We start from the raw sequence: 56,827 nt of genomic DNA on the forward strand, positions 1-56,827 counted from the left end.
ACAGCGCGCCGGTCACGAGCCGGCGGGCGCGGTCGGATTCGCCGTCGTGCACCGCGATCCGCGCGCGCAGCAGGCGAACCTCGATGCCGGACCACGGCAGCACAGCCGGCGCGCCGCCATCGACAGCCGGCTGCAGCGCCTTGGCCGCGGAAACGTACCGGCCGAGCGCGATCTGCGCGCGCGACTGCACCAGGTGCAGCTCGGTGGTGCCGTCGATCCGGCTCCGGCACCAGTCCACCACTTCGCGGGCGTGGTCGGCCGCACCGACCAGCAAGGCCGCACGGTGCTCCAGCACACCCGAGACCGCCGCGTACTCCGGTTGCAGCGCCCGGTCGGCGAGCCCGAGGCGCGCCCGGCGCATCCGCCGCAGGCCACCCTGCGGGTCGCCGGCGTCGAACTGCGCCGCTCCCCCCAGCATCTCCGCGGTCGTGAGCAGGTTGAGCCCGATGCGCGCAGTGGCGCCGTCGGCCGCGCGGCTGCTCTGCTCCACCAGCCGCACGCACTCCGCGGGCTGTGCCCGCAGCAGAGCACGGTAGGCGCGAACCACCCCGATCATGGCGTTGTCGATCGACCCCTCGGCACTGGTGCCGGCCTCGCCCACCCGGTCGCCGATCCGGTCCACCACGCGAAAATCGCCGTCCAGGACGGCGAGCTGGCCGAGCATCGTCAGCGCGCGGACCTCGACGTGGCGCTGACCGGCCGAGTGCGCCCGTCGCGCGGCGATGTCCACCTGGTCCTGCGTCCCGCCACGACGACCGCTCAGCAGCGCCTCCGTCGCGCGTTCCAGCCCGGCCAGCGCCGCCAGCTCGGTGTCGCGGGCCAGTTCGAGGTCCACCGCCCGGGCGGCGCGGCTCATCTCGGCGTGGTCACCGTCGAGCTGCGCCCGGCGGGACAAGGTCAGCTGTCTGAGCACCACCAGTTCCGGCGCCGGATCGGGCGGCCACGCGTCCTCGGCGTGGCGCAGGTGCAGCTCGGCGGTCCCGGTTCCGCCGGTTTCCAGGTTGAGTGCCGCCGCGATCAACGCCAGGTGCGGGCTCCGCGCCACCTGGCCGTCGTCGAGCACGCCGAGTGCCTGCCGCAGCGCCGCGTGCTCGCCGGCCAGGAAGAGCCGCACGGCGTCGGTGCGCAGGAGCGCCACCACGCGTTCCGTGTCCGCTGCCCGGGCGGAGTGTTCCAGCGCCCGCCCGGCATCGCCGCGGCCCTCGAACCAGGCCGCGACCCGGCGGTGCTGCGCGGCCAGCAGCCCCGGGTCGCGCCTGCCGAGATCGGCGAGCAGGTAGGTGCGCAGCAACGGGAGGATCCGGTAGCTGTCCGTACCGTCGGACTCCCGCACGACGCCGCCGGTGGCCGCGAGATCGTGCAGCACCGCCGCGGCGTCGGACCGTCCGGTCAGCGCGGCCGCCGGCTCCGGTGAGGTGTCCCCGCGCACACTCACCAGGCGGAGGAAGTCGCCCACGTCGTCGTCGAACCCGGCGAGCACCTCCTGATCCAGGTACTCCGCCAGTGCCCGGTCGTGTCCGGCGAGGAAGCCGTCGAGGCCGCCCTCCCGCACCGCCGACGCGGCCGCCAGCCGCAGGGCCACCGCCCAGCCTCCGGTCTCGGCGAGCAGCCGGTCGAGCGCCCCGGGCGGCACGCGGGCGCCGGTGATGGAGAACAATGCGCGCGCCTCCGCCGGGGTGAACCGCAGGTCGCCGGCACCCACCTCGGCGAGCCGATCCGTCAGCCGCAGGCGGGCCAGCGGAACCGGCGGTGCGCATCGTCCGGACAGCACCAACCGGAGACCGGCGGGCCGGTGCCGGACCAAGGCTTCCAGAGCCGTCCGGGAACCCGCCTCGCCGAGCACCTCCACGCCGTCGAGGATCAGGGCGACGGTCCTCGGCAATGCGTCCAGCGCGTCGACCACGTCGGCCAGGAACCCGGGAGCGGAACCCGGGTGCCCGGGCACGCCGAGGGTGCGCAGCGGGCTGCTGTGCGGGATGTCGGCCTGAGCGGCGAGCGCGTCCAGAACCGCCGACCAGAACCAGCGGTCGTCGCGGTCGTCCGGGTCGAGCGACACCATCGCCGTCGGAACGGGCGCGGCCCGGCGTGCCCATTCGGCGAGCAGCAGGGTCTTGCCCGCGCCCGCGGGAGCGCACACGATCGACACCGGCGACGTGGCGGCGCGGTCGAGCAGGGCGAGCAGCCGCGGACGCGACACGAAGTGCACCGGCAGGTCGGGCACCGCGATCTTCGTCTGCGGCACGCGCCTGCGTCGTTCCCCGTTCCCCGGGTCCCGCATCGCATTCCCTCTCGCCGGTAACCCAGTGTGGGCACCCCGCGCGTGAGTTTCCAGCGGCAGTCCACATCTCACCCACCACGGGCGAGGAAAGCGACGCGCCGGGCCTGGAGTGTGGCACTGCGGGCCGGACGTGGGGACGCCGGCAGCACCTGATCGAGGAGGCGGAGTCGTGCCGGAGATGAACTACGAGTTCCGGGTGCACGGGCGGTGTTCGCCGCACCTGCGTCAGGCGGTGGGTGAGTTCAGTGAGGTGAGCGTCGTCCCGGCTCCGCCGGAGACCATCATCTACGGCGCGGTCTCCGACCAGGCACACCTGCACGGGCTGCTGTTGCTGCTGGAGGACTTCGGTCTCCAGATCGTGTCGGTGCACCGCATTCCCGAGCTCCCCCGGACGGCGAGCGGCGACGAGTGACTGCGGAGGCTCCGCGGAACTACCCGGCCGATTCCCGCGGTTGGTCGATCACGCCGGCGGTTCGGGGCGGACGACCAGAACCGGACATCGCGCGCGCCGGACCAGTGCCTGGCTCGTCGAGCCCAGCAGCAGTCCCTTGAATCCGCCGCGGCCACGGCTGCCGACGACCACCAGCTGGGCTCCGCCGGATTCCGCCAGCAGCGCCGTCCGGGGGTCGGCGGGCACCAGATGACGGTGTACCTCCACGTCCGGGTGTTCCTCCTGCCGGCCCGCCAGGCGTTGTGCCAGCAGTCGCCGAGCATCCGGTTCCATGAATTCCCAGTACCGGAGATACCGGTCCACCCCGCTGGTGATGTCACTCCACGCGTGCACCGCGACCAGCGGCACCTCGCGGTAGGACGCCTCCTCGAAGGCGACACCAACGGCCTGCTCACTGGTGGGACTGCCGTCGACGCCCACCACCACCGGCCCGCCGGTCGGTACGGTCCCGTCCCGGTCACGGACGACCGCAACGGGGCAGTGCGCCTGGCTCACCACCGTCGCCACCGCCGATCCCAGGAGCATTCCGCCGGCAGCGCTCAGGCCGCTGTTTCCCAGGACGACCATCCGCGCCGTGCGCGAGAGGTCGACCAGGAGCGCCGCCGCTGATTCGGACACCGCCTCCGTGGCCACGGGGAGCGTGCCGTCGACCGAGAGCGCCACCCGGCGGGCGTCGGTGACGATGCGTTCCGCGGCGCTCTGGGCCAGGTCGAACAACTCGTCCATCACGGCGACACCGGCACCGTAGAACCGGGCGGTCGCCTCCATGGCGTGTGCGATGAGGAGATCCAGGTTGCGGTGCGACGCCATCCGCGCCGCCCACCGCACCGCTTCCCCGGCACCTGCTGACCCGTCCGTTCCGACGACCACACTGCGCGCCGGCGCGGTCATGCCCGCCACCGTCCTTCCCACTGGTCGACGGCACCGTCGCCGCGGCACTGGTTCCCCGGGTGGCTCACCGTGCTCGAAGATCCACCTCCGCCGTTCATCGTGACCGTCCCGGATGAGCAGCGGCGAGTTCGGCCGCGTTCACCGGCGAGAGTGGCGGCTGCCCCGTCAGCACTCGCGTCACCTCGCAGGCGGCGAAGTCGCGGACGGTGCGGATCGCTTCCTCGGAGTAGTAGGCCGCGTGCGGCGTGATGATGACGTTGTCCAGGCCGAACAGCGGGTTGACCGGTTCCCAGTCCCGCTGCTTGGCGGGTTCTTCCTCGATGTCGTCCAGACCGGCGGCGGCGATCCACCCCTCCTTCAGCGCCACGTAGAGGGCCTTGTCGTCGACGATGGGCCCGCGGGCCGTGTTGACGAGGATCGATGTCGGCTTCATGCGGCGGAGCTCCGGCTCGCCGATGAGGTGGTGTGTCTCGGGGGTGAGCGGGGCCTGGACCACCAGGTAGTCCGTCCGGTCGATCAGCTCGTCGAACGAGACGGGCTGGGCGCCGTGCGCCGCCACGTCCCCGGAAGCCAGGTACGGATCGTGCGCGACGACCTGCATGCCGAACGCGTGTGCCCTGGCCGCGACCGCTTGCGCGATCGCGCCGAACGCCAGCAGCCCCAGGGTGTGTCCTTGCAGCCGCTGGACCGGTTGGCCGGCCTGCCACCGCCAGGTCCCCGCGCGGGTCGCGCGATCGTAGACACCGATCTTCCTGGCGCAGGCCAGGAGCAGGGCCATGGCGTGGTCGGCCACCTCGTTCTCGCACCAGTCGCTGGGGACGTTGGTCACCAGGATGCCGCGCCGGGTAGCCGCGTCCACGTCGACGATGTCGACGCCGGTGCCGTACCGCGCGATGACCTTGCACCGCGTGAACTCGTGGATGGCCGTGGCGCCGACGGTGGCGTACTGGGCGATGACCGCGTCGGCGTCCCTGGCGGCCGCGATGACGTCGTCCTCGGTCTTGCAGTCGGCGGCGACCAGCCGGAGGCCGGCGCCTTCGATGATCGCTCGCTCGATGTCCACGTCGCCGTAGTCGTAGTCGGCGATGACGACGGTTTGCCGCATGTGATGTGTCATTTCCTGGCACCTTCGCGCGGTGGAGGGCGGTGGTTGTCCTAGGTGATCGAGGCTCCTTCGGCGGTGCTGCCGGCGACGCGTGAGTACAACGACAGGATTCCGCTGCTGTGGCGGGGCTGCGGCGGCTTCCAGATGCCGCGCCGCTCCGCCAGCACCGCCTCGACCTCGTCCGCCGGGCGGTGCTCGCCCTTGATCCCGACGATCGCCAGGCGCCGTTCGGGTGCGTTGATCTCGATGAGGTCGTTGTCCTCGATGAGCGCGATGGGGCCGCCATCGAGTGCTTCCGGTGCGACGTGCCCGATGCAGGGGCCTCTCATCGCGCCCGAGTAGCGGCCGTCGGTGACGATCGCGGTGGTGGTGTTCAGAACGCGGTCGGCGGAGAGGATGGCGGCCGCGTAGTACATCTCCGGCATGCCGTTCGCCCGCGGTCCCTCGTAGCGGATGACGAGTACGTCCCCGGGTGCTATCTGACGCATGACCAGCGCGTGGACCGCCTCCTCCTCGAAGTCGAACACGCGCGCCGGTCCGGTGTGGACATGCATTTCCTCGGGCACCGAGAAGGTCTTGATCATCGCGCCCCCGGGTGCGAGGTTGCCGTACAGCACGGCCACGCCGCCGTCGGCGCTGAACGGGTCGGACCGCGGGCGGATGATCTCGTCCCGCTCGACCTTGACGTTGTTGAGGTAGCCGCGCCGTTCGGCGAAGAAGTAGGGATCGCGCTCGATGTCCTCGAGGTTCTCCCCGAGCGTCTTGCCCGTCACGGTGAGACAGCCCAGGTGCAGCATTTCCCGGAGCTCGAGCATGACCGCGGGAACCCCGCCCGCGTACCAGAAGTATTCGACCGGGTAGCGGCCGGTCGTCTTGACGTTCGCCAGCACCGGGACCCGCCGGTGGATGCGGTCGAAGTCGTCGATGGTGATCTCCACGCCCGCCTCCCTGGCGATCGGCGGGAGATGCAGGAGCGCGTTGGTCGATCCTCCGACGGCGGCGTGGATGATGATGGCGTTCTCGAACGCCTCACGGGTCAGGATGCGCCGTGCCGTCAGGTTCTTGTCGATCATGCTGACGAGCTGCTTACCCGTCGCGCGGGCGTAGCGCAGCAGTTTGGTCAGCGGTGCCGGAACGAGCGCGGATCCGGGCAGGGCGAGGCCGAGTGCCTCGGCCAGCACCTGCCCGGTGCTGGCGCTGCCCATGAACTGGCAGGCCCCGCAGGTCGGGCAGGCGCCGCGCTGCGCGCTCTCGAGGTCCCGGCGGGGAAGCTCGCCTCGTTCGACCGCGGCGCCCATCTCCCACATCTTGTTCGACGTCACGTAGTCGGGGGCGTTCAGCTGCGTGCCGCCGGGCAGGTGAATCGCCGGCAGGTCACAGCGGGCGATGGCGAGCAGGTGAGCGGGCACCGACTTGTCGTTGCCGGAGATCAGGACCATGCCGTCGTGGGGATGCCCCAGCGCATGGATCTCGACCATGGCCGCCATGATGTCGCGGGAGATGAGCGAGTAGCTCATGCCCTCGGTTGCCTGAACGACGCCGTCGCAGATGTCGCTGACGGTGAAGACACCCGGTTTCCCGCCGGCCTCGTAGACGCCGTTGCTGACCTCCTCGATCAGCTCCCGGAAGTGGAACGTGCCCGGGTGCCCCATCCCGTACGCGCTGTCGACCAGTACCTGCGGCTTGCCCAGATCTTCCTCGGTCCAGTTCATCCCGAGGCGGAGCGCGTCTCCCTGGTGGTTGACCATGCGCAGTCGCTGGCTGCGCAGCATCGGCCGGCTCGGTTCCATCGGTCTTGCCCTCCCTTCCGCGCCGGCGGGCGGCTAGCTGGTTGTTGACTGCGGTCCGGGCCCGTCCGAGCCCGCGGGGTACTCCTCGAGCGGGACGAGATCCTTGGCCCAGGCGGACAGCACGGGGGTCAGGACGCGCCAGGCTTCCTCGGCTTCGTCGCCGCGGATGGACAAGGCCGCGTTCCCGTCCAGGACGTCGAGCAGCAGCCGGCCGTACGCGGGCAGCTCGGGCGGGTCGATCCGGGCGGTGAGCGTCAGCGGGGCCAGGACGTTGGCGTTGGCCCCGATGCCGGTCAGCTCCAGGGTCACGGTTTCGGGATCGAGCCCGAACCGCAGCACGTTGGGCAGCGCTTCCCCGCCGTGGCCCAGGGGCAGGTGCGGGACCGGCCGGAAGTGCACGGCCACCTCCTTGCGATCCCGCCCGAGCGCTTTCCCGGTGCGGAGCCGGAAAACCGTTCCCGACCAGCGCCAGTTGTCCAGTTCCAGCTCCAGCTCGGCGAAGGTCTCGGTGCGCCGGGCGGGGTCGACGCCGTCCTCACCGGCATAGGCCGGGACGTCGTGGTCGTCCAGCCGCCCGGCCGTGTAGCGGGCGCGGCGGGTGCGGTGCACGATGTCGGCGTCGGTCAGGGGCCGCACCGAGCGGAGGACGTCGAGCTTGCGGTCCCGCAGGTCGCGTTCACCCAGGCTGATCGGAGGTTCCATCGCGACGAGGCAGAGCAGTTGCAGCAGGTGGTTCTGCACCATGTCCTTGAGGGCGCCGGCCCCGTCGTAGTAGCCCGCCCGGCCCTCCAGCGCCAGCGACTCGTCCCACCGGATGTCCACCTCGTCGATGTGCACGGCGTTCCAGACGGGCTCCAGCAGGCGGTTGGCCAGCCGGGTGCCGAGTACGTTCTGGACTGTGGTCATGGCCAGGAAGTGATCGACGCGGAACACCGCTTGCTCGGGCACGAGGTCGGCGAGCAGGCGGTTCAGGCTCATCGCGCTGTCGAGGTCCTCGCCGAACGGCTTCTCCAGCACGATCCGGCTGCCCGCCGGCAGGTGCGCCTCGTGCAGCGCGGAGACCGCGGCGGGGAACACCGCCGGAGGCAGCGCCAGATATGCGGCCACCGGACTGTCACCGGCGACGACGGCCGCGACGCCGGCGGGGTCGGTGACATCGGCCCGACGGTAATCCGCGGAGGACACGACCGCCTCGCGGGCGGAGGCCGGAAGCTCCTGGCCGTGCCGGTCGAGCTGGGCGGTCACCCATTGCCGGAACTCGTCGGTGTCCCAGTTCTCCCGGCCGGCGCCGATCCACCGGAATCCGTCGGGAAGGTGCCCGGCACCGCGCAGCACGGCGAGCCCGGGCAGCAGGTAGCGCGCGGTGAGGTCACCGGTCGCCCCGAAGATCGCCAGTCGCTCGATCATCGCGTCCCGCCTGCCCTGGCCCGGCTGAGCGTCACGCCGCTGGCGATCACGCCGATGTGACTGAACGCCTGGGGGAAATTCCCGATGAACTGACCCGTGGACGGGTCGATCTGCTCCGGCAGCAGGCCGAGCGGACTGGCCCGGTCGCACAACGCGGTGTACAGCTCCTCCGCCTCATCGAGCCTGCCCTGCAGGGCCAGGTTGTCGACCAGCCAGAAGCTGCACAGCAGAAAGGCGCCCTCGTCACCGGCGATACCGTCGGGTGAGTCGTGGTGCAGGTAGCGGTAGAGCAGGCCACCGCCCGCCGACAGGCGCTCCGCCACAGCCGCGGTGGTGGCCGCCATCCGCGGATGATCCGCGGGGAGCACCCCGCGGAGGGGGAGGGCCAGCAGGCTCGCGTCCAGGCTGCCGCCACCGTCGAGATGCTCACTCAGCGTCCGGGCTTCCTCGTTCCACGACTCGTCCAGGATGATCTGGCGCAGCTTGCTCGCCTCCGCCCGCCAGGCCGGGAGCGGTCCGCGCAGGCCCAGCCGCTCGCCGATGGCCGCGGCCCGCTCCAGCGCCACCTGGCACATCGCCGCCGAGTAGGTGAAGACCCGGCCCTGGCTGCGCACCTCCCAGATCCCCTGGTCGGGAACGCGCCAGGCCTCGCCCGCGGCCTCGGCCAGGTTGACCAGCGCCGCCCACAGCGGCTGCTCCAGCTGGTTGCCCGCGCGCACCCACTGATCGGCGCAGTCCAGGACCTCGCCGTAGACGTCGTGCTGACGCTGATCGGCCGCACCGTTGCCCCACCGGACCGGTGCGGAGCGCCGGTAACCCTCGAGCTCGGGGTCCTCCCATTCCGCCGGTACCGGGCCGCCGTCGAGGTCATACATGATCCGTGGCTGCGGGTACCGCTCGAAGGCATCCAGAACCCAGCCCAGGAACGCGTCGGCCTCATCCGCGAATCCGATCCGCCGCATCGCGAACACGGTGTACGCCGCGTCCCGGATCCAGGTGTACCGGTAGTCCCAGTTCCGCACCCCGCCGACCGGCGCCGGCAACGACGACGTCGGCGCCGCGACGACCGATCCGTTGACCCAGTGGTCGCACAACTTCAAGGTGATCGCCGACCGCCGGACCAAGGGCTCGGCCGGCCCGTCGTAGCGCAACCGCGTCATCCACCGGCGCCACGCCCCTGCGGTGTCCTGCAGCATCGTCGCAGCGTCGAACCGGTGGTGACGGTGAACCCGGCCCCAGGACAGCACCAGGTCCATCGAGTCACCCTGAACCAGGTCATGGGTGCCGCGCAGGCCGCCCAGCGGACGGCTGGACCGCAGGTGCAGCCGCAGGTCCGGCCGCCGCGCCGGCATGACCACCAGCCCGCTGGCGGCACGCCGCACCTGGGCACCGCCGCGGGGCTCCAGCTCCACCCGCAGCCGGGCACTTCCGTCCAGCACCACCACCGACCGGACCAGCTCGCCGCGGCCCGCGGGCACGTCATCGGTCAGGTCCGCGCCCGGGCGCAGCGCCAGCGCATCGGTGACGCGGACCGTCCCGGTGGCGCAGCGCAACTCGGTGACCAGCACCCCGGTGTCGGGCTCGTAACGCTGCCGGGCCGCGGTCAGCCCCTCCGGGGTGATGCGGAAGTGGCCGCCGTGATCCCGGTCCAGCAACCCGCAGAACAGCGGCGCGGAGTCGAAACGCGGAAGGCACAGCCAGCAGACGCTGCCGTCCAGCCCCACCAGCGCCGCGGTCGACCCGTCGCCGATCAACCCCAGGTCCTCCAGTGGCGGGTAGCCGTCGCGGGTCGCAACCGGGCGGAAAGGAGGATCAGCCTCGAACATCCCGGACCTCCCGCCTGCGGCAGCGGCGGATGCCGGCGTCACGTCTGCCGTCGGGCTCCGAGCCGGTGACTGTGGCCATGACATCTCCCGGATTTTCGGCGCACGGATGAGAGCGGTGCTTACCGGCTTAACAGGTGCGCCGCAGCGCCACCTCACCCGCGCCGGGTGAGGTGGACACACGATCGCGGGCGGAGGCGGCTCCGGGTGGCGGGCACACCGGCGCACCTCGCAACGCCAGAGCCCACCGGGGTGGCATCGAACCGGCGAAAAACCCGCAGGGCTGCCGGGTCGGCGCGCGGGTGCGCGGACCGTCGTCGCCGGGTTCGCGGATCAGCCGAGCCGGTACAGCGGCGGCCTCCGCGATCCGAGGTAGCTGAAGTCGCTGCGTGCCCGGGACACCTCGGCGGTGTCGATCGTCGCGCGGAGCAGGTCCGGGCCGGTGCCCGACTGCGCCAGGTCCCGGCCGTCCGGCGCGAGGATGCGGCTGCGCCCGACGTAGCGCGTGGTGTCCTCGGCCCCGATCCGGTTGACGTAGGCGAGGAACACCTGGTTCTCCCACGCCCTCGTCCACACCAGGTGGTCGTTGACACCGAGGTAGGGCTCCATGTTCGCGGTCGGCACCAGCACCACTTCGGCGCCCGCGAGCGCGGCGGTGCGGACGGTTTCCGGGAATTCGACGTCGAAGCAGATCATCACCGCGAACCGCACCCCGCGGTAGGTGACCTGCGCCGGAGGTTCGCCGCCGGGGTCGAACCGGCTGTCCAGATCGCCGTACAGGTGCGCCTTGGAGTAGCGCGCGAGCAGCTTTCCGGTGTCGTCGACGAACACGGCGTCGTTGCGAACCCTGCCGTCCCGGCCGGGGCTGGGCAGGCCCGCCACGATCGCGACTCCGTGCCGCGCCGCGATGTCGGCCACACGCGCGGTGAGGTCGAGCTGGGCGAGACCGGTGAGATCTCCGACGTCGTAGCCGGTCACGAACAGCTCGGGCGTCACCAGGACGTCCGCCGAGGCCCCGGCCGCCGCGCGGTCCAGCTCGGCGAGGTTCGCCTCGACGTCCCGGGGTGTTCCGGCGCTCTGCAGGGCCGCCAGGCCGAGGGTGGTCATGCCGTCACCGGGAGGCCGAGTTCGGCACGCAGCTGCGCCGGGGTCGCGATCGGCCGTTCCAGCTGCTCGGCGATCGCGACCGCGGCGGCGACGAGTTCCGCGGAGTCCGCGGCCTGGCGACGGCGCCGGATGCGCAGGTTGTCCTCGATCCCGACCCGCACGTCCATGCCCGACGCGGCGGCGATCGCGCCGAGCCGCAGCTGCCCGGGGTATCCGACGCCGGCGACGCTGACCGCGGCCAGATCCGTGCCGAGGATCCGGTCGGCGGCCTCGCGCAGCGCGAACAGGTCCTGCGGGCTGCCCCCGGCGCCGCCCAGCACGCCCAGCACGAACTGGATCCGCACCGGGCCGGTGAGCGTGCCCTCGTCGAGCAGGAACCGGGCCATCGACAGGTGGCTCAGGTCGTACACCTCCAGCTCCGGCGTCACGCCCAGCTCGGCGAACGCGGTGGCGAACCGCCGGATGGTGCCGAGCGTGTTGGTGAACACGACCGAACCGGACCGCTCCAGCACCTCCTTCTCCCACTCGTGCCGCACCGCCGGCCAGCGCGCGGGATTCGGGAAGCCCTCGAAGTTCATCGTGCCGAGGTTGAGCGTCGCGATGTCGGGGCGGGACGCGACCACACCCTCGATCCGCTGGTCGGCTGTCATGTCGACGGACCCGCCGGTGGTGACGTTGACGACGACGTCGCACTGTTCGCGGATCCCGGACACGATCTCGGTGAACATCCGCGGCGACGCGGTCGGACGGCCGTCGGCCTCGCGGGCGTGCAGGTGCACCACGGTGGCCCCGGCGCGGGCGGCGGCCACCGAGGCCTCGACGATGGCGTCCGGCCCGCACGGCACCGCGGGGCTCTGGCTGGGCAGGACGTCGCCCCCGGTGACAGCGGCGGTGAGGACGATCGGGTCGTACGGGGCACGCATGGTGGAACCTTTCTGGGTGTCGGAAGGATGATCCCGGGTTCAGGCCGGGAGGTAGGTCTCGCTCCAGCGCTCGCTGACCACGCCGTCGCGCAGCATCGTGGCGATGTCGCCGGGACCGTAGCCGAGCTCGGCGAGCACTTCACGGGTGTGCCGGCCGTATCGCGGCGCGTCGGAGGGCATCCGGACCGGCAGGTCGGCGCCGCGGATCGCCTGCGGCGCGACCAGGTCGACCTCGTGCCCGCTGGGGTAGCGGTCGTGCCGCACGAACACCCCGGTCGAACGCAGCGGGACCGGTCCGGCGCTTTCCCGCACCAGGCCCCGCTCGCGCAGGGTGGCGATGTGCTCGATGCGCTGGACGGCGAAACCGCGAGGAGCAAGCAGTTCCGCCCAGTGATCGACGTCGTGGTCGGCGAAGGTGTGGTCGGCGAAGGCGTGGCCCTGGTCCTCGTGCGGGCCGGCCAGGAAGAACCAGCCGTCGGCGGCGCGGTGGCACCGGTAGCCCGGCGACGCGCCGAGGGTCCCGGGGCCACTGGGCTCGGGCAGGTCGTCGCGGCCCGGTCCGTCGTGCAGGAACGGGATCTGCAGCAGTTGCCCGGCCGCCGCCAGTGACGTCCGCATGACCTGGGGCTGGTCGCGTCCGGTGGTGCGGATCAGTGCCGCGACGGTGGCGAACGCGGCGCAGAACCCGGCGAGCGCGTCGATGGTGCCCAGGTGCGCGTGCTCCTCGGGTGTGCCGGGACCGCCGCCGAAGCGGGTCATGATCCCGGTGCAGGCCTGCACGTTGTCGTCGTAGCCGACCGCGCCGGACCGCGGGCCGGGACTGGGGCCGCCGTAGGCGTCGATCCGCACGAGCACGATGCCGGGCCGCAGGGCGTTGAGCCGGGCGGGGTCGAGGCCGAGCCGGTGCATCTGCTCCACGGTCCCGTTGAAGGTCACGACGTCGGAGGTGGCCACCAGCCGGTCGAGGATCTCGCGTCCGGCCGGGGTCTTCAGATCGGCCAGCACACTGCGTTTCCCGCGCTGGGCGTGCAGGCCGACGACGATGGCGTGGTACGGGTCGAACCCGGGCGTCGGCGGGTCGACGCGGACCACCTCGGCACCGAACCGCGCCAGGGTCGCGCCGACCATCGGGCCCGCGATCACGTTGGTCAGGTCGAGGATGCGCACCCCGGACAGCGGCAGGCCACCGTCGGCACCGTCCGCTTCGGACGGTGCCGGTTCCGGCCGGGGCGTGCCGAATCCGCCTTCGGTGTCGCGGGCGGCGGTCCGCCGGGGCGGGCTGTTCTCCGCCCAGACCACCGGTCCGGGCACGGTGAGACCGCCCTCGATCGGGGCGACCAGTCCCGCGGCGCGGGGATGTCCGGACCGGATCCACTCGACGGTGCTGCGATGCGCGGCGCCGGGGATTCCGGCCGCGTCGAACCGGCGCTCCCATTCCTCGGCGGTACGGGTGCGGAACACCTCGCCGATCAGTTCGGTCAGCCGCGCGGTCCAGCGGGCCGACAGCGGGTACGCCAGCAAGGTGCAGTCGACGCCGTCGGGCCAGGTGCCGCTGTCGGTGTAGGGGTCGACGAGCGGGATTCCTTCCGCCAGCACGGTTTCCCACAGCCCGAGCAGCTTCAGCGACCGCACCGCGTGCGTGCGGTGGGCGGGACAGCAGTGGTAGAACAACCGGCCGTCGCGGCAGACGTAGCTGCGGTAGAAGGGGTCCAGCAGCGACTGGACCTGGTCGTAGGTGAGGTCCATCGGCTCGCCCGCGCGGCGGCGGCGGTTGATCTCGTGCTCGCGCAGGGACAGGTACCGCGGCGGCAGGTCCGACACCGCCAGTGAGTTGAACGCCAGCCCCTCCAGCACGGCCTCGGCGAGCGGGACTTCGAGCACGTCACCCCGGCCGGTGCGGTCGCGGGCCTTGAGCGCCACCGTCACGGCCAGCGCCCCGAGCGCCGCCGCGTAGGCGGACGCCAGCGGCAGCGGCGTGAACGACGGGTCGACGCCCATCAGGACCCGGTTGAGCCCCATGTCGGTGTACCCGCCGGTCGCGGCCATCACGACGCCTTCCCAGCCGGGCGTCGCCCGCCGTGGATCGCCCTCGCCGAATCCGGGCAGCGACAACTGCACGGCGCGCGGGTTCAGCGCGGTGATCTCCGCCGGCCCGAGCCCGAATCCGGCCATCACGCCGGGGCGGAAGTTCTCGATCACCACGTCGGCCTGGGTGATGAGGCCCTGGGCCGCGCGCAGCCCGGCCGGCGTGGTGAGGTCGAGCCGCCGGACGGCTTTGCCGCAGCCGAGTGCCGCCGCGGCCGGCGACCGCCAGCGCGGACCGCCGGGCGGATCGACGTGGACGACCTCCGCGCCGAGGTCGGCGAGCATCAGCGCGACCGCGGGCCCGGCCACGTACTGACCGAAGTCGAGCACGCGGATGCCGGTCAGCGGCGCAGTGGATTCCTCAGGCACGAGCCCTCCTCGAGATCAGATCGCGCAGGATCGCGGCGGCGGTTGTTTCGGCCGTGGCCGGGGCCAGGGTCATGCCGAGCTGGCCGTGCCCGGTCGCCGCGTACAGTCCGGGCCGCAGCCGGCGGGTGATGGGCAGGCCGTCCGGCGTCATCGGGCGCGCGCCCTGCCAGACGGTGCCGTCGGCGCCGAGGTCGGCGTGCGGCAGCAGACGGCTCGCCGCCCGGCGCAACCCCTGGGTGTCCGGCTCGGCCGGTGGCCGGCCGCCGAGCTCCATCCCGCCGGTCAGGCGCAGCAGCCGGCCGCGCTGGCCCAGCACGACGTGGTGGTCGAGGTCGACCACGGCGTGGTGCAGCACCGGTTCGCACGGCACGGTGACGCTCCAGCCCCGCCCGGCCTCGACGGCCAGCCGGGCCCCCGCGGTACGGGCGAGCGCGGGGCTGTCCGCCCCGGCGGCGATCACGACGACGTCAGCGGCAAGGGGCCCCGCGTCGGTGTGCACGCCGCGAACGCCGTCGGCCCGGATCGACTCGACCCGCGCCCGGTGGAGGCGGGCCCCGTGCCGCTCGGCCGCCTGCCGCACGGCCTCGGTGGTACGGGCGGGATCGAGCAGTGCGTCACCGGGGAACCGCACCGCTCCGGCGAGACCGGCCAGGTGCGGTTCCAGCTCGGCCACCGCGGCCGCGTCGAGGAGCTCGGCGGTCACGCCGGACTGCGCCAGCCGGACCGCGCTCCGGTAGTGATTGCGCAGTGCCTTCGCGTTGCGGCTCACCGCGAGCGTGCCGGCCGCACTGAGTCCGAAGTGGACGTTCTCCTCGTGCGCGAACTGTTCGTACCACCAGCGGCTGCGGTGGGCCAGTGCGGCGATCCGGCTCGCGGCCCGCCACGACCGGCCCGGCCGGGACGCGAGCGCGAACCGTCCGAGCCAGCCCGCGGTGGCCGCCGTGACCGGGAATCGCAGCGTGATGTCCTGGCCCCGGCCGAGCAGCCCGCGTACCCCTTCCGCCAGCATGGCCGGATGCGCCATCGGCCGGCTGTAGCTCGGGACGAGCAGCCCGGCGTTCCCTTCGGACGCGCCGGTGCCCGGCCGCGGATCGACCAGCGTGACGTCGGCGCCCGCCCGGGCGAGCTGGTAGGCCAGCGCACTCCCGACGATGCCTGCTCCGACGACGATCACCTGGCCGGTCATGCCACCGGCTCCGGCCAGATCTGCGGTTGCTCGACGGCGGCGCCGATGCGGAACGGGGTCGCGTCGTCGAACGGCCGCCCGGCGATCTGCACCCCGGTGGGCACGCCGTTGGCGGCGAAACCGGATGGCACGGCGAGCACCGGGCAGGAAGACATGATGTTGAACGGCAGGGCGGGCAGCGCTTCGAAGTAGTGGCCGAGCGGACGGCCGTCGACCTCGGGGCCGTAACCGACGTAATCCTCCCCGGCGATCAGGCCGCGGGTGCCCGCGGCCGGGCAGACCAGGGCGTCGAAGCGCTGGAACAGCTCACCGACCGGCGCGGCGAGCTCCGCTTCGAGTTCCAGGCCGTCGAGCACCGTCGCACCGCCGGCGCGTTCGCGCGCCCAGCGGGTGAACTCGACCGCGTAGGGGGTCTGCGCGACTCCCGCCACCGCCGCGGCGAAGCCGTGGTGGAAGTGGATCGCCGCCGCCCGCAGGACCTTCTCCCGTGGCACGGCCAACCCGACGGTCTCCACGTGCGCCCCGGCATCGCGGAGGCGCTCGGCGAACGCACGGGTGTTGCGGCGGACATCGGGATCGACCGGCCAGTCCCCCAGATCTTCCGACAGCGCGATGCGGAGCCCGCCCAGCCCGCCCGCCGGCGCGGGCAGGGTGTAGAGCGGCAGCGAGCCGAGATCGTAGGCGACGGGCCCGGCGACCACGTTCTGCAGCAGCGCCACGTCGGCCACGCAACGGGCAAGGACTCCCGAGTGGACGTAGGTGTCGAGGTGGAACGGTGAATCGACCGGGACGCGCCCGCGCGGCGGCTTGAACCCGACCACACCGCTGAACGCCGCCGGTACCCGGATCGAGCCAGCGGTGTCCGATCCGGTGGCCAGCACCGTCGATCCCGCGGCGAGCGCCGCGGCCGAACCGCCCGAGGAACCACCCGGGGAGAACTCGGGATTCCACGGGTTGCGCGTCACGCCCCAGAGTGAGGAATGCGTGAACGCCGCCGTCGCGAACTCCGGCGCGGTGCTGCGCGCGTGCACGATCGCCCCGGCGTTCTGTACCCGCCGGATGAACTCGGCGGTGTGCCCGGCGACGGTGTGCTCGTGGACCCGCGATCCCTGGGTCCACGGCTGGCCCGCGATCGGCTCGTCCTCCTTGACCACCGTGGGCAGTCCGTCGAGCGGCCGGGGACTGCCGTGCCCGCCGTACCGCCGTTCGGCGGCCTTCGCCTGCTCCAGGGCACTTTCGAACATGCGGTACGCCAGCGCGTTGACGACCGGCTCGGTCCGCTCCGCCCGGGCGATCACCGCCTCGGTCAGCTCCACCGGCGACAGCTCGCGGGCCCGGAACGCCCGCAGTGCCCCGACCGCGGAGAGGTGATGCAGCGCGTTCGTCGTCACCACGCCACCTCGGTCCCGATCCGCTCGTCCTCCGCGCGCCGGATCAGGTGCCAGGCCACCGCGGCGTCCTGCACCCCCAGGCCGACGCTGAGGTAGGTGATCACGTCCTGCGCCCCGGTACGGCCGGACCGCTTTCCCGCCACGACATCGCCCAGTGCGACCAGCTCCAGCTCCGCTCCGTGCGCGACCACCGGACCGCAGTGCGCACGGGCGGTGGCGAGGTGGTCGACGACCACGGCGTGGCTTTTGTCGAGCACGTCGGCACCGACTTCGCGGCGGTGCTCCTCGAACGACCCGATGCTCAGCACGGTCGCGCCCGGCGCCAGGAGTTCCGCCCCGAACAGCGGCTCGGTGGCCAGCGTCGCGCACACCACGACGTCGGCGCCGTCGAGTGCTTCCCCGGCCGTCGGCACGGCCCGCACCGGGTTCCCCAGTTCCGCCGCGCTCGCCTCGCGTTCCGCGGCAAGCGGGGACCACATCCGGACGTCGGTGAGGGCGAGGACCCGGCTCAGCGCGCGCACATGCGCGCGGCCCTGCGTGCCGGCGCCGAGGACGGCGAGTGTCCGGGCACCCGGCCGGGCCAGATGCTCGGCGGCGACCGCGCTGGCCGCGGAGGTGCGCAACGTGGTGATCGCGGCGCCGTCCATCAGCGCGACCGGGCGCCCGGTGTCCGGGTCCAGCGCGGTCAGCACCGCGTGGATCGTCGGCAGCCCCCGGGAAGCGTTGCCGGGGTTGACACTGCCGAACTTCGACACCGGTCCGGTCGCGGAGTCCAGCCGGGCGGCGTAGCAGAACACCGTGGATGGTTCGGTTGCCGGCCCGCCGCCGATCTTGTCCGGCTGCCAGGCGGTTCCGGTGCCCAGTGCGGTGAACGCCTCGCGCTGGGTGGCGATCGCGGTGTCGATGTCGAGGAGCGCCTCGATGTCGGTCCGGGTCAGCAGCCTCATCGCCGGCCCACCCGTCCGGCCTCCTTCGGCGCGTCGGCGAGCAGTGCTTCCGCTGCCGCGCGGACGTCCCCGGGCAGCGGCGTCGACCGCGCGGCGACGAGATCGACGTGCACGCCCAGGATCTCCGCCGTCGCCCGCAGCCGCCCGGCGGCGGTCATCTCGTGCCAGAACACCAGCCGCTTGCCGTCGACCTCGGTGACCTGCGTGGTCACGGTGACCTCCTCGCCGGGCAGCACCTGCTCCAGGTAACGGATGTGCGCCTCCACGGTGAACAGCGAGCACTTCGCCCGCTCCCGGTACGCCGGCGGCATCCCGATGTGCGCCATGGCGTGCTCGGTCGCGTCGCCGAACAACAGGACGTAGTAGGCCTCGCTGAGGTGCTGGTTGTCGTCTATCCATTCCGGACGGAGACCGCGCCGCAGCGGCGGGATGGGGGTCACGACTCGCCCCGCACCGCGCGCAGCACGGCGATCACCTTGCGGTCGCGTTCGGTGACCAGTTCCGTCGTCGAGCGGTGGCCGGTGGTCTCGCCGATGCCCTCGATCAGGGTGGTGCGCAGGTCGTCGGTCAGCTCCGGAGCGTCCAGCCGGGTCCACGGGTAGTCCACCCCGAAGTGGTCCAGCGCGTGCGCCATGCCGCCCTCGCCGCCGGCGAGGTGGAACGTGGTGCAGGGGCCCTGGAACGGCCAGCGCAGCCCGGGTCCGGCGATCACCGCGGTCTCGATCTGGTCCACGGTGGCCTCGCCCGCGTCGATCATGTGCAACGCCTCGCGCCACAACGCTTCCTGCAGCCGGTTCGCGATGAACCCGGGCACCTCGCGGTCCATCACGATCACGGTTTTCCCGGCGCGGGTGTAGAACTCGCCCGCCCACCGCACCGCCCCGGCGGCGGTCCGTTCCCCGCCGACGACCTCCACCAGCGGCAGCAGGTACGGCGGGTTGAACGGATGCCCCACCACGAGGCGTTCCGGGTGCGCCGCGGCCGCCTGCATGTCGGTCATCCGGTAGCCCGAGGTCGACGAGCCCACCACGACCCCCACCGGGGCGGCGGCGTCGATCCGGGCGAGCAGGTCCGCTTTCAGCGCCAGGTCCTCCGGAGCGCTTTCCTGCACGAAGTGCGCGTCGGCCACCGCTTCGGCCAGCGTCGCGGTCACGGTGAGCCGGTCGCGCGACGCGCCGGCCGCGAGGCCCAGCTCGGTGAGCGTCGGCCAGGCGGTGTCGACGAGGCGGCGCAGCCGGGCTTCGGCGTCCGGAGCCGGATCCCAGGCGCTCACCTCGAACCCGCGGGCCAGGAAGTGCGCGACCCAGCCGCCGCCGATCACCCCGGCCCCGACGCACGCGACGCGCCGCACCGCACCCGGCTCGACAGACGATTCCCACATCAGGCAGAACTCCTTGCGTTGGTCTCGCTGCGCCGCCGGTCGGTGACCCGGCGCAGCACGTAGAGCGCGAAGGCGAGGGCGAGCACGCCGACGCCGATGAGCTCGTCGCGCCAGCTCCCGTAGCCGGTCAGCTCCGGGTGCAGCGCGGCGACGACGAGGAACACGAGGTTGACCACCGCGAACGCCGCGGCCAGCGGGATCCCGAGCCGCCCGACGCGGAACGCCCGGTCGGGCGCCACGTTGTCACGCCGGAGCAGGACGTAGCCGGCGAGCGCGATGACGACCGCGATCAGGTACCCCAGGTTGGAGGCGAAGACGATGCCGAGCACGTTGCCGATGAAGATCACCAGCGCGACGTTGAGCAGCAGCCCGGCGGTCATCGCACGGGACGGCATCGCCTTGCGGTTGAGGCCACCGAGGGATTTCACGGTGAGCCCGTCCACCGCCATCCCGTGCAGGGCCCGCCCGCTGTCGGCGGTGGACACCGACATCAGGTTGAGCATGGCCAGGCACAGCACCACGACAGCGAGCCAGCCCGCGCCGCCGAAGAGGTTCTCGAACATCACCACCACGAACCCGAGTGGTTCGGCGGCGATCAGGCTCTCGTCCGTCGTGCCCGCCGCCAGTACCGGCAGCAGCACGAACACCGCGAGTGCGGCGGCACCGGAGGAAATCAGCGCGCGGGGCGCGTCGGTGCGCGGATTGCGGTACTCCGGTGTGAAGGTCGCGGCGATTTCGGTGCCGTAGACCGTCCAGCCCATGAGGAACAACCACACGCAGGCGACCACGAACCCGGACTGGCCGCCCGTGCCGAGACCCCAGCCGAGCCGGTCGAACCGCAGGTGCCCGCCCACGACCGCGGTCACCGCGGCGACCACCAGCACGATCAGGACGAGGCCGTTCGCCGCGGTGCTGAACCCGACGGCCAGCCGGATGCCGAGGGTGTTGATCAGCCACACGAACAGCAGCGCCAGCACGGCCACGACGTGCTCGACGCCGAGGTGCATCCAGCCCAGGTGCAGCGACGGCGCCCCGGCGAACCACTGCGCGCCGATGAGCCCGCCGATCACCAGCGCGTTGCCCGCGAGCCCGAACGACCAGCCGATCCAGTACCCGGCCGAGGCCACCGCACCCGCCGGCCGGCTGCGCGAACGCCACGCTTCGGAGGCGTACAGCGCGATCCCGCCGGCCTTGCTGGGAAACATCGACGCCATCTCGGCGTAGAGGAAATTCTGCCCGATGGCGAGCAGGCCGGACACGGCGAGCAACGCGATCGCCGCCCACGCGCCGAGCCCGCCGATCCAGTAGCCGAGCACCGCGAGTGCACCGGCCGGCAACGCGACGGCGAGCGAGAACGCGTCCCGCCAGCTCATCGTGCGGCGGAATTCCTCCCCGGCCGCCTCCGGACGAGCTTCTTCGACAGCCATTGTCGTCCGCTCCTCACCCCGCCGGTGTTCGTGGCGTCGTGGTCCCCCGGCAGTGAGCCGGGCGCCGCGGCGGGTTCTGCCGGAAATCGTCGCCAGCGGGGCGGCTATAAGTCAACGCTCCACTTTTCTTGGGTATCCATAAGTGTTAGCTTTGATCAGTGACCCTGGACGACCTGCGGGTGTTTCTCGACGTGTGCGAGCGCGGCAGTTTCACCGCCGTGGCGAAGACGTTGTCGTGCAGCCAGTCGGCGGTGAGCCAGCACGTCCGCCGGCTCGAGCGGGAACTGGGGTTGCCGCTGCTGGAGCGGCTGCCGCGCGGGGTGCTGCCCACCCCGGCCGGGCGCCTGTTGCGCGACGCGGCGGCAGTGGGCGTCGGGCGGATCGACGCGGCGGCCGAGCGGCTGCGCGCGATGGCCCGCAGCGGCGGGGTCGACGAGGTGCGGATCAGCACCGGATCGGCCACCGTGCGGGCCTTCATGCGTGACGCGATCACCACGTTGCAGACGCGGTATCCCGACGTGAAGCTCACCTTCCGCACCCAGCCGACCACGCGGGACTGCCTGGCCGACATCGAGGCGGACCGGTCCGACATCGCGCTGGTCTCGATCGTCGGCCCGATCGCCGGGGTGGAGATCCGCCCGATCGTCGCGTTGCAGTGGACCCTGACCGTCCACCGCGACGACCCGCTTGCCGCGCGGGACTCCATCACGGTGGACGAGCTGGCGACGCTGCCGAACCTGGTGCTGCCGGTGTCGTCCAGCTCGCTGAGCGCACTGCATCCGATGCTGGGCGCGGCGAACTTCCGCGACGCCGGGGTCGCGGAATGGGACACGGCCATGCTGCTCGCGGAAACCGGGGTGAACCGCGCACTCGTCGCGACCATCCCGCGCTACGCGCCCGCGGAACTGCCGCACCTGCGGTTCGTCCCGATCGACGACCTCAAGGCGCCGACCGCCGGCTGGGCCGCCCGCAGCTGGGCGGAGCTGCCGAAACCGATCCTGGAATTCGCGGAGACCGTCGAGGCGGAGATGCGGAAGTAGAACCGGGACACTAGCGGGCATCGCCCGCGTCGCGCGGCGACGTGGCGGCCGGGCGCATCCGGGACGCGACAACCACCGCGAGGACAGCAACCACGGCCATGGCCAGGAAGGCGTCGGAGTAGGCCGCGCCTTCATGGCCGGAGTGCAGCGGGTTGATGGCGCCGCTGCCGCTGTGCTGCCGCGCGGTGATCAGCACGCCGAACAGCGCGGGGCCGGTGCCGGCGCCGAGGAACTGCGCTCCCTGGAGGATGCCGAGGCCGACGCCGACCTGGTCGGCCGGCAGCGCGCTCGCCGCGGCGCTGATGATCGGGGTGATGACGATGATGAAGCCCACGCTGAGCCCGAGAATCCCGATGCCCGCGGGGAGCACCGAGGCGCCCGCGGCGAAGGTCGAGAGGAACAGGGCGAACAGCGCCATCGCCACGAGGCCCACCAGTACCAGGGGCCGGGTGCCGATGCGGTCGGCGAGGCGACCGATCACCGGCGAGAGGACGGCGACGGCGGCCCCGGCGGGGATCATGACCAGGGCGCCGGTCCCGGGGGTGAGACCGTTGACGTCCACGACCAGCTGCGGAACGAACACCAGCCCGCCGAGGTTGACGAGCATGGACAGGAACAGCGCGACGACCGCCGCCCGGTAGACGCGGTTGGTGAACAGTGCGGGCGGGACGAACGGCTGTGCGGCGCGGACGGTGCGCCACCCGAAGAGCGCGAGTGCCACGACCGCGACGACGAGGGTGGCCCAGGAGGAGAATGCGGCGAAGCCGGTGACCTGCGCCTGGGTCATCCCGAACAGAACCAGCCCGGCGCCGAGGCCCAGGAAGATGCCGCCGGGAAGGTCGAACCGGCCCGCGCCCGCCGGGGACTCGCCCGGGAGCGCGCGCAACGCCGCGGGCAGCAGGACCAGCGCGACCACGAGCATGAACCAGAACAGCGCGGGCCAGCCGAGGAACTGGCCGATCCCACCGCCGAGCGCCGGCCCGGCGGCAGTGCCGATACCCGCGGCCGAGGAGACGACACCGATCCCCATCCCCCGCTTGTCCGCAGGCAGCAAGCGGGTGACCGCGATGATCGAGAGCACCGGTAGCCCGGCCGCGCCCATCCCCATCACGACTCGCCCGAGCACGAGCACGAGCAGCTCCGGGGCAAGAGCGCAGATCACGCTCCCGATGGCGTAGGTCAGCAGGGCGAAGCCGAACAGCCGCCGCAGGCTCACCCGGTCCGAGATGCGGCCGTAGACGGGGATTCCGACGGAGAACATCAGCAGGAAGCCGGTGACGACCCAGGCGAGCTCGGCCTCGGAAGCCCCGAACTGCTCCCCGATCGACGGGAGCATGAGATTGACCATGTCGCTCGCGATGACCGTGACGAGCACCGCCGGCAGGAGCACGGCCAACAGGGCCGGCGTCGAGCCGGTTCGTTCGGTTGTGGCCGGCGTGCGTGTCATTCGAGGCATCCCTTCGCGGCATAAACTGCCACTGTCATGGTTACAGTTAGGGTGGGAAAAATGGCGGAGGACGTCCCTCCGCCATGGCTGGGTCAGCGATTCGCTGACGCGAGTTCGTGCTCGATGGCCAGCATCCGCCGCAGCAGGTCGGCGATCGTCGTACGGCCGAGCCGTTCTTCCATGGCCCGTTCCGCGTCCCGGAACTCCACCTCGAGCACAGCGCTGATGTTGCGCCCGACCTCGCACGCGTCGCTCGGTGGATGAGCGTGCCGCGACAGGATCCGGCCCTCCTCCACCGCGGCGTAGGCGTCGTGGAGCGTGATCTCCCGTGGGGCACGGGCCAGGGACCAGCCACCGCCGCGGCCCTCGGTGGACCACACCAGGCCGGCGTCGCGAAGGCTGCCGAGAATGCGCCGCACGAGAACCGGGTTGCTCGCCAGGCTGTCCGCGATCTCCGCGGACGTCAGTGAGCGATCGTCCCAGCGCGCCAACATGGTGAGCGCGTGAATCGCGACCGCGCTTCTGCTGCTGAGAGCCACCGTCGTCCCTTCGCGACCGGCCGGTGCCGATCTAGCTGTAACGAGCTTAGTTGCAGTTCAGATCGACTGTCAATCCGGCCCCTCTCGGCCGCGGCCGATCCGTGGTTACCGCACTGACCTGCGGTTATAACTGTGAGGGCGGTTCGTTCCGGACCGCCGGGCGAAGGTGTCATATTCTGACAGGTGTGGTGGCCGGGTCAGTGCCGCGACCGACGGTCCGGACAGTGGTCAGTGGGCAGCACCCACGCACCCGTCCCGGCTACCTTGACCGAACGACTGCAGGACGGAGCCCTGGTGACGAACTCGAAGCGGCCCACCCTCACCGAGCGCCGGGCTGAGGAGCTGCGGATGAGCATCGCACTCACCGCGCGGGATCTGTTCGTCGCGGAAGGCGACACCTCGGCGACGGTGGAACGGATCTGCGAGATCGTCGGAATCGCACCGCGGACCTTCCACCGCCACTTCCCGGTCAAGGAAGACGTCCTGATGCCGCTCCTGCGCCGCAGCGAGCGGGTCATCGTGCAAGCGCTCGAAGAAGCCCCGGACGACGCGGACCCGGCGGAGGTGCTCACCTCGGCGCTCACCACGGAGCTCGCCCGCAGGCAGGTGCCCGAGTACGACCACCAGATCATGACGTTGATCATCACCACTCCGCAGTACCGCCTCCGCTTCGTGGAGTGGTGCGAGTCGCTCGGTGAGCCGATCACCCGGTTCCTGGCGCGCTACTACGAACTCGACGCGGACCCGTTCCTCCGGGAACTGCCCGCGCGGCTGGTGATACAGACCCTGCGGCAGGCGCTGATCCACTGGGTCGAGAGCGGTCGTTCCGGGGACTTCGACGAGCTCGCGAAGTGGGAGTCGCGCGGTCTGCGTCTGGCGCTGAGCGGATTGACCCCGCGGACGGCGGGCGAGTGACGTGATCCCACGGCGGGGGGCCCGGCCGGCGGCCGGGCCCCCCGCGCGTGCGCCGGTCTAGGAAGCGGCCGCGTGGCGGGCCGCGATGTAGCCGTACACGATGCCCTGGCCGATCGTCGCCCCCGCACCGGGATAGGACGTGCCGAAGGCGTTGGCCGCCGTGTTCCCGATCGCATAGAGGCCCTCGATGGCCGTCCCGTCCTCGCGCAGGACGCGTGCGTGCTCGTCGGCGACCACACCGCCGCACGTGCCGAGGTCGCTCAGAACCATCTTCACCGCGTAGTACGGCGCCTTGCGCAGCGGCGCGAGGTTGGGGTTCGGCGCGACCGTGGGATCGCCGTAGTAGCGGTCGTAGGCGCTTTCCCCGCGGCCGAAGTCCGGATCGTGTCCCGACCCGGCGTGGGCGTTGAAGCGCTCGAAGGTGTCGCGGAAGGCCGCCGCCGGCACGCCCATCGCTCCCGCGAGCACGTCCAGGTCGTCGGACCGGTGCGCGACACCTGCCCGGTACCACGCTTCGGGGATCGGCTGTCGCGGGAACACGCTGCCCGCCAGGATGTAGTTGTTCCGGTAGCGCTGGTCGAAGACCATCCACATCTGCCCGACCGGCGTGCCGGCACGTTCCCGCGCGAGCACGGCCTGCCCGAACGACATGTAGTCGATGGACTCGTTGATGAACCGCTTCCCGGTCTGGTCCACGATGAACGCGCCGGGCAGCGACCGCTCGGCGAGCATGATCGCCGGTGCCGAGCCGGGCAGCGGCGCGAACGCCGGGAACCACCAGGCCTGGTCCATCAGCGCGAGGCCGGCACCGGCCTCCTGCGCGGCGCGGATGCCGTCGCCGGTGTTCCCGTCCGCGCCCAGGCTGGCGTGCTCGCCCAGGCGCGTCGACTGGAACTCGTGCCGGGCCACCATGTCGTGGTCGAACCCGCCCGCCGCGAGGACGACACCGTGGCGCGCCGTCACGGTGACCTCAGCGCCCGCCTGGCGGAGCACGGCACCCGACACCCGGCCACCGCTGCGGATCAGGCGGACGAGGCTCGTTTCCGTCCACACCGGAATACCCGCGCGCAGCACACCCGCGTACATGCCCGCCGCGAGCGCCTGCCCGCCGGCCACGTACTCGCGGCCGATCAGCTTGCCGCCGACGCCGAGGACGAGCCGCTGGATGATCCGCGGGATCGCCTTGCCCGGTTTGCGCGCCACCAGGTTCATCCACTTGTAGTCCGCGCCGGTCACCGGCATGGGCACCGGTGCCGCCATCACGCCCGGGCGGAGCCTCGGGCGCTCGTCACGCAGGACGGCGGCGTCGAACGGGCGGCATTCGCAGGTCCGTCCCGCCGGACGGCCCCCCGGTTGCTCCGGGTGGTAGTCGGAGTAGCCCTCGGCCCAGAAGAACCGCATCGGCGTGGTCCGCGCGAGCATGTCGACGGCGGCCGCACCGTGCTCGAGGTACGCGCGGCTGCGCTCGGCGGGTGCCGACTCGCCGACGACCGCCCGCAGGTACTTCTCGGCGTCCGGAACGGCCTGCGAACCCTTCTCGGGCAGGAGGGAGTTGCCGGGGATCCAGAACGCGCCGCCGGAGCGCGCGGTCGATCCGCCGACGTAGGCCGTCTTCTCGGCGACCAGGGTGGACAGTCCGAGCTCGTGCGCGGCCAGTGCCGCGGCCAGCCCGGTTCCCGATCCGATCACGAGCAGGTCGACGGTCGTGTCGCGGGCAGGCACGAGCGGAGGCAGTTTCTTCGTCATGGGTCTCCAGCTCCACTTCGTTCTCGCAGTAACAGTTCGGCTCACGGTTCGTCCCCCGACTTGCCCGCCAGGCGGTGGTCAGCGCCGCAGGAACGCCAGCACCACGGCTTCCCACGCGTCCTTCTGCTCGATCATCACCCAGTGCCCGCAATCCGGGAAGATGTGCACCTCGCCGCGCGGCAGGACGCGCATCGGCAGCAAGGCCATGTCCACCGGGCTGACGCGGTCGTCCCGCCCCCACGTGACGAGCGTCGGGACGTCCAGCCGTCCCAGAGCGGCCCAGCTCGGCGTGACGGTGGCGTCGCGAGCTCCTGCGGCCATGCGCGCCAGCGCCGCCGCGCTGTACATGCGGCGCGAGTTCTCCAGCGTCGCCGGGTCGGTGGCCTGGCGCCAGCGGTCCTCGATCAGTTCCTCCGTGACCAGCTTCTGGTCGAACACCATCGACCGCAACCAGGCGATCAGGGCAGCACGCGTCGGGTTCTCGACGAACTCGCTGAGCCGGACGATGCCCTCCCCCGGCTGCGTGCTGAACAACGGGGTGCCGATGCCACCAACGGTCACCAGGCGTTCGACTCGCTCGGGGGCCGCGAGTGCGAACTCCGTGGCGACGAAGCCACCCATGGAGTTCCCCACCAGGCGCACCCGCCCGAGCCCGAGGCCGTCCAGCAGCGCACGCACCGCCGTCACGGCGGACAGCATGGGGTGCACGGCGCCGAAATCGTCGCTGACCCCGAAACCCGGGAACTCCAGGACGATCGTCCGGTAGTCACCGGCGAACGCCGGCACGTTGGCGCCGAAGTTGCGCCATCCGGTCACCCCCGGTCCGGACCCGTGCAGCATCACCAGTGGCAGACCGTCCCCGCTCTCCCGGTAACGCAGCACACCGTGCTCAGTGGACAGTTCGCGAAGTTCGGGCACGGCACGGGAATCGGCGGAAGCGCTCATGTTCCTGACCTTGCCACCGTCGGGGCACCGGCGCCGTGCGGGCTCCCGGTGAGCGGACACCCCAACCGGCCGGTCACGACGCCACGCTGAGGCGGCCGTAGCGACCCCGGAAGAACACCAGCGGTGCCAGGTCCGAGGACGACAGGTGGCGCACCCGCGACACCACGATGGTGTGGTCACCGGCGACGTGCTCGGCCTGGGGCTCGGCCTCGATCCACGCCAGGCAACCGGTGACCACGGGCGCCCCGGACGGGGACGGCGTCCAGCCGATCCCGTCGAACTTGTCGGCACCCGGCCGCGCCAGCTGACGGCACACCGCCTCCTGTGCATCGGACAGGATGCTGACCGCGTAGCGGCCCGCCGACCGGACCCGCGGCCACGACGTGCTGGCCGCACCCACGCAGAACGCGACCAACGGCGGATCCAGTGAGACCGAGGTGAAGGAATTGGCGGCCAGCCCGACCGGCTTGCCGGTTTCGCGGTCGATTCCCGTGATCGCCACGACGCCGGTGGCGAAATGCCCCAGCACGGTGCGCATCCGAACCGGGTCCAGCTCAGGAGAGCTCCGGCTGGACAGCTCCCCCACCGTGACGTCAGAGCCGTCGCGTGTCATCGGGTGTTCCTCTCGCTCAGTTCGCCGCGGCAGCCCGGCCGGCTCGGCGGCCGTAGAAGCTGCCGTCTCCCAGGGATGCGCCACTGACGTAGCCGCCGGTGCAAATGCCCGATGTGCAGCGGCCCGCCGCGAACAGACCAGGGATCGCCGTTCCGGATACGTGCAGCACCCGGCCGTCGAGATCGGTGCGCAGGCCCCCCAGCGGAAACCCGGCGGTGCGGTGGCGCAGGTCGAACCCGGCCACAGCACCGGTGATCGGGCGCAACCACCGGGGTCGCTTGCCCCACAGCGGGTCACGGTGCTGCGCCGCGTAGTCGTTGTAGATCCGCACCGTGGACTGGAGTGTCCACTCGGGAAGCCTCATGTCGGCCTCCAGCTCGGCCACGGTGTCCGCCGCCCACGTCGGTGGTATGCGCAGGGCGGGCGTGGCGGTCTCGGTGGCGAGGGCCTCCTCGTACGCGCGTTCGTCCATCACCAGGAACGCCTGGTCCTGCTGGTGGAACAGGGTCATCTGGCCGATCCGGCCCGGGTAGGTGTCCTCGGGGACGTAGCGCTGGCCCTGGGCGTTGACCAGGATACCGCGCGCCATCAGCTGCGGGTCGCAGAAGAAGGCGACCTCGGTCGCGTCCATGTGCGCGGTGGCCGCCCCGAGTGCCGTGGCCAGCAGGATGCCGGTGCCGTCGTGCTCCTCGATCGCGGCGCCGGGACGGCCGATCAGCTGCGGCGCGTGGTCGGCGACCATGCGCTCGGCGTAGGCGAAGCCGCCGGTTGCCAGCACGACCCCGCGGTCGGCGCGGATCGCGACGCGCTCGCCGTAACGTTGCGCCAGCACCCCGGCCACCCGGTCGCCGTCGACGACGAGCCCCGTCAGCCGGACGTCGTACCGGACCCGCACGCCGAGGGCCTCGGCGGTCTCGGCCAGCGGCTTCATCAGCATGTAGCCGCCGCCTCGTTCCCCGCTGCGCTTGTTCTGCATCCGCGGTACGTGGCCGCGGGGAGCGGGCGTGGCGATCGCGTGGAACGGCGCGGCGTTCTCCCCGCCGGAGTAGGCGAGACCTTCGTCGTGCGGTGGTTCCCAGCCGGGTTCGTCCCACAGCGCCTCGCGGAACGGCACACCGTTGCCGACGAGCCAGTCGTAGTGCTCGAGGCTGCCCGCGCAGTAGTCGGTGATCTTCGCCTCGTCGGCGCCCGGACCGACCGCGGCGAGCAGGAACTCCGTCATGTTCTCCGGCGTGTCCGCGAAACCGAGGGCGCGTTGCAGCGGGGTACCACCACCGAGGTACACGAAGCCGCCGGCCAGGGCCGCCGCGCCGCCCCAGCCGCTCGTGCGTTCCAGGATCAGCACGTCCGCACCGGCCCGCGCGGCCTCGATGGCGGCGCACACGCCGGCGATGCCGTACCCGGCGATGACCACATCGGCCGAGTCGGTCCAGTCGCCGATCGACGCCGCGGAAACCGGGCTGATCGCGTTCTCCGGATCGGTTCGCATGGTGGGTCTCCGTCCTTCCTGGGTGATGTCGCGGAACTGGGACCCGGTGCACCGCGTGAGCCGGAGTCACGCGGTGCCCGGATCAGGGGTGGCGATGGTTCGCGCAGCCCTGGCGAAACTTCAGGAGCCGGCCGGTGCCGCCGGAGCGGCTTCCCGCTCCGCGGCTTCCCGCGCTTCCTTCATCTCACGCATCCACAACCATTCGTGACCCCAGTAGCTGTCCGCCGTGATCTCCTCGGCCGTGTAGTAGCTTTCGTCGACGAGCTGGCCACCGGTGCCGTACTCGATGTCCCAGCCACCCGGGACCCGCACGTAGAAGGAGATCATCTTGTCGTTGGTGTGCCGCCCCAGCGTCGAGGAGACCGGGAAGTCCCGCGCCATCACCTCGTCGTAGGCCCGCCCGACGGCGTCGAGGGAATCGACCTCGACCATCACGTGGATCAGCCCGGGGTCCCGGCCCTCCAGGCTGGGCATGATCGCCAGGCTGTGATGCCGCTGGTTGACGCCCAGGAACCGGATGCGCAGCGGACCGGCCTCGGGCGGCCCCGGCATCCGGAACGCGCCGCGGGAGAGGAAGCCGAGGGTCTCGGTGTAGAAGGCGAAGGACTCGTCGAAGCTGGTGGTCGGCATGACCACGTGCCCGAGCCCCTGCCCTCCGGTGACGAACTTGTGCGCGTACTTCGTCAGCACCGGGCTGTGCTCCAGGACCGGGCCGTGGAAGAACTCGAGCGGGGTGCCGCCGGGGTCCTTGAGGCAGATGCCGGCTTCCACCTTCCGCCGGTCCGCGAGCTCCTGCGTCATGGGGGTGTAGGCCACGCCCGCCGCATCGAGGGTCGCGGCGAGCCGGCGCAGCGCCGGCGCATCCCTGACCTCCCAGCCGACGGCCGTCACCCGGTCCGCGGCGCCGCGCTCGACGGTGATGCGGGACGGGCGCTCGTCCATGCGGAAGTGCAGCGCGTCGTCCTCGTCTCCGAAGCCGGGTGCGAAACCCAGCACGTCGAAGCCGAGTTCCCGCCAGCGCTCCAGGTCGGTGGCGATGACCCGGACGTATCCGAGTCCCTTGATCTCGGTCATGGTTGATTCCTTTCCGGACGGACGATCAGATCATCACGCGCAGTGGCCCCTGCGGTACCTCGACATCCAGCGAGGCCATGGCCGAGGCGTGGTAGGTGGTGCTCGAGACGTGAATCGCGTGGTGCAGGCCGGCGTGCGCGTCGCGCCAGAAGCGCTGCAGCGGGTTGTCCATGCGCAGCGCATTACCCCCGGCGCGGTCGAAGATCTCGTCCGCCGCGCGCACGGCACGCCACGCCGCGCGAACCTGGTCGCGGCGAACACGGGCGCGGGTGGCGAAGTCGATGTCCCGTCCACGGTCGACCAGGTCCCACACGCGGTCCACATTGGCCAGCAGCTGCTGGCGGGCGGCGTCGATCTCCGACGCCGATTCGCCGAGCGCGTGCAGCACGTAGGGGTCGTCCTTGATGACGTTACCGCTGGCGCCGACCCGGTTGCGCTGGTAGTCGATACCCGCGGCCAGGACACCCTCGCAGATGCCGATCGTGGCCGCCGTGATCCCCAGGGGGAAGATGGTGGACCACGGCATCTTGTAGAGCGTCTCGGTGACCCCGTACTCCTTCGCCGCGGTTCCGTCGATGACCTTGTCCGCCTCCATCACCCGGTAGTCCGGGACGAAGGCGTTCTGCACCACGATGTCCTTGCTCCCGGTACCCCGGAGACCGACGACGTCCCACGAGCCGTCGATGATCCGGTAGTCCGACCGGGGCAGGATGACGTGCAGGCTCCGCGGCGGCATCAGCGGTTTCCCGTCGGCACCGCCGACCATCGCGCCGAGGAAGATCCAGTCACAGTGGTCGGTTCCGGAGGAGAACTGCCAGCGGCCGTTGAGCACGTAGCCGCCGTCGCCCGGGACGGCGATGCCCGCCGGCATGTAGGGCGAGGCCTGCCAGGTGTCGCTGTCCGCAGCCAGGATCTCGTCCTGCACCTTGGGATCGGCGAACGCCAGCTGCCAGGGGTGCACCCCGACGATGCCGCCCACCCAGCCCGCCGACCCGTAGATGCTCGCGGTCTTCATCACCGCTTCGGCGAACTCCCGCGGGTGGGCTTCGTAGCCGTGGTACTTCGTGCGCTGCAACAGGCGGATGAGGCCCGCCTGGCGGAGGCGTTTGGCCATGTCGTCGGGCAGCCGGCCCAACGTCTCGCCGTCGTCCGCGCCCGCGCGGAGCTCGTCGGCCATCGCCACGATGTTGTCGAGTACTGGATTGGACATGGATAGCTCCTGGTCGGTGTCACTGGACGGTGTCACTGGATGTGGGATCGGGTGGCGCGCGCGGCGCCGACGGGAGCGGGTGGCACGGATCAGTACGCGATCGACACCTCGTCGCTGACCGGTTCGGCCTGGCAGGCGAGGATGTATCCCTCGGCCAGGTCGGCCTCGGCGAGGATCGCGTTGCGCGCCAGGTTCACCTTCCCCGACGTCAGCGAGCAGACGCAGGCACTGCATGCGCCTTCCCGGCACGAGTACGGTGCGTCGATGCCGGCCGCCAGCAAGGCGTCGAGGAGTTTCCGCCCCGCCGTCCACGGCACGACGTGGTCGGCTCCGTCGATCGACACCCGCACGGTGCAGGCGACCTCCGCGGTGCCGGGTTCCGTTGCGTCGAGGGGGGTTCCGGCGGCGAACGGATCCTGCTGGAGCGACCGGAAGCGTTCCGCGTGCACGCGGTCGCCGGGAATTCCGGCGTCGGCGCACGCGGCGGTGGCGAGGTCCATCAAGGGCGCCGGCCCGCAGAGGTAGACGTCCCGGTCGGCGAGCGGGCGCAACAGCAGAGCCAGCGTGCGGCGCGTGGGACGGCCTTGCAGGGACTCGAGGTGGTGGATCACGGTGAAGCGCTCGGGGAAGCGGTGTTCGAGCGCCCGGAGCTCGCCGGGAAAGATCACCGACTCCTCGTTCCGGTTCGCGTAAATCAGGACGACGTCCCCGGTGCCGCCGAACAGGATCGACTTCGCGATCGCGATCACCGGTGTGATCCCGCTGCCGCCCGCGATCAGCCCGACCGGGCGGTCGAGCGCCGCCGGGGTGAACGTCCCGGCGGGCGGCAGCACCTCGATCTCGTGACCGGCCTCGACGGTGTCACACAACCAGTTCGAGCCGTGCCCGCCGGAAACGCGCTTCACGGTGAACTTCAGGGCCGGGTCGCAGTGCGGGGAGCTGGACAGGGAATAGCACCGCGCGGATCCGGACCCCGCATCCGGGACCCGGACGGTCAGGAACTGCCCCGGCCGGTAGTCGAAGAGGTGCGCGGCCTCCGCCGCGGGCTCCACGACGAACGAACGTGCGTCGGCGGTCTCGTCGATCACGGCCCGCACCCGGACGATCGTCCCGCGCGAGGCCGGCGCCGTGGCGCCGGCGTCGCCGCGGAGCTCGTGGCCGGCACTCGTCTCGGTGAACATCCACCCTCCTGGTTGCTCGTCGCCGCCCGCGTTTCCCGGTGCGGTAGCGGGACTCGGGGAACCGTAGAGCCGCGGCCGGCGGCGCGGTCCGGATCGTCTCGCTCACTGGGAGACCGATCGCGGGCCGCCCGACGCGGCGGAGTAACCGGACCTGGCTTCCCACTGGGCGGGTCACCGGCCGTTCGCAGGCGCTCTGCTGTGCTGGCATCGACCCCGACCCGGCGCGGACCCGCGCCACCATCGCCGTGAAAGGAAAACCGATGCTGACCGTGGACCAGCTCACCGACGCCGTGGCGGAGTACGTTCGCCGACTTAACGCCGGCACGGCGTCCGACATCGCCGCGCTCTACGCCGACAACGCCACGCTGGAGGACCCGGCCGGCAGCGAGGTGCGAACGGGACGAGCGACCATCGCGGCGTTCTACCACGAACTCGACGGCCTCGACCTCACCGCCGAGCTGCTCACCGTCCGGGCGTCCGGGGACACGGCGGCGTTCCACATGCGAGTCGTCACCACCGCGGGCGGGTTCGTCACCTCGATCGAACCGATCGACGTGATGACCTTCGACGCGGACGGTCTCATCACCAGCATGCGGGCGATCTGGAGCCCGGGCGACATCGTCCACCGCCGGACCACCCCGGCCTGATGCGCGGTCCCGGCGCCGCGCGACGTTCCCGCTCAGTGAGCTGTACCCGGCCGCACGGCGCCGGGCCTTGTTAGAACCGGTGGGTCGCCTTCGCGACGCAGCGGCGGCCGACCGGCCCGGCGCCGCCCCCACCGGCACCACTTTCCAGGAGAGTGCACATGACCTCACCGCAGCAGGACCAGGAAATCCGCCGGATCGAGGCGGACGCGGCACCGGCCCGCTTCGCCCGCGGCTGGCACTGCCTCGGCTTGATCCGCGATTTCGCGGACGGCAAACCACACACCGTCCACGCCTTCGGCACGAAGCTCGTCGTGTTCCGCGGCGCCAGCGGCTCGATCAACATCCTCGATTCCTACTGCCGTCACCTCGGCGGCGACCTCTCCCAGGGGCAGGTCAAGGGCGACGAGATCGCCTGCCCGTTCCACGACTGGCGGTGGGGCGGCGACGGCCGGTGCAAGCAGATCCCGTACAGCCGCCGTGTCCCGCGGCTCGCCCGCACCCGGGCGTGGACCACGCTGGAACAGGACGGGATGCTGTTCGTCTGGCACGACCCGGAGGGCAATGGGCCCACCGACGAGGTCGCCATCCCCCGCATCGAGGGCGCGGGGAGCGACGAGTGGACGGACTGGCACTGGTACACGACGGTCGTGAACACCAACTGCCGGGAGATCATCGACAACGTCGTCGACATGGCGCACTTCTTCTACGTGCACGGGTCGTTGCCGACCTACTTCAAGAACGTCTTCGAAGGCCACGTCGCCACCCAGTACATGAACGGGGAGGCCCGCGACGACTACCCGGCGCCCGAAGGGCAGCCGAAGATGCTCGGGACCACGTCGGTCGCCTCCTACTACGGCCCGTCCTTCATGATCGACGACCTGACGTACCACTACGAGCACGGTGACCACCACACGGTGCTGCTGAACTGCCACTACCCGGTCACGGCCGACTCCTTCGTCCTCCAGTACGGCATCATCGTCAAGAAGTCGGCCACGCTCGGCGAAGAGGCGGCGATGCGGTCCGCCATCGCGCTCGGCGACTACATCAAGCTCGGCTTCGAGCAGGATGTGGAGATCTGGAAGAACAAGGCACGCATCGACAACCCGCTGCTGTGCGAGGAAGACGGCCCGGTGTACCAGCTGCGCCGCTGGTACGAGCAGTTCTACGTCGACGTCGCCGACATCCGCCCCGAGATGGTGGACCGGTTCGAGTACGAACTGGACACCACCCGGCCGCAGCAAGCCTGGCACGCGGAGGTCGCCGCCAACATCGCGGGCCGGGCCGAACCGACGGGAACCCCGGCGTGAGCGAACCCAGAACCGACGCCCGGCTCGACGAGGTGCCCATGCAGCCGCTGCGGTGCCACCACTGCGCGGCCCGGCTGCTGGTGCGCAAGAGCAGCGTCGAGCAAACCACCCTGCAGTGGAACGCCGAAGCACGCTCGGCCTGTCCGGAACTCCGGTCCGCACCGGCTGCCGGACCGGCGATCGCGGGCTGCTCGCGGCTCAGGGGATCCATCGATGCGGAAGTAGCCGCCGGACGACTCCGGGTCGTCGAGGCACGGACCGCGTGATCGCGGGCTCGTCCCCCGGGGCGAGCCCGCATCGCGGTGCATTCCACCGAAAGACACGGCACGTGGTTTACAAGGCCGCCGGGATCTGCCTACACTCACCCCTGTCAGTTTCTGACATTTGGTCAGAACGTGACACTCTGACGATGTCCCCGGAGGTGGTGTGGCAATGGCGCACATCCAGGAAGCCCCGGCCGCGATGATCGACCGCGTCGCTTCGCTGCTGGAGTCCTTCGCGGGCGAGCGGCCACTGACACTGGCCGAACTCGCGCGCCGCTCGCACGTCCCGCGGTCCTCGGCGCATCGCATCCTGCAGCGCCTGGTCGAGCTGGGCTGGGTGGAGCGCAAGGAATTCCGGTACGCGCTGGGTATGCGCATGTTCGAACTCGGCGCCCAGTTCACCCAGCGGCAGGCCGTGCCCCGGACCGCCGTGCCGGTGATGGCCGAGCTGCACCGGCGCAGCGGCCTGACCGTACATCTGAGCATGCTGGCCGGCGCCGACATCGTGCACCTCGAGCGGGTGGGGTCGTGGCCGTACACGACCGGGCCGTGGAGCGTCGGCGCCCGGCAGCCGGTGACGATCAGTGCCGCCGGCCGGGCCTTGCTCGCGGCCCTGTCCCCCGCCCGCTGGCCCGAGCTGCGGTTCGAGAAGGCCCCGACCCGGTATTCCATTCAGTCGCACACGCAGCTCCTGCGCGACATCGACCGCATCCACGACCGGGGCGGCGTCGCGGTGGACACCCAGGGGGCGCACTGGGGTGTGACGGCCGTGGCCGCCCCGATCACGACCGGCGACGACGAAGCGCAGTTCGCGCTGTCGATCTGCGGCCCGAGCCGGACGCTGGATCTCGGGCCGGCGATCGCCGAGGTGCGCCACGCCGCCGCAACCGTCCGGCGCGCCGCCAGTGGGCTGCCCCCGCTGCGGTCCCGCCCGGCTCCGGCCAACCACGCCACCCGGGCACGGGCCCGGGTGCAGCCGTCCTCCGGCGCCCCGCTCCAGCTGGTCGACATCGATCCCGCCTGACCCGGGCGGGTGAGCCCGCTCGGGTCAGAGTTTCGCCGCCAGCGTTGCGCGCAGCTGCGCGTTCCGTCCCGCCAGCACCTGGTTGGCCTTGCCGCGCTTCAAGTACAGGTGCACATCGTGCTCGAAGGTGAACCCGACACCGCCGTGCAGCTGGAGGCAATCGGCCGCGACGCTCATCAGCGTGTCCGTGCACACCGTCTTCGCGATGGCCGCCACCGTCGCCACGTCGTCGCCCGAACTGTCGGTCGCCGCACCGCTCGCCGCGCAGCGCACCGCGTACCGCGCCGTCGCCAGCGCACCGTGCACCGCCACCGCCAGGTCCGCGCACCGGTGCTTGAGCGCCTGGAACGAACCGATCGGCCGGCCGAACTGCTCACGCACCTTCAGGTAGGCGACCGTCGCCTCGAGGCAGGCACTCGCCGCCGCCGCCGATTCCACCGCGATCGCGATCCGCACCAGATCCACCAGCCGGCGCGCGAGGTCGTCGCCCGGCGCGAGCCGCTTCGCCGGCACGTGCGAAAACTCCACGTCCGCCAGGCGCCGCGTGTGGTCCAGGGCCCAGTGGGCGGTCCGGGTCACTCCCGGCTCCGCCGGCGAGACCAGGTACACCCCGCCGTCCTCGCCCAGCACCAGCACCAGGTCGGCACGCGCGCCGTGGGGCACCGCCCGTGCCGTGCCGTGCAACCGGCCGCCGTCCACCCCCACCGGACCCGCGAGACCCGCCACCGCGATCGCCACCGGATCGGTCGCGAGCCGGCGCAGCACGGCCTGCGCCGGCTCGCCCGCCTCCGCGAGCACCGTCGCGGCGACCAGCGTGTCCGGCACCGGCGAGGGCACCACCGCCCGGCCGAACTCCTCGATCACGACGGCCGCCTCGGCGAAGCCCAGCCCGAGCCCGCCGCAGGCTTCCGGCACGGTCAGCCCGCCCAGCCCCAGCTCGGTCACACCGCGCTCGAACAGGGACCGGTCGTAGCCGTCGTCGCTGTCCATCGCCGTCCGCCGGCGCGCCGGATCCGCCTCCGCGCGCAGGAAGTCCGCGACCGCCTTGCGCATCTCCTCGCGCAGGCCTTCGTCCTCGTTCACCGGGTACTCCGTTTCATCCCCGCGGGAGCCCGAGCAAGCGCTCGGCCACGATGTTGCGCTGCACCTCGTTCGACCCGCCGTAGATCGTGTCCGCCCTGCTGAACAGGAACAACGTCTGCTCCGGTGACAGGCCGTAGGATTCGCCGACGGTCAGCGCGTCCTCGCCCAGCACGTCCACGGCCAGCTCACCCAGGTCCCGGCGCCAGGTCGCCCATTGCAGCTTCGACAGCGACGCCTCCAGGCCCGACACCGAACTGCCGGCCGAGCGCAGCGTCGACACCGCCGTGTACCGCAGGACGCGCAGGCCGATCCACGCGCGCACGAGCCGGTCACGCAGCTCCGGCTCGTCGAACGCGCCGTTGCGCCGCGCCAGCGCGACGACGTGGTCGAGCTCGCGGCGGAACCCGATCTGCTGCCCCAGGGTGGCGACGCCGCGCTCGAACCCGAGCGTCCCCATCGCGACCCGCCAGCCGTCGCCCTCGGCGCCCACCCGGTTGGCGACCGGGGTGCGGGCGCCGTCGAAGAACACCTCGTTGAACTCGCTGGTGCCGGTGATCTGCTTGATCGGCCGTACCTCGATCCCGGGCTGGTCCAGTGGCACGAGCAGGTACGACAGCCCGGTGTGCCGGGCCGACGCCGGGTCCGTGCGCGCCAGCACGAAACACCAGTCGGCGACGTGCGCCAGCGAGGTCCACACCTTCTGGCCGGTCAGGACGTACTCGTCACCCTCCCGCACGGCGCGGGTGCGCACCCCGGCAAGGTCCGAGCCCGCCCCGGGCTCGGAATACCCCTGGCACCACAACGTCTCCCCGGCGGTGATGCCGGGCAGGAAGCGCCGCTTCTGCTCCGCCGAGCCGAACGCCAGGATCGTCGGGCCGACCAGCTGCTCGCTCATGTGCAGCAGCCGTCCCGGCCCGTTCGCGCGGGCGTACTCCTCGTGGAAGATCACCTGCTGCGCCAGCGACGCGCCGCGGCCACCGTGCTCGACCGGCCAGCCGAGGCCGATCCAGCCGCCCGCACCGAGCCGCCGTTCCCACTCGCGCCTGCGGTCGAGCGCCTCGTCCTCGCGGCCCTCCCCGCCGAGCCCGGCCACGTCGGCGAACTCCCCGGTGAGCTGCTCGGTGAGCCACGCCCGGACTTCCGCCCGGAATTCCGCGTCATCGGCCGTCATCGTCAGGCCCCGTACACCGGTGCGGGCGGCTCGGCCTTCGCGACGAGGTCCGCGACGACGGCGCCGAGCTGTTCCGGTTCCCACCGGCGGTCCTGGACCGCCGGTGGTCCGTGCCGCCAGCCGTCGGCGAGCGACACCTCCCCGCCGGCGATCTCGAACACCCGCCCGGTCACGTTCGCGGCGTCGCTGCCCAGCCAGGCGACCAGGCCGGACACGTTGGCCGGGTCCATCGCGTCGAACCCCGCGGCGGGTTTGGTCATCTTCTCCGCGAAGACGGCCTCCGTCATCGGTGTGCGGGCCGAGGGTGCGATCGCGTTCACGAGCACGCCGTAACGGGCGAACTCCACGGCCGCGACCTGGGTCAGCGCGGCGATCCCGGCCTTGCTCGCCGCGTAGTTGCCCTGCCCGACGCTGCCCAGGAGCCCGGCGCCGGACGAGGTGTTGACAACCCGCGCGGCCACCGGTTCGCCGGCCTTGGCCCGGTCGCGCCACCACGCCGCGGCGTGCCGCAGGGGGACGAAGTGGCCCTTGAGGTTGACGGCCATCACCAGGTCCCACTCGGCCTCGCTCATGTTGACGAGCATCCGGTCCCGGTTGACCCCGGCGTTGTTCACCAGGGTGTCGAGCCGCCCGAAGGTGTGCACGGCGAGTTCGACGACGTGCCGTCCCGCCTCCCAGTCGGCGATGTCGGCCACCACCGCGACCGCCTCGCCGCCCGCGGCACGCACCTCGGCGGCGACCGCCTCGACCGAGGCGGACATGTCGTTGAGGACGACCTTGGCACCCTGGCGCGCGAACTCCAGGGCGTGCGCGCGGCCGAGACCCTGGCCCGCGCCGGTGATGATGGCGACCCGCCCCGCGCAGAAGCCGGTCGTCCGCGTGTGCTCCGTCATGCGCCCAGGAAACCACACCTCGCGCGCACGAGCAAGCGCTTGGTAGAAACACCGCTGACGGGCGCCAGGATCCTCCGCAACCAACCAAGCAAATGCTAGGCTAGCCGCCGACCGTCACCCCCAGCGAAGGAGCCCCATGCCCATCATCCCGGCGACCCGGGACGACGGCATCCGCGTCGTCACCGTGGACTACCCGCCCGTCAACGCACTGCCCGTGGCCGCGTGGCACGACCTCGCCGAGGCGATCACGGAGGCCGGCCGCGACGAGCGCACCCACGTCGTCGTGCTGCGCGCCGAAGGACGCGGTTTCAACGCCGGCGTGGACATCAAGGAGATGCAGGAAACCTCCGGGTTCCACGCGCTGCTCGGCGCCAACCGCGGCTGCTACCGGGCCTTCAAGGCGGTCTACGAGTGCCCGGTCCCGGTCGTCGCCGCCGTGCAGGGGTTCTGCCTCGGCGGCGGGGTCGGGCTGGTCGGCAACGCGGACACGATCATCGCCAGTGACGACGCCTACTTCGGGGTGCCCGAGGTCGACCGCGGCGCGCTCGGTGCGGCCACCCACCTCGCGCGCCTCGTGCCGCCGCACCTCATGCGCACGCTCTACTACACGAGCCGCACGATCACGGCCGAGCAGCTGCTCACCCACGGTTCGGTGCTCGAGGTCGTGCCGCGAGCGGAACTGGACGAGGCCGCGCTGCGCGTCGCCGCGGAGATCGCGGCGAAGGACCCCCGCGTGATCCGCGCGGCGAAGGAGGCGCTGAACGGCATCGACCCGGTCGACGTCAACCACAGCTACCGCTTCGAGCAGGGCTTCACGTTCGAGCTGAACCTCGCCGGCGTGGCCGACGAGCACCGCGACCGGTTCGTGGAGCAGGGTGGGTGACCCGGCGGTGCCGGGCCACCCGCGAGCGGCCCGGCACCAGGGTGGTCAGAGGCGTTCGACGATGGTGACGTTGGCCTGACCGCCGCCCTCGCACATCACCTGCAGGCCATACCGGCCACCACGGCGTTCCAGTTCGGCGATCATCGTGGTCATCAGCCGCGCGCCGGTGGCGCCGATCGGGTGGCCGAGCGCGATCCCGCCGCCGTTGACGTTGGTCCGCTCCAAGTCGGCACCGGTCTCCTTGGCCCACGCCAGCACCACCGACGCGAACGCCTCGTTGACCTCGAACAGGTCGATGTCGTCGACCGACAGGCCGGTGCGCGCCAGCGCGTGCCGGGTCGCCGGGATGGGGCCGGTCAGCATCCACACCGGGTCCGCGCCCCGCACCGAGAGGTGGTGGATGCGGGCGCGCGGCGTGAGACCGTGCTGCTCGACGGCCCGCGGCGACGCGATGAGCAGTGCGGCGGCCGCGTCGCTGATCTGCGAGGCCACCGCCGCGGTGATGCGCTTGCCGCCGGCGACCGGCGGCAGCGCGGCCATCTTCGCCAGGCTGGTGTCACGCCGTGGCCCCTCGTCGGTGTCGAACCCGTCGACCGGGGCGATCTCGCCGGTGAACCGGCCGCCGTCGATCGCCGCGATCGCCCGCCGGTGGCTCTCCAGCGCGTAGACCTCCATGTCCTCGCGGGAGATGTCCCAGTGCTCGGCGATCATCTCGGCGGCGCGGAACTGGGAGACCTCCTGGTCGCCGTAGCGCTTCAGCCAGCCCGGCGATTCGGCGAACGGCGTGCTGAACCCGTACTGCTGCCCGACGAGCATCGCCGCCGAGATGGGGATCGCGGACATGTTCTGCACACCACCCGCCACGATCAGGTCGGCGGTGCCGGACAGCACCCCCTGCGCGGCGAAGTGCACGGCCTGCTGACCGGACCCGCACTGCCGGTCGACGGTCACGCCCGGCACGTGGTCGGGCAGCCCGGCCACCAGCCACGCGGTCCGCGCCACGTCCCCGGCCTGCGGGCCGATCGTGTCGCAGCAGCCGAAGATGACGTCGTCGACCGCTCCCGGGTCGATCCCGGTGCGGTCGACGAGCGCGCGGATCGCGTGCCCGCCCAGGTCGGCGGAGTGCTTCCCGGCCAGCGCGCCACCGCGCCGCCCGACGGGCGTGCGGACGGCGTCGACGATGTAGGCCTCGGACACGGTGTTCTCCTCAGGGGGACGATGGGATCACGGGTGCTGACTGCTGGCGGAGAGGACCTCGCCGGTCAGGTAGGAGGCGTAGTCGCTGGCGAGGAAGACCATCAGGTTCGCGATCTCCCACGGTTCGGCCGCGCGGCCGAACGCCTCACGGCTCGTGAGCTCGGCGAGCAGTTCCTCGCTGGTGACCTTGGCGAGGAACGGATGCATCGCGAGGCTGGGTGAGACCGCGTTGACGCGGATGCCGTGCGGCGCCAGGTCCATCGCGGCGCAGCGGGTCAGCGCCATCACACCGGCCTTGGCCGCGGCGTAGTGCGCCTGCCCCTCCTGTGCGCGCCAGCCCGCGATGGAAGCGTTGTTGACGATGGCGCCCCCGCGGCCCGCGGCCACCATGCGCCGGCCCGCGGCCCGCACGCAGCGGAACGTGCCGGTGAGGGTCACGTCGAGGACCTGGTGCCACTGCTGGTCGGTCATCTCCAGGACGGAGGCGGTGCCGCCGAGGCCGGCGTTGTTGATGACGACGTCCGCGCCGCCGAACCGCTCCGCCACGTCGAAGAGCGCCTCGACCTGCTCCTCGTCGGTCACGTCGCACCGGATCGAGGCCACCCGGTCACCGCCGAACTCCCCGGCCAGCGCCTGATGCGCCTCGGCGAGGCGGCGTTCGTGCGTGTCACTGACGACCACGGCCGCCGCCCCCTCCTCCAGGCAACGGCGAGCCGCGGCCGCGCCGATGCCCGCCCCCGCGGCCGCGGTGATCACGACCGTGCGGCCCTCGAGCAGACGGTGCGCGGGCGGGTAGTCCGGCGCGCGCTGTTCCTTCTCCGTAGTCGTCACGGCAACTCCCTCGGGCTCCTCGGGCCGGCCGGCCGCGGGATCTGGCCAAGCATCGGCGGGCTCCCGTACAGTACCAAACCAAGCATTTGTTAGGGAGAGGATGTGGAGAGGCATGCCGAGCACACCGGATGAGCCGGTGGTCACCTACGAGCGCCGGGATGCGGTCGCCCTCGTGACCCTCAACCGCCCGGAGTACCGCAACGCGCAGAACTCGAAGATGACCTACGCGCTCGACGCGGCGTTCACCCGAGCGGTCGACGACGACGAGGTCAAGGTGATCGTGCTGGCCGGCAGCGGACGGCACTTCTGCGCCGGGCACGACATCGGTACCCCGGACCGGGACGCCGACGAAAGCTTCGAGCGCAAGGCCGTGATCTGGTGGGACCACACCGGCCGGGCGGGCGTGGACCGGCGGTTCGCCCGCGAGTCCGAGGTCTACCTCGGCATGTGCCGCCGGTGGCGGGAGATCCCGAAGCCGATGATCGCCATGGTGCAGGGCGCGTGCATCGCCGGCGGGCTCATGCTCGCGTGGTCGTGCGATTTCATCGTGGCCTCCGACGACGCGTTCTTCGCCGACCCCGTGGTGCGGATGGGCATCCCGGGCGTGGAGTACTTCGCGCACCCGTGGGTGCTGAACCCCCGCGCGGCCAAGGAATTCCTCTACACCGGCGACCGGATGCCGGCCCGCCGGGCGTACGAGCTGGGCATGGTCAACCACGTCGTGGAACGCGCCGAGCTGGAATCGCACACCCTGGCCCTGGCGGCGCGCATCAGCGCGATGCCCGCCTTCGGGCTCGCGCTGACCAAGCGAGCGGTCAACCAGGCCGAGGACCTGCAGGGCATGCGCGCCGGCATGGACTCGGTGTTCGGGTTGCACCACGCCGCCCACGCGCACAACGCGGAGGTCGGCGGCGACTCGCTGGCCGGCATGGACGCCCGCGCGATGCGCTCGGGTGCCCGGCCCGGAGGCGGGGCGGCGTGAACCTCGACTTCACCGAAGGCGAACTGGCGTTTCGCGACGAGGCACGGGAATGGCTCCGCGAGCACGTCCCGGCCGGGCCGATGCCACCGCTGGACACCGCCGAGGGGTTCGCCGCCCGCCGCGAGTGGGAGGCCACCCTCGCCGCGGCACGCTGGTCGGTCGTGGCCTGGCCGGAGAAGTACCACGGCCGGGACGCCTCGATGGTCGAGTGGGTGCTGTTCGAGGAGGAGTACTACCGCAGTGGCGCGCCCGTGCGGGCCGCCCAGAACGGCATCTCGCTGCTCGCGCCCATCATCTTCGAACACGGCACACCCGAGCAGCAGGACCGGTACCTGCCCGCGATGGCGGACGGCACCGAGATCTGGGCGCAGGCGTGGTCGGAGCCGGAGGCGGGCAGCGACCTCGCGTCGATCCGCAGCACCGCCACCCGGGACGAGGCCCGCGGCGGCTGGCTGCTCAACGGGCAGAAGACGTGGAGCTCGCGCGCCGCGTTCGCCGACCGGGCGTTCGGGCTGTTCCGGTCCGATCCCACGGCCGAACGGCACCGCGGCCTGACGTACTTCCTGTTCCCGCTCGACGCCGAGGGCCTGAGCATCCGGCCCATTGCCCAGCTCGACGGGCACCCCGGGTTCGCTGAGCTGTTCTTCGACGACGTGTTCGTGCCCGACGCGGACGTGCTCGGCGCGCCCGGAGACGGCTGGCGGGTCGCGATGAGCACCGCGGGCAACGAACGCGGTCTGTCGCTGCGCTCGCCCGGCCGGTTCTGCGCCGCCGCCGACCGGTTGCTGGCGCTGTGGCGGGAGCGGGGTGCCGGGCACCCGCACCTGCGCGACCGCGTGGTCGATGCCTGGCTCGCGGCGCAGGCCTACCGGCTGTACACGTGGGGCACCGTGACCCGGCTGGCGGCCGGAGGGGACGTCGGCGCGCACGGCAGCGTCAACAAGCTGTTCTGGTCGCAGCTCGACGTGGGGTTGCACGAGGTGGCGCTCGACCTGCTCGGCCCCGAGTCGGAGTTGCGGGACGAGCCGTGGCTGGACGGGTACCTGTTCTCGCTGTCCGGCCCGATCTACGCGGGCACCAACGAGATCCAGCGCAACATCGTGGCCGAGCGCCTGCTCGGCCTGCCGAAGGGAGGCCGGGGCCGGTGAAGTTCGCCCTGAACGACGAGCAGCGCGACTTCGCGAAGTCGCTGGACGACCTCCTCGGCGCGGCCGACGTGCCCGCGGCGGCCCGCGCGTGGGGCGAGGGCGACCACGCGGCCGGCCGGAAGCTGTGGACGCGGCTCGCGGACCTGGGGGTGCACGGGCTGTGCGTGCCGGAGGACGCGGGCGGGCTCGGCGCGACCCCGGTGGACGTGGTGGTGGCGTTCGAGCAGCTGGGCCGCCACCTCGTGCCCGGCCCGCACGTCGAGTCGATCGTCGTGGCCCCCGTGGTGCTGGCCGCGGTCGACCCGGGCGCGCTCGAGCGGCTGGCTTCGGGCGAGCTGGTCGTGACGCTCGCCGCGCCGCCGCACACGCCCTACGCCCTGGACGCCGACATCGCCGATCTCGTGCTCCTCCTCGACGGGGGCACGCTGTGCACCGCGACCGCCGGGGCACTGCACCGCTCGGTCGACACGGCACGCCGCCTGTTCCCCGTCACCGCCGCCGAGCACCTGGCGACCCTGCCGGAGGACACCGTGGCCGCCGCGTTCGACGCGGCGGCGCTCGCGTGCTCCGCGCAACTGCTGGGCGCGGGGGAACGCCTGCTGGCCGAGGCGGTGGAGTACGCGAAGACGCGCCGGCAGTTCGGCCGGGCGATCGGCGAGTTCCAGGCACTCAAGCACGCACTGGCCGACGTCCGCGTCGGCCTCGACTTCGCGCGGCCGCTGCTGTACGGCGCCGCGCTGTCGCTGGGCTCGGCCGATTCCGCGCGGGACACCTCGGCGGCGAAGGTCGCCGCGGCGGATGCCGCCTACCGCGCGGCGCGCACCGCCCTCCAGGTCCACGGCGCGATCGGCTACACACTCGAACACGACCTCGGCCTGTGGATCACGAAGGTCCGCGCGCTCGTCTCCGCGTGGGGTACGCCGTCCGTGCACCGGACGCGGGTGCTGGCGGCGCTGGGCACGGCCTGACACCGGCGGACCGGCGCCCGCCCGCGCGGCGGGCGCCGGTCACGGGCCGGGCGTCAGGGCGCGGTGAACCCGTCCAGGAACACGCGCGCGGTGTCGGCGGCGAGCTGTTCGATCCCGTACGCCTCCGACGGGTGGAACCAGCGGGGCGCGAGGAACACGGCGTCGCGGAGGAACCGGTGGAAGACGCGCGGGTTCACGTCCCGCCGGAACGCGCCCTCCTCGACCCCGAGCGTGATGGCCTGCTGCCACGTCTCGAAGATCCGCGTCGCGAGTTCCCGGGTCGGTGAGCACTGCTCGTGCGCGGCGAAATATCCGCGGTTGCCCTGGTAGATCTCGCTCGCGTGGGGATGGTCCCGCGACGCCTCGAGCGAGTCCAGGATCAGCGCGTGCAACCGCGCCCGGCCGTCCACGGCGGAAGCCATCGTGACCTCGTACCGCTCGAGGAGCGACCGCAGGTACGCGGACACGATCTCGGACACCATCGTGTCCTTGGAATCGAAGTAGTGGTACAGGCTCCCCGACAGGATCCCGGCGACCTCCGCGATGTCGCGCACGGTGCAGCCGCTGATCCCCTTCTGCGCGAACAGCGGCGCCGCCCGCCGGAGGATCTCGGTCCGGCGCTCCTGCCCGGCCACCGTCGGGCCCCTCACCGCGGCAGGACGAACGTCGCCCACGCCTGGACCGCGACGCCCCCGGTCTGCCGGGTGCACACCAGGTCCAGGTCGACGTGCCACACGCCGTCCACCTCGTAGGTGCGGGCCACGCTGCCCGAGCAGGTGAGCGTGTCCCCGGCCCACACCTGTTCCCGGAAGCGGACCCGGTAGCGGCGCACGTTCTCCGCGCCGAGCCAGTCGGTCGCCCAGGTGGCGAGCAGCCCGGCCGGGAACATGCCGACCGCGAACGGCTCGGTGAACCCGGCCGCGCGGGCGAAGCCCTCGTCGTGGTGGATCGGGTTCATGTCACCGGAAGCGCCCTGGTAACGCACGATGTCGGTGCGGGTCAGCGGTCCGCGGACCAGCGGTTCCGGCACCGTGAGGACGGGCTGGGTCACGACGTCTCCCCCGGGGTGCGGCCGGTCTCGACGCCGGTCATCTTCGCCTCCGCGACGAGCCGCCCGGTCTCGTCGCGGAACTCGGTGACCATGACGACGAACGTCATCACGCCGCCGCGCCTGCCCCGCTTCTCGTACATTTCGGTGATCTTCGACCGGCACCGCAACGACGTGCCGGCCACGGGCGGCTGCCCGTGGAACACGTACTCCTGCTCGGCGTGCATGCCGCGCTGCTGGTTGAGCTCGACCCGCTGCCACGCATCGGCCCCGCCGTCCTGCCAGAAGAACTGCGTGGTGAGGAACGTCGGCGGGACCGGTGGCCGCTCGGCGTCGAGGTAGGCCGGGTTCGAGCTCCCGGTGGCGCGAGCGAACTCGCGGATCTTGCCGCGTTCGACGTCGAGCCGGAAGGGCTCGCCCTCGTGTCCCACGGCTGCTGGATTGGCCATGTTTCTCCTCACGCCTCGCCGGGGTGCGTGCCCGGCAGGTTCCGCAGCACCTCGCCGGCCTGCGTCATGATCCGGTCGATCAGTTCGGCGGTGCTGGGCAGATCGTCGATCAGGCCGACAACCTGGCCGGTGGCCATCACGCCGACGTCGTGCCTGCCCTCCAGCAGCGCGGTCCGGTAGAGCATCGGCGCGTTGGCCGCCATCACCACCTGGCTCCAGGACAGTCCGTGCGCCTTCCGCATCGCCAGGCCCTCGCGGACCATGTCGAGGTAGGGCGTGCCGGACATCTTCCGGAACGCGACGGCGTTGCGGGCCGCGCGCAGCAGCCGGCCGGGCCCGCTGGTGCGTTCGAGCGCCTCGATGGTCCGCCCGCGCAGAACCCGTTGCGGCACGCCGTCGATCTGGGTGGTGAGCACCGTGTCGTCGACGGTCTTGCCGAGGTAGACCTCCTTGACCGCCTGCGCGACCGGCGAGTCCTTCGTCAGCAGGAAGCGCGTGCCCATGGCGATGCCGTCCGCGCCGTAGGCCAGCGCCGACACCAGTCCGCGGCCGTCGAAGAAGCCGCCCGCCCCGATCACCACGATGTCCACCGCGTCGCACACCTGCGGCAGCAGCAGGCTCGTCGGCACCCCACCGGTGTGCCCGCCGCCCTCGCCGCCCTGCACGATCACCGCGTCGGCGCCCCACGCGGCAACCTTTTCGGCGTGCCGCCGCGCCCCGATCGACGGGACCACGACCAGCCCGGCGTCCTTGCACCGGGCGATCAGCTCCGGTTTCGGCGCGAGTGCGAACGAGGCGACCTTGACGCCCTTGCGTGCCATCAGGTCGATGCGCTGCACGACGTCCGGCTGGTCGGCCCGGACGTTGACCCCGAAGGGCCGATCGGTGCGTTCCCGCACGGCGTCGATCGCGGCGGAGAGCTCCGCGTAGGACAGCAGCCCGGCCGACAGGATGCCGAGCCCGCCCGCGGCCGCGGTGGCGGCCGTCAGGCCCGCGTCGGAGACGTACCCCATGCCGGTCTGCACGATCGGGTGCTCGACGCCGAACAGCTCGGTCGCGCGGGTGCGCAGCTTCGGGGTCACGCCGGCACCTCCTCGTCGCGCCGGCCGCGGGGGTCGAGCACGTCACGGATCAGCCGCAGTTCCTCCTCGGTGGGCAACCGCGTCTCGGGCACCTCGCCCTCGATCACGAGCGGGAACCCGGTCGCGGCGCGCACCTCGTCCACCGTGACGCCGGGGTGGACCGACCGCAGCCGCATCGCCCCGCCCTCGGGCGCGAAGTCGAACACCGCGAGGTTCGTCACCACCCGCCGCAGGTCGTGGTACCGGCGCGCGCCGGTCCCGGCGGCCGCGGCCGAGTCGTGCCCGACGCCCGACACGAGGTCGACCCGGGGCACGAACGCGCGCGGGGCGTGCTTGGGGACCCAGTAGCTCACCGGGTGCGTGACGGTGTTGCCCGGAGCGCCGCGCACCCCGATGAGCTGCACCTTCGGCCGCGCGTGGTCGCCGAGGGCGGAGATGTTCGTGTTGCCGTACCGGTCGATCTGGACGGGGATCATCATCGCGTGCCGTTTCCCGTGCCACACCAGGTCGAAGATCCGCCGGAACGGCGACCAGCCCTCGACGACGCCATCGGCCGGGGCGTCGACCGCCCACGTGCCGCGCATGAGCTGCGCTTCGCCGTCGGTGAGCAGCAGGTCCGGCGCGAAGGTGGCGCGCGCGAGCCGCACCCCGATCGCCGGGATCGTGCCGAAGGCGCTCGCCAGGATCTCCCCGTCGCCCCGGAACGCCTCCGCGCACGCGATGACGCACACCTCGGCTCTCGTCGCGTCCGTCATGCCGTCCTCGCTTCCGCGTCGCGGGCGTGCTCTGCGCCGCCCGAGAGGTACTCCCGCCGGAACTCCGCCCAGGCCTCGGGTGAGGCGGCGGAGGCGGCGTAGTCGTGCAGTGCCTGCGTGTCCACGTCGTAGTCGGGGACGCACGAGGTGAAGTGCGCGCCGCCCGGCGCCTCGACCACGCCGTCCACCACGAGCCGCTTGAGCACGAGCGTCGCCGGGTGGGCCTGCGCGGTCAGCTCCGCGGTGGGCACGATCCGCTCGCAGGAGACGAACGCCTGCTCGGCGGCAAGGCAGAACAGGTCGTCGAAGTACGGGTCGGGACCGAGGAACTGCGCGTTGCCGTGGACGTCGGCGCGGTTCATGTGGACGAGCGCGGCGTCGAGCGGGATCGCCGGCATCGCGATCAGCTCGTCCCCGCTGCCGTAGGGGTCGGCGACCGTGCGCAGCTCGGGGTTGCCCGACGACACCGACGACCCGAGGCCCGCGCGGGTGGGCAGGAACGGCAGCCGGAGGCCGGCGGCGTAGAGGCCCCACTGGAGCATGCCCTCGTCGTACTCGGCGACCTCGATCTCGCCACGCTGCCGCGCGGCGCGGAAATGCGGGTCGAGCGGGACCGAGTCCAGCGTCACGAACCCGAAGACCAGCTTGCGGACCTTGCCCGCGGCACACAGCAACCCCACGTCGGGCCCGCCGTAGGACACGATCGTGAGATCGGTGAGGTCGGACCGGAGGATCTCCCGCACCAGTGCCATCGGCTTGCGCCGGACGGCCCAGCCGCCAATTCCGATGGTCATGCCGGACCGAAGCCGGCCGACCACCTCGCGCGCAGACATCTGTTTACCCGTCATCCACGAACTCCTGATTCCTCGGCCACCATGCGAATTGCACCAAGCGCTTGCTTGATTCTAGACATCGGGTGACGGCCGTCAACACTTGATCCAAGCGAGCGCTTGGTCTGGACAGCGGAACCGCCGGGGCGCACCCGGCGTCAGCGGGTGGTGAACACGAACCCCTCGTAGCCGTCCTCGCGGACCTCCTCGCACCGCTGCCGGTAGGCACCCAGCCCGGCGACGTAGGGCATGAACCGGCGCGGTTTGCCGGGGATGTTCGCACCGAGGTACCAGGAGTTCGCGCGCGGGAACAGCGTGGCGTCCGCGGCCTGCTGCACGTGGTCGGTCCACTTCACGGCGGCGTCGTCACGCACCTCGACCTGGGTCGCGCCGGTGCCGTCGGCGTGCCGGACCAGGTCGACCAGCCAGTCGACCTGCTGCTCGGCCGTGAGCACCATGTTCGACAGCACCGACGGCGCACCCGGGCCGTTGACCGTGAACAGGTTCGGGAACCCGGGGATCTGCACGCCGAGGTAGGTGACCGGGCCGTCCGCCCACGCCTCGGTGATGCTCCTCCCGCGCGCACCGCTGATGTCGATCCGGGTCAGCGCACCGGTCATCGCGTCGAACCCGGTGGCGTAGACGAGCACGTCGAGCTCGTACAGCGCGGCCGTCGTCTCCACGCCCCGCGGGGTGATCCGGGTGATCGGCTCACGCCGCAGGTTGACCAGCGCGACCGTGTCCTTGTTGAACGTCTCGAAGTACCCGGAGTCGGTGCAGATCCGCTTGGTGCCGATCGGGTGGTCGGTCGGGATGAGATCCCGCGCGGTCACCGGGTCCCGCACGATCTCCCGGATCTTGCGCTCGGCGAACTCGCGCGCGTAGTCGTTGGCGGTGATGTCGGTGAACTGGTCGGGGAACGTCTTGCCGAACAGCACACCGCCGTTGCGCCAGCCGGCCTCCAGCGCGGCTTCCCGTTCCTCCGGGGTGCATTCCACGGCCCGCTTCGGGTAGGACTCGTGCGGCGACCCGCCGCCGCTCGCGCGCGCCTTGGCGCGACGAGCCGGGTACTCGGCGCGGATGCGCCGCTGATCCGCCTCGGTGAGCGGCCGGTTCAGCGCGGGCACGCTGTAGTTCGCGGTGCGCTGGAACACCGTCAGCGAGTCCGCCTCACGCGCGAGGATCGGCACCGACTGGATCGCCGACGAGCCGGTGCCGATGACGCCGACCCGCTTGCCGGCCAGCGACGGGCCGGGCTCCGGCCAGCGTGCGGTGAAGTAGGTTTCACCGGCGAATTCGTCCGCACCGGGGATGTCGGGCCGGTTGGGCGCCGACAGCGAACCGGTCGCGAAGAGCAGGTACCGCGCGCGGTGCTCCTCCCCGCCCGCCGTGCGCACCGTCCACCGCGATGCGTGCTCGTCGAAGCGGGCGGCGGTGACCCGGCGCTCCAGCAGGACGTGCCGGCGCAGGTCGAACCGGTCGGCGACGTGGTGGATGTAGGCGAGGATCTCGGGCTGGGTCGCGTACCGCTCGCTCCACACCCACTCGTTCTGGAGGTCCTCGTCGAAGGAGTACGAGTAGTCGATGCTCTCCACGTCGCAGCGGGCACCCGGGTAACGGTTGAAGTACCAGGTGCCGCCGACGTCGGAACCGGCTTCGAGGCACACGACGTCGAGCCCGGCGCGGCGGAAGGCGTGCACCGCGTAGAGGCCGGCGAACCCGGCGCCGACGATCAGGACGTCGCGCACCGGATGGGGGGTGTTGCTGGTCAAGACACTGCTCCTTGTGCTGTGGGGGCGTGCATCCGGTCCCGCAGGTCGTGCCACAGCAGGGCACGGGCCGACCGGGCGGCCTGGAGGGTCGCGATGGTGAGGAAGCCGTGGAACAGGCCCGGGTAGTGCCGGTGGGTCACCGGCACACCGTCGCGCGCGAGCGCGCCCGCGTACGCCCGGCCCTCGCTGGCGAGCGGGTCGAGGCCCGCGGTGACCACGATCGCGGGCGGGAGGCCGCGCAGGGTGTCCGCGGCGGAGGGCACGATCCGGTGCCTCGGCTCGGGGATGCCGTCGCCGGGCAGGTACTGCCGCCAGTACCACTCCATGTGGGCCTTGGTGTTGCCGAAGCCGGTGGCGTAGCGGTGGTAGCTCTCGGTGTCGCAGGACGGGTCGAGCACCGGGTAGATCAGCACCTGCCCGGCCACCGCGGGACCGCCCTCGTCGCGGGCGGTGAGGCACGCGACCGCGGCGAGGTTGCCGCCCGCGCTGTCCCCGGCGACGAACACCCGCGCCGGATCACCGCCCAGCTCGGCGGCGTGCGCGGCGGCCCAGCGAAACGCCGCGCACGCGTCGTCCGCGGCCGCCGGCGCCTTGTGCTCCGGCGCCAGCCGGTAGTCCACCGACACCACCACGGCCCCGGTGCCGGCGGACATCTCCCGGCAGAACCCGTCGTGCGACTCGATGTCGCAGAACACGAACCCGCCGCCGTGGCAGAACACGACGACCGGCCGGGGCTCGTCACCGGCGTGGTGCGGGAAGTACACGCGCACCGGCAGGTCACCACCCGGCCCGGCGAGCACGCGGTCCTCGGTGCGGGCCACGTCGTCGAGGTTGCGCACCGGCTGGCGCCGCGCGGCGATCGCAGCGCGTGCCTGCGCGCCGGTCATCTCCTCGATGGGCGGGAACCCGGTGTCGAGGGCCTGGATGACCGCGGAGACCTCCGCATCGAACACGTTGCTCCTCCCTCAGGCGGTTTGGCCGCCGTCGATCACGAACTCCTGGCCGGTGCAGTAGCTCGACGCGTCGCTGGCGAGGAACGCGACGAGCGCGGCGACCTCCGCGGGCGTGCCGACGCGCGGGATCGGCTGGCCGGCGACGGCACCGAGACCGGAGCGGGTGCGCTCGGAGATCATCGCCGTGTCGATCGCGCCGGGGCACACGCAGTTGACGCGGATGCCGAACTCGCCGAGCTCCTTGGCGGCCGACCGGCTGGCGCCGCGCAGTCCCCATTTCGAGGCGCTGTACCCGAGCCCGCCGCCGAAGCCCATGACGGCCGCGGTGGAGGCGATGTTGACGATCGACCCACCGCGCTCGCGCATGAGCGGCAGCACCGCCTGCATGCCGAGGATCGGGCCGACGAGGTTGACGCCAAGAGTCCGGGTTAGATATGCCTCCTCCATCGTCGCAAGCGGCGCCTTGCGGTAATAGCCCGCGTTGTTGACGAGCACGTCGAGGCGGCCGAACTCGGCCCCGGTGCGGCGCACGGCCTCGGCCCACGCGGACCTGCTGCTCACGTCGAGCGCCAGTGCGAGCGTCTGCGCGCCGAGTTCGGCCGCGACGGCCGCGACCGCGTTCTCGTCCAGGTCGGCCAGGACGACGTGCGCACCCAGGCGAGCCATGGTCCTGGCGTGCTCGGCGCCCTGTCCCTGGGCGGCCCCGGTGACGAGCACGACCTTGTCCCGCAAATCCACCAGCTGCTCCGTCACGTTCCACATCCTCGGGTCGTACCGAATGTCGAGCAAGCGCTTGGTGTGGAGACGATACACGGTCGCGGGCCGCGGAGCGAGGGCCCGCGACCGGTCTACCTAGCAATTGCTTGCTCAGTTCGATACGATCTGCGGCATGGCCGGCAGGGGCTGAAGTGCGGGCGGATCTTCGCCGTCGTCGTGAGCGGCCGCCGGCACGGCACGATGGGGGGCGCAGGCTCGACCGGTTCGGCTGCCGGCACATCTCGCCCATGGGCGGCTGGCGACGGCCGGAGCGCCGGCTGATCGGCGCGCCCGGCAAACACGGTGAAGCGTCGCGCGGACTACTGGGTGCCGCGGCCCCCGGTGAAGCTCTTGCACGACCGCGCAGTGGTGAACACCGACCTGGCGGTGCTGGACCACGACGCGGAGGGACGATCTACGAGACTCTGCATCCCGCAGGAAGCCGGGACCAGGAGGTCGCGGCTAACTCGTGAGCAGACCGCCGTAGAGGACGTCGAGGTACTGCTTGGCCACCGCCTCCGGCTTGTACTTGCCCCGGGGGCGGTACCAGCGCACCGTGGACCACACGGTGTCGCGGATGAACCGGTACATCAGGTTCATGTCGACGTCCTCGCGGAACACCCCGGCCTTCTGGCCGGCGAGCAGCACGCGCAGCCACGCCTTTTCGACCTGGCGGCTGCACTCGCCGACGTACTCGAAGCCCGGCTGCCGCAACAGCGTGTCCACTTGGTTCTGGTAGAGCGCGACGGCATGCGGGGTGGTCGAGATCGACTGGAACGAGGCCGCGATCAGCTCGTCGAGGGCCTGGCGGGGGTCCTCGAACTCCCGCTCGATCCGGTTGAACCGGTCGAGCAGGTCGGTGAGGAACCCGCGCAGGATCTCGTCGAGCATCGCCTCCTTGGAGCTGAAGTGGTGGTAGAGGCTGCCGGAGAGAATGCCGGCCTCGTCCGCGATGTCGCGGACCGTGGTCTCGGCGTACCCGCGCGTGGCGAACAGCGCCGCGGCGATGCCGAGCAGTTCGTCCCGGCGGTCCGAGCCGCTGCTGCCGCCGGCCGGGCCCGCCGCACGTTTGACGCTGCCCCGACGGGTCCTCGTCGCCATCTCGCTTCCCTCCCGCAGTCGCGAACTCCACACCAAGCGATTGGTTTTCCGAAGTTTGCCACAGTCGGGCCCGCACGGCTGGCCCGACCTGCCCCGCGGGACCGCCCCGGCGGTTTTGGGTCTGGCCCCGCCGCACCCCCGCCGTTAGTATACCTAGCAAGCACTTGGTCGTTTTGGAGGAGAGCTGTGGGTACGGTGGACGTCCCGATGACCATCCCCCGCCTCGTCGCCGAGGTGGCGCGCAGGCATCCCGATCAGCCGGCGGTCGTCGACGGAAATGTCCGGATCACCTACGCGCAGCTGGCCGAGCAGGTGACCGACACGGCTCGCGCGTACGCGGTTCGCGGGCTGCGCCGGGGCGACCGGGCCGCGGTCTGGGCCCCGAACCGGCTGGAATTCGTGCTGGCCGTCCTCGGCGCGCAGACCATCGGCGCCGCGGTCGTGCCCTTGAACAGCCGGTACCGGGGTCACGAGGCCGCGACGATCCTCGCCCGCTCGCGCGCCGCCACACTCGTGCTCGCCGGCGGCTTCCTCGGCACCGACTTCCTGGGCATGCTCCGCGCGGCCGCCGCCGAGCTGCCGGGGCCCGCCGGACGGGGCCCGGTGCCCGGCCTGCCGCACCTGCACACCGTGGTCGACCTGGGCGCCGGGACCTCCGACGGGGACGTGCTGTCCTGGGCCGGTTTCACCGAGGGCGGACGGGGCGTCGACCAGGACCGGTTCGCGGCCATGGTGGCGGCCGTCACACCGGACGACATCTGCGACATCATGTTCACCTCGGGCACCACCGGGGTGCCGAAGGGGGTGCTGAGCGCGCACCGGCAGACGATCGACGTCGCCCGGATCTGGGCCGAGCGCGCCGGACTGGGCACCGGCGACCGCTACGCCGTCGTCAACCCGCTCTTCCACGGCTTCGGCTACAAGGCGGGCATGGTCGCCTCGCTCACCGCGGGCACCACGATCTACCCGGTCCCCGCGTTCGACGCCGACGCACTGCTGGAGCTCATCCAGGCCGAGCGGATCTCCGTGCTCCCGGGCCCGCCGACACTGTTCACGTCGCTGCTCAACCACCCGCGGCTGCACCGGTACGACACCTCGTCGCTGCGGTACTCGGTCGCCGGCGCGGCGACCGTACCGCGATCGCTGTTCCGGCGGATGCGCGAGGAGCTGGGGTTCGACTCGGTGAGCCAGGCGTACGGCCTGACCGAGGCCGTCGTCGTCACGCAGTCCCGGCCGGACGAGGACCCGGAGCACCTCGCCGAGACCACCGGCCCACCGGTCGAGGGCATGGAGGTGCGCATCGCCGGCCCCGACGGCCGCGAGGTGCCGGCCGGCGAGGAGGGCGAGATCCTCATCCGTGGTCGCAACGTCATGCTGGGCTACTTCGAGGACGAGCGCGCCACGGCCGCGGCGATCGACGCCGGCGGCTGGTTCCACAGCGGCGACGTCGGCAGGGTCGACGAGCACGGATGCCTCCAGATCACCGACCGGATCAAGGACATGTTCACCGTCGGCGGGTTCAACGTCTACCCGGCGGAGGTGGAGAACGTGCTCGCGTCTCACCCGGACGTGTCGGAATCGGCCGTCGTCGCGAAACCCGACCCGCGGATGGGGTCGGTGGCGCTCGCGTTCGTCGTGCCGCGCCGGGACGCCACACCGAGCGTGGCGGAGCTGATCGAGTACTGCCGCGCCCGGCTGGCGAACTTCAAGGTGCCGCGCGAGATCGTGGTGCGCGCGGAGCTGCCGAAGAACGCCAGCGGCAAGATCCTCAAGACCGAACTGCGCGCCATCTCCCGGGCGTGAGGCGGTCGCGGGCCGGCGACGTCAGGCGCCGCCGGCCCAGAACTCCTGCCACGACCGCCACTTCTCCGGCAGCGTGGCGGAGTCGACCAGCGGGTTCCCCGGGAAGTGGAACCGGCCCCCGGCGTCCTTCGGTCCGTGCCGCACGTCGGCCGCGTAGAAGGGCTGCACCGTGCGACTGCGGAACCGCCATCCCTCCGGCGTGCGCTCGTAGCGGTCCCAGTACTGCATCGGCATGACGATCCACTCGTCGCCCACCTCGTGCTCCGGACGGCAGTACACCACACCCGTGGCGTGGTCGGCGCCGGTGAACTCGATGACGTGGTTGCCGATCAGGTGGAACGTGATCCCGTACGGGCGCAGCACCGGGCCGAACCAGGCGGCGAGCGCCTCCCGGCCGGTGCCCCCGCCGGCGACGCGCACGTCGGGGACGAACAGCGACACGAGGCGATCGACGTCGCGGGAGTCCAGCGCGAGCGCGTAGGTGCTCACGAGCCGGCGGATCTCCTCGATCGATTCCAGGCGGTCGAGCCGGTCGGCGACGGACACGCGCGCTCTCCCCTCATCCCGGTCCCTCATCTCGGTGCGTGCTGCAGGAAGGCGGGCCACTCGCCCCCGCCGTCGACGTTGAGCACCGCACCGGTGATGTGCGCGGCGAGGTCGGTGGCGAGCAGGAGGCACGCCTGCCCGACGTCGGCGGGCGTGGCGAAGACTCCGCGCGGGATGGTGGCGGCGATGCGCGCGGCCTGCTCGGCGTCGCCGTAGTGATCGGTCGCACCGGGGGTCGCGACGAGCCCGGCGCTGACCGCGTTGACCCGCACGCGCGGCGCCCACTCGACGGCGAGGCTGCGCGTGAGGCTCTCCAGGGCCGCCTTCGCCGCACCGTACACGGCGGTGCCGGGACTCGCGCGGCGCGCGCTGATCGAGGTGATGTTGAGGACGACCCCGCCCTCGTCCTGCTCGCACATCACCGGGTGCACGGCGTGCGCGACGTAGGCCGCGCTGAGGAAGTTCAGCTCGACGATCCGGCGGTGGAACCGCGTGGAGGCGCCGGCGAACTCGCTGAACGGGGCGCCACCGGCGTTGTTGACGACGATGTCGATGTGCCCGTGCCGCTCCGCGAC

The 56,827-nt window shown here is 72.0% G+C and carries 53 protein-coding genes (2 of these 53 cut by a window edge); 12 read left to right on the forward strand and 41 right to left on the reverse strand.

Going from position 1 to position 56,827, the window contains the following annotated elements; genetic code table 11:
- On the reverse strand, positions 1 to 2,278 hold the 5' portion of the coding sequence (locus FHX45_RS03570; RefSeq protein WP_167096594.1) for a winged helix-turn-helix domain-containing protein. The gene continues 392 nt to the left of window position 1, outside the view; 2,278 of the gene's 2,670 nt are visible here — the first part of the coding sequence; it begins with the start codon at positions 2,276 to 2,278; its stop codon lies beyond the left edge, outside the window.
- Positions 2,279 to 2,456: 178 nt separating this feature from the next.
- Here FHX45_RS03570 and FHX45_RS03575 point away from each other — a divergent pair, with 178 nt between their 5' ends.
- Positions 2,457 to 2,690, forward strand: coding sequence for a hypothetical protein (locus FHX45_RS03575; RefSeq protein ID WP_208406436.1), 234 nt, complete (start codon positions 2,457 to 2,459; stop codon positions 2,688 to 2,690).
- 48 nt (positions 2,691 to 2,738) lie between these two features.
- Here the strand turns inward: FHX45_RS03575 and FHX45_RS03580 are convergent, their stop codons facing one another.
- From FHX45_RS03580 to FHX45_RS03645, 14 genes are all read right to left on the reverse strand, one after another.
- Entirely contained in the window at positions 2,739 to 3,620 is an 882-nt protein-coding gene (locus FHX45_RS03580) for a universal stress protein (protein ID WP_167096598.1), read from the reverse strand.
- A 94-nt stretch (positions 3,621 to 3,714) separates the two neighbouring features.
- On the reverse strand, positions 3,715 to 4,737 hold the full coding sequence (locus tag FHX45_RS03585; protein ID WP_208405790.1) for a C-terminal binding protein: 1,023 nt from the start codon (positions 4,735 to 4,737) through the stop codon (positions 3,715 to 3,717).
- A 38-nt stretch (positions 4,738 to 4,775) separates the two neighbouring features.
- Positions 4,776 to 6,515: a dihydroxy-acid dehydratase gene (gene ilvD, locus FHX45_RS03590; protein WP_208405791.1), complete on the reverse strand. Its 1,740-nt coding sequence runs from the start codon at positions 6,513 to 6,515 to the stop codon at positions 4,776 to 4,778.
- 33 nt (positions 6,516 to 6,548) lie between these two features.
- Entirely contained in the window at positions 6,549 to 7,922 is a 1,374-nt protein-coding gene (locus tag FHX45_RS03595; RefSeq protein WP_167096600.1) for a glucose-6-phosphate dehydrogenase, read from the reverse strand.
- Positions 7,919 to 9,748 (reverse strand): glycoside hydrolase family 15 protein, encoded by a 1,830-nt coding sequence (locus FHX45_RS03600; RefSeq protein WP_167096602.1) that lies wholly within the window; start codon positions 9,746 to 9,748, stop codon positions 7,919 to 7,921. The genes FHX45_RS03595 and FHX45_RS03600 overlap by 4 nt, the downstream gene beginning before the upstream one ends.
- 330 nt (positions 9,749 to 10,078) lie before the next feature.
- On the reverse strand, positions 10,079 to 10,852 hold the full coding sequence (locus FHX45_RS03605) for a carbon-nitrogen hydrolase family protein (RefSeq protein WP_167096603.1): 774 nt from the start codon (positions 10,850 to 10,852) through the stop codon (positions 10,079 to 10,081).
- Positions 10,849 to 11,775, reverse strand: coding sequence for a beta-keto acid cleavage family enzyme (locus tag FHX45_RS03610; RefSeq protein ID WP_167096604.1), 927 nt, complete (start codon positions 11,773 to 11,775; stop codon positions 10,849 to 10,851). The genes FHX45_RS03605 and FHX45_RS03610 overlap by 4 nt, the downstream gene beginning before the upstream one ends.
- Positions 11,776 to 11,814: 39 nt before the next feature.
- Positions 11,815 to 14,229: a CoA transferase gene (locus tag FHX45_RS03615; RefSeq protein ID WP_208405792.1), complete on the reverse strand. Its 2,415-nt coding sequence runs from the start codon at positions 14,227 to 14,229 to the stop codon at positions 11,815 to 11,817.
- Positions 14,222 to 15,415, reverse strand: coding sequence for an NAD(P)/FAD-dependent oxidoreductase (locus FHX45_RS03620; protein WP_167096605.1), 1,194 nt, complete (start codon positions 15,413 to 15,415; stop codon positions 14,222 to 14,224). Before FHX45_RS03620 ends, FHX45_RS03615 begins: the two co-directional genes overlap by 8 nt.
- Entirely contained in the window at positions 15,412 to 16,806 is a 1,395-nt protein-coding gene (locus FHX45_RS03625; protein ID WP_167096606.1) for an amidase family protein, read from the reverse strand. Before FHX45_RS03625 ends, FHX45_RS03620 begins: the two co-directional genes overlap by 4 nt.
- Positions 16,803 to 17,753, reverse strand: a complete 951-nt coding sequence (locus tag FHX45_RS03630; protein ID WP_167096607.1) for an ornithine cyclodeaminase family protein — start codon at positions 17,751 to 17,753, stop codon at positions 16,803 to 16,805. The genes FHX45_RS03625 and FHX45_RS03630 overlap by 4 nt, the downstream gene beginning before the upstream one ends.
- Entirely contained in the window at positions 17,750 to 18,193 is a 444-nt protein-coding gene (locus tag FHX45_RS03635; protein WP_341771338.1) for a thioesterase family protein, read from the reverse strand. The genes FHX45_RS03630 and FHX45_RS03635 overlap by 4 nt, the downstream gene beginning before the upstream one ends.
- Positions 18,190 to 19,134 (reverse strand): 3-hydroxyacyl-CoA dehydrogenase NAD-binding domain-containing protein, encoded by a 945-nt coding sequence (locus tag FHX45_RS03640; protein ID WP_167096608.1) that lies wholly within the window; start codon positions 19,132 to 19,134, stop codon positions 18,190 to 18,192. The genes FHX45_RS03635 and FHX45_RS03640 overlap by 4 nt, the downstream gene beginning before the upstream one ends.
- Complete coding sequence (locus tag FHX45_RS03645) at positions 19,134 to 20,561, reverse strand: APC family permease (protein WP_167096609.1); 1,428 nt, start codon at positions 20,559 to 20,561, stop codon at positions 19,134 to 19,136. Before FHX45_RS03645 ends, FHX45_RS03640 begins: the two co-directional genes overlap by 1 nt.
- Positions 20,562 to 20,719: 158 nt before the next feature.
- On the opposite strand from FHX45_RS03645, the gene FHX45_RS03650 reads away from it, so the two are divergent.
- Positions 20,720 to 21,601 (forward strand): LysR family transcriptional regulator, encoded by an 882-nt coding sequence (locus FHX45_RS03650; protein ID WP_167096611.1) that lies wholly within the window; start codon positions 20,720 to 20,722, stop codon positions 21,599 to 21,601.
- Positions 21,602 to 21,611: 10 nt separating this feature from the next.
- Here the strand turns inward: FHX45_RS03650 and FHX45_RS03655 are convergent, their stop codons facing one another.
- Together FHX45_RS03655 and FHX45_RS03660 are read right to left on the reverse strand one after the other, a co-directional pair.
- The gene (locus tag FHX45_RS03655) at positions 21,612 to 23,048 is read right to left on the reverse strand and encodes an MFS transporter (RefSeq protein WP_167096613.1); all 1,437 of its coding nucleotides are present in this window, start codon (positions 23,046 to 23,048) and stop codon (positions 21,612 to 21,614) included.
- Between the two features lie 92 nt (positions 23,049 to 23,140).
- Positions 23,141 to 23,587 (reverse strand): Rrf2 family transcriptional regulator, encoded by a 447-nt coding sequence (locus FHX45_RS03660; protein ID WP_167096615.1) that lies wholly within the window; start codon positions 23,585 to 23,587, stop codon positions 23,141 to 23,143.
- A 294-nt stretch (positions 23,588 to 23,881) separates the two neighbouring features.
- Here FHX45_RS03660 and FHX45_RS03665 point away from each other — a divergent pair, with 294 nt between their 5' ends.
- On the forward strand, positions 23,882 to 24,502 hold the full coding sequence (locus FHX45_RS03665) for a TetR family transcriptional regulator (RefSeq protein WP_167096617.1): 621 nt from the start codon (positions 23,882 to 23,884) through the stop codon (positions 24,500 to 24,502).
- Positions 24,503 to 24,559: 57 nt separating this feature from the next.
- Here FHX45_RS03665 and FHX45_RS03670 read toward each other — a convergent pair whose 3' ends face one another.
- From FHX45_RS03670 to FHX45_RS03700, 7 genes are all read right to left on the reverse strand, one after another.
- Entirely contained in the window at positions 24,560 to 26,248 is a 1,689-nt protein-coding gene (locus tag FHX45_RS03670; protein WP_167096619.1) for a 3-ketosteroid-delta-1-dehydrogenase, read from the reverse strand.
- A gap of 78 nt (positions 26,249 to 26,326) precedes the next feature.
- On the reverse strand, positions 26,327 to 27,193 hold the full coding sequence (locus FHX45_RS03675; RefSeq protein WP_167096621.1) for an alpha/beta fold hydrolase: 867 nt from the start codon (positions 27,191 to 27,193) through the stop codon (positions 26,327 to 26,329).
- A gap of 73 nt (positions 27,194 to 27,266) precedes the next feature.
- Positions 27,267 to 27,806 (reverse strand): flavin reductase family protein, encoded by a 540-nt coding sequence (locus FHX45_RS03680; protein WP_167096623.1) that lies wholly within the window; start codon positions 27,804 to 27,806, stop codon positions 27,267 to 27,269.
- A 16-nt stretch (positions 27,807 to 27,822) separates the two neighbouring features.
- Positions 27,823 to 29,295 (reverse strand): FAD-dependent oxidoreductase, encoded by a 1,473-nt coding sequence (locus tag FHX45_RS03685; RefSeq protein WP_167096625.1) that lies wholly within the window; start codon positions 29,293 to 29,295, stop codon positions 27,823 to 27,825.
- A 120-nt stretch (positions 29,296 to 29,415) separates the two neighbouring features.
- Entirely contained in the window at positions 29,416 to 30,369 is a 954-nt protein-coding gene (locus FHX45_RS03690; protein ID WP_167096627.1) for a VOC family protein, read from the reverse strand.
- Positions 30,370 to 30,394: 25 nt separating this feature from the next.
- Positions 30,395 to 31,579: an acyl-CoA dehydrogenase family protein gene (locus FHX45_RS03695; RefSeq protein WP_167096629.1), complete on the reverse strand. Its 1,185-nt coding sequence runs from the start codon at positions 31,577 to 31,579 to the stop codon at positions 30,395 to 30,397.
- Between the two features lie 89 nt (positions 31,580 to 31,668).
- Positions 31,669 to 32,760: a ferredoxin--NADP reductase gene (locus tag FHX45_RS03700; RefSeq protein ID WP_167096631.1), complete on the reverse strand. Its 1,092-nt coding sequence runs from the start codon at positions 32,758 to 32,760 to the stop codon at positions 31,669 to 31,671.
- Between the two features lie 260 nt (positions 32,761 to 33,020).
- On the opposite strand from FHX45_RS03700, the gene FHX45_RS03705 reads away from it, so the two are divergent.
- The 4 genes from FHX45_RS03705 (at position 33,021) to FHX45_RS03720 (ending at position 36,001) form a co-directional block, all read left to right on the forward strand.
- Complete coding sequence (locus FHX45_RS03705; RefSeq protein WP_167096633.1) at positions 33,021 to 33,407, forward strand: nuclear transport factor 2 family protein; 387 nt, start codon at positions 33,021 to 33,023, stop codon at positions 33,405 to 33,407.
- Between the two features lie 158 nt (positions 33,408 to 33,565).
- Positions 33,566 to 34,714 carry a 3-ketosteroid-9-alpha-monooxygenase, oxygenase component gene (locus tag FHX45_RS03710; RefSeq protein ID WP_167096635.1) on the forward strand — a complete coding sequence of 383 codons (1,149 nt, stop codon included), beginning with the start codon at positions 33,566 to 33,568 and terminating at the stop codon, positions 34,712 to 34,714.
- On the forward strand, positions 34,711 to 34,980 hold the full coding sequence (locus FHX45_RS03715; protein ID WP_341771339.1) for a ferredoxin: 270 nt from the start codon (positions 34,711 to 34,713) through the stop codon (positions 34,978 to 34,980). Before FHX45_RS03710 ends, FHX45_RS03715 begins: the two co-directional genes overlap by 4 nt.
- A 166-nt stretch (positions 34,981 to 35,146) precedes the next feature.
- Positions 35,147 to 36,001, forward strand: coding sequence for an IclR family transcriptional regulator (locus FHX45_RS03720; protein ID WP_167096637.1), 855 nt, complete (start codon positions 35,147 to 35,149; stop codon positions 35,999 to 36,001).
- A 24-nt stretch (positions 36,002 to 36,025) separates the two neighbouring features.
- Here the strand turns inward: FHX45_RS03720 and FHX45_RS03725 are convergent, their stop codons facing one another.
- Genes FHX45_RS03725 through FHX45_RS03735 form a run of 3 tightly spaced genes read right to left on the reverse strand, consistent with a single transcriptional unit; the run spans position 36,026 to position 39,148 of the window.
- Positions 36,026 to 37,084: an acyl-CoA dehydrogenase family protein gene (locus FHX45_RS03725; protein WP_167096639.1), complete on the reverse strand. Its 1,059-nt coding sequence runs from the start codon at positions 37,082 to 37,084 to the stop codon at positions 36,026 to 36,028.
- Between the two features lie 13 nt (positions 37,085 to 37,097).
- On the reverse strand, positions 37,098 to 38,255 hold the full coding sequence (locus FHX45_RS03730; RefSeq protein ID WP_167096641.1) for an acyl-CoA dehydrogenase family protein: 1,158 nt from the start codon (positions 38,253 to 38,255) through the stop codon (positions 37,098 to 37,100).
- 2 nt (positions 38,256 to 38,257) lie between these two features.
- Positions 38,258 to 39,148 carry an SDR family oxidoreductase gene (locus FHX45_RS03735; RefSeq protein ID WP_167096643.1) on the reverse strand — a complete coding sequence of 297 codons (891 nt, stop codon included), beginning with the start codon at positions 39,146 to 39,148 and terminating at the stop codon, positions 38,258 to 38,260.
- 136 nt (positions 39,149 to 39,284) lie between these two features.
- Here FHX45_RS03735 and FHX45_RS03740 point away from each other — a divergent pair, with 136 nt between their 5' ends.
- Positions 39,285 to 40,031 (forward strand): enoyl-CoA hydratase family protein, encoded by a 747-nt coding sequence (locus tag FHX45_RS03740; protein WP_167096645.1) that lies wholly within the window; start codon positions 39,285 to 39,287, stop codon positions 40,029 to 40,031.
- A gap of 45 nt (positions 40,032 to 40,076) precedes the next feature.
- Here FHX45_RS03740 and FHX45_RS03745 read toward each other — a convergent pair whose 3' ends face one another.
- Together FHX45_RS03745 and FHX45_RS03750 are read right to left on the reverse strand one after the other, a co-directional pair.
- A complete protein-coding gene (locus tag FHX45_RS03745; protein ID WP_167096647.1) occupies positions 40,077 to 41,228 on the reverse strand; it encodes an acetyl-CoA C-acetyltransferase in 1,152 nt (383 codons plus the stop codon).
- A 27-nt stretch (positions 41,229 to 41,255) separates the two neighbouring features.
- Positions 41,256 to 42,059: an SDR family oxidoreductase gene (locus tag FHX45_RS03750; protein WP_341771340.1), complete on the reverse strand. Its 804-nt coding sequence runs from the start codon at positions 42,057 to 42,059 to the stop codon at positions 41,256 to 41,258.
- Positions 42,060 to 42,171: 112 nt separating this feature from the next.
- Between FHX45_RS03750 and FHX45_RS03755 the strand changes: the two genes are divergently transcribed.
- Genes FHX45_RS03755 through FHX45_RS03765 form a run of 3 tightly spaced genes read left to right on the forward strand, consistent with a single transcriptional unit; the run spans position 42,172 to position 45,157 of the window.
- The gene (locus tag FHX45_RS03755) at positions 42,172 to 43,041 is read left to right on the forward strand and encodes an enoyl-CoA hydratase (RefSeq protein WP_167096651.1); all 870 of its coding nucleotides are present in this window, start codon (positions 42,172 to 42,174) and stop codon (positions 43,039 to 43,041) included.
- Positions 43,038 to 44,189: an acyl-CoA dehydrogenase family protein gene (locus tag FHX45_RS03760; protein ID WP_167096653.1), complete on the forward strand. Its 1,152-nt coding sequence runs from the start codon at positions 43,038 to 43,040 to the stop codon at positions 44,187 to 44,189. Before FHX45_RS03755 ends, FHX45_RS03760 begins: the two co-directional genes overlap by 4 nt.
- A complete protein-coding gene (locus FHX45_RS03765; protein WP_167096655.1) occupies positions 44,186 to 45,157 on the forward strand; it encodes an acyl-CoA dehydrogenase family protein in 972 nt (323 codons plus the stop codon). Before FHX45_RS03760 ends, FHX45_RS03765 begins: the two co-directional genes overlap by 4 nt.
- Before the next feature lie 53 nt (positions 45,158 to 45,210).
- Here FHX45_RS03765 and FHX45_RS28540 read toward each other — a convergent pair whose 3' ends face one another.
- The 10 genes from FHX45_RS28540 to FHX45_RS03815 all read right to left on the reverse strand — a co-directional run bounded on the left by FHX45_RS28540 (position 45,211) and on the right by FHX45_RS03815 (position 53,903).
- Positions 45,211 to 45,807, reverse strand: a complete 597-nt coding sequence (locus FHX45_RS28540) for a TetR family transcriptional regulator (protein ID WP_167096657.1) — start codon at positions 45,805 to 45,807, stop codon at positions 45,211 to 45,213.
- Positions 45,804 to 46,208, reverse strand: a complete 405-nt coding sequence (locus tag FHX45_RS03775) for a MaoC/PaaZ C-terminal domain-containing protein (RefSeq protein ID WP_167096659.1) — start codon at positions 46,206 to 46,208, stop codon at positions 45,804 to 45,806. The genes FHX45_RS28540 and FHX45_RS03775 overlap by 4 nt, the downstream gene beginning before the upstream one ends.
- Entirely contained in the window at positions 46,205 to 46,654 is a 450-nt protein-coding gene (locus FHX45_RS03780; RefSeq protein WP_167096661.1) for an FAS1-like dehydratase domain-containing protein, read from the reverse strand. The genes FHX45_RS03775 and FHX45_RS03780 overlap by 4 nt, the downstream gene beginning before the upstream one ends.
- Positions 46,655 to 46,662: 8 nt before the next feature.
- Positions 46,663 to 47,724, reverse strand: a complete 1,062-nt coding sequence (locus FHX45_RS03785; RefSeq protein ID WP_208406442.1) for an NAD(P)H-dependent flavin oxidoreductase — start codon at positions 47,722 to 47,724, stop codon at positions 46,663 to 46,665.
- An 8-nt stretch (positions 47,725 to 47,732) separates the two neighbouring features.
- The gene (locus FHX45_RS03790; RefSeq protein WP_167096665.1) at positions 47,733 to 48,491 is read right to left on the reverse strand and encodes a CoA-transferase subunit beta; all 759 of its coding nucleotides are present in this window, start codon (positions 48,489 to 48,491) and stop codon (positions 47,733 to 47,735) included.
- On the reverse strand, positions 48,488 to 49,339 hold the full coding sequence (locus FHX45_RS03795) for a CoA transferase subunit A (protein WP_167096667.1): 852 nt from the start codon (positions 49,337 to 49,339) through the stop codon (positions 48,488 to 48,490). The genes FHX45_RS03790 and FHX45_RS03795 overlap by 4 nt, the downstream gene beginning before the upstream one ends.
- Positions 49,340 to 49,479: 140 nt before the next feature.
- A complete protein-coding gene (locus FHX45_RS03800) occupies positions 49,480 to 51,093 on the reverse strand; it encodes a flavin-containing monooxygenase (RefSeq protein ID WP_167096669.1) in 1,614 nt (537 codons plus the stop codon).
- Complete coding sequence (locus FHX45_RS03805; RefSeq protein WP_341771341.1) at positions 51,090 to 52,046, reverse strand: alpha/beta hydrolase; 957 nt, start codon at positions 52,044 to 52,046, stop codon at positions 51,090 to 51,092. Before FHX45_RS03805 ends, FHX45_RS03800 begins: the two co-directional genes overlap by 4 nt.
- A gap of 12 nt (positions 52,047 to 52,058) precedes the next feature.
- The gene (locus tag FHX45_RS03810) at positions 52,059 to 52,799 is read right to left on the reverse strand and encodes an SDR family NAD(P)-dependent oxidoreductase (protein WP_341771342.1); all 741 of its coding nucleotides are present in this window, start codon (positions 52,797 to 52,799) and stop codon (positions 52,059 to 52,061) included.
- Between the two features lie 465 nt (positions 52,800 to 53,264).
- Positions 53,265 to 53,903: a TetR/AcrR family transcriptional regulator gene (locus FHX45_RS03815; RefSeq protein ID WP_167096673.1), complete on the reverse strand. Its 639-nt coding sequence runs from the start codon at positions 53,901 to 53,903 to the stop codon at positions 53,265 to 53,267.
- 207 nt (positions 53,904 to 54,110) lie between these two features.
- Between FHX45_RS03815 and FHX45_RS03820 the strand changes: the two genes are divergently transcribed.
- Positions 54,111 to 55,706, forward strand: a complete 1,596-nt coding sequence (locus FHX45_RS03820; protein ID WP_167096675.1) for an AMP-binding protein — start codon at positions 54,111 to 54,113, stop codon at positions 55,704 to 55,706.
- A gap of 21 nt (positions 55,707 to 55,727) precedes the next feature.
- Here FHX45_RS03820 and FHX45_RS03825 read toward each other — a convergent pair whose 3' ends face one another.
- The gene (locus FHX45_RS03825) at positions 55,728 to 56,252 is read right to left on the reverse strand and encodes a nuclear transport factor 2 family protein (RefSeq protein WP_167096677.1); all 525 of its coding nucleotides are present in this window, start codon (positions 56,250 to 56,252) and stop codon (positions 55,728 to 55,730) included.
- 26 nt (positions 56,253 to 56,278) lie between these two features.
- Positions 56,279 to 56,827: the 3' portion of an SDR family oxidoreductase gene (locus tag FHX45_RS03830; protein WP_341771343.1), read on the reverse strand. 201 nt of this gene lie beyond the right edge of the window; the window shows 549 of its 750 coding nt (coding positions 202–750); the start codon falls outside the window, past its right edge; it ends in the stop codon at positions 56,279 to 56,281.

The sequence above is a fragment of the Amycolatopsis granulosa genome (assembly GCF_011758745.1).
Lineage (GTDB): Bacteria > Actinomycetota > Actinomycetes > Mycobacteriales > Pseudonocardiaceae > Amycolatopsis_E > Amycolatopsis_E granulosa.

Excerpts from the sequence above, each read along its gene's own strand:
- FHX45_RS03670 (WP_167096619.1), bottom strand. The coding sequence starts at position 26,248 with ATGACGAAGAAACTGCCTCCGCTCGTGCCTGCCCGCGACACGACCGTC.
- FHX45_RS03790 (WP_167096665.1), bottom strand. The coding sequence starts at position 48,491 with ATGACGGACGCGACGAGAGCCGAGGTGTGCGTCATCGCGTGCGCGGAG.
- FHX45_RS03690 (WP_167096627.1), bottom strand. The coding sequence starts at position 30,369 with ATGACCGAGATCAAGGGACTCGGATACGTCCGGGTCATCGCCACCGAC.
- FHX45_RS03675 (WP_167096621.1), bottom strand. The coding sequence starts at position 27,193 with ATGAGCGCTTCCGCCGATTCCCGTGCCGTGCCCGAACTTCGCGAACTG.
- FHX45_RS03605 (WP_167096603.1), bottom strand. The coding sequence starts at position 10,852 with ATGACCACCCTCGGCCTGGCGGCCCTGCAGAGCGCCGGAACACCCCGG.
- FHX45_RS03815 (WP_167096673.1), bottom strand. The coding sequence starts at position 53,903 with ATGGCGACGAGGACCCGTCGGGGCAGCGTCAAACGTGCGGCGGGCCCG.
- FHX45_RS03645 (WP_167096609.1), bottom strand. The coding sequence starts at position 20,561 with ATGGCTGTCGAAGAAGCTCGTCCGGAGGCGGCCGGGGAGGAATTCCGC.
- FHX45_RS03655 (WP_167096613.1), bottom strand. The coding sequence starts at position 23,048 with ATGACACGCACGCCGGCCACAACCGAACGAACCGGCTCGACGCCGGCC.
- FHX45_RS03600 (WP_167096602.1), bottom strand. The coding sequence starts at position 9,748 with ATGTTCGAGGCTGATCCTCCTTTCCGCCCGGTTGCGACCCGCGACGGC.
- FHX45_RS03820 (WP_167096675.1), top strand. The coding sequence starts at position 54,111 with ATGACCATCCCCCGCCTCGTCGCCGAGGTGGCGCGCAGGCATCCCGAT.
- FHX45_RS03740 (WP_167096645.1), top strand. The coding sequence starts at position 39,285 with ATGCCCATCATCCCGGCGACCCGGGACGACGGCATCCGCGTCGTCACC.
- FHX45_RS03755 (WP_167096651.1), top strand. The coding sequence starts at position 42,172 with ATGCCGAGCACACCGGATGAGCCGGTGGTCACCTACGAGCGCCGGGAT.
- FHX45_RS03685 (WP_167096625.1), bottom strand. The coding sequence starts at position 29,295 with ATGCGAACCGATCCGGAGAACGCGATCAGCCCGGTTTCCGCGGCGTCG.
- FHX45_RS03595 (WP_167096600.1), bottom strand. The coding sequence starts at position 7,922 with ATGATCGAGCGACTGGCGATCTTCGGGGCGACCGGTGACCTCACCGCG.
- FHX45_RS03730 (WP_167096641.1), bottom strand. The coding sequence starts at position 38,255 with ATGACGGCCGATGACGCGGAATTCCGGGCGGAAGTCCGGGCGTGGCTC.
- FHX45_RS03695 (WP_167096629.1), bottom strand. The coding sequence starts at position 31,579 with ATGTCCAATCCAGTACTCGACAACATCGTGGCGATGGCCGACGAGCTC.
- FHX45_RS03610 (WP_167096604.1), bottom strand. The coding sequence starts at position 11,775 with ATGCGTGCCCCGTACGACCCGATCGTCCTCACCGCCGCTGTCACCGGG.
- FHX45_RS03700 (WP_167096631.1), bottom strand. The coding sequence starts at position 32,760 with ATGTTCACCGAGACGAGTGCCGGCCACGAGCTCCGCGGCGACGCCGGC.
- FHX45_RS03620 (WP_167096605.1), bottom strand. The coding sequence starts at position 15,415 with ATGACCGGCCAGGTGATCGTCGTCGGAGCAGGCATCGTCGGGAGTGCG.
- FHX45_RS03720 (WP_167096637.1), top strand. The coding sequence starts at position 35,147 with ATGGCGCACATCCAGGAAGCCCCGGCCGCGATGATCGACCGCGTCGCT.
- FHX45_RS03780 (WP_167096661.1), bottom strand. The coding sequence starts at position 46,654 with ATGGCCAATCCAGCAGCCGTGGGACACGAGGGCGAGCCCTTCCGGCTC.
- FHX45_RS03795 (WP_167096667.1), bottom strand. The coding sequence starts at position 49,339 with ATGACGGGTAAACAGATGTCTGCGCGCGAGGTGGTCGGCCGGCTTCGG.
- FHX45_RS03640 (WP_167096608.1), bottom strand. The coding sequence starts at position 19,134 with ATGTGGGAATCGTCTGTCGAGCCGGGTGCGGTGCGGCGCGTCGCGTGC.
- FHX45_RS03585 (WP_208405790.1), bottom strand. The coding sequence starts at position 4,737 with ATGACACATCACATGCGGCAAACCGTCGTCATCGCCGACTACGACTAC.
- FHX45_RS03710 (WP_167096635.1), top strand. The coding sequence starts at position 33,566 with ATGACCTCACCGCAGCAGGACCAGGAAATCCGCCGGATCGAGGCGGAC.
- FHX45_RS03630 (WP_167096607.1), bottom strand. The coding sequence starts at position 17,753 with ATGAGGCTGCTGACCCGGACCGACATCGAGGCGCTCCTCGACATCGAC.
- FHX45_RS03580 (WP_167096598.1), bottom strand. The coding sequence starts at position 3,620 with ATGACCGCGCCGGCGCGCAGTGTGGTCGTCGGAACGGACGGGTCAGCA.
- FHX45_RS03735 (WP_167096643.1), bottom strand. The coding sequence starts at position 39,148 with ATGACGGAGCACACGCGGACGACCGGCTTCTGCGCGGGGCGGGTCGCC.
- ilvD (WP_208405791.1), bottom strand. The coding sequence starts at position 6,515 with ATGGAACCGAGCCGGCCGATGCTGCGCAGCCAGCGACTGCGCATGGTC.
- FHX45_RS03705 (WP_167096633.1), top strand. The coding sequence starts at position 33,021 with ATGCTGACCGTGGACCAGCTCACCGACGCCGTGGCGGAGTACGTTCGC.
- FHX45_RS03680 (WP_167096623.1), bottom strand. The coding sequence starts at position 27,806 with ATGACACGCGACGGCTCTGACGTCACGGTGGGGGAGCTGTCCAGCCGG.
- FHX45_RS03575 (WP_208406436.1), top strand. The coding sequence starts at position 2,457 with ATGAACTACGAGTTCCGGGTGCACGGGCGGTGTTCGCCGCACCTGCGT.